Below are 57,165 nucleotides of genomic sequence, written 5' to 3' on the forward strand. Positions count from 1 at the left end.
CTGATCCGCCTGGACCTGGGCACCTCGACCTCCACCAAGCGGGCGGTCACCACCGAGTTCCTGGAGCGCTTTCCGGGCACCGTCGAGCTGACCGTGATGGCGCTGGCGATCGCCATCGGGCTCGGTATCCCGCTGGGCTACCTGGCCGCCCGCCGCCGCGGGCGGCTGCTCGACCACGCCTCGGTCGGCGGCTCGCTGATCGGCATCTGCATCCCGGTCTTCTTCCTGGCCTACGTGCTCAAGGCCATCTTCTCGGAGAACCTCGGCTGGTTCCCGTCCAGCGGCCGGCAGGACCCGACCATCGGGGCCACCCGGATCACCAACTTCTTCGTCCTCGACGGCCTGATGACCCGGGAGTGGGACGCGGCCGCCGACGCGCTCTGGCATCTGGTGCTTCCCGGCATCGCGCTGGCCAGCATCCCGCTGGCGATCATCGTCCGGATCACCCGGGCCAGCGTGCTGGAGGTGCTCAACGAGGACTTCGTCCGCACCGCCGAGGCCAAGGGCCTGACCGAACGCACCGTCCGCCGCCGGCACGTGCTGCGCAACGCCATGCTGCCGGTGGTCACCTCGATCGGCCTGCTCACCGGCGGCCTGCTCTCCGGCGCGGTGCTGACCGAGACCGTCTTCGCCTTCAGCGGCATCGGCGCGTTCATCTACGACGCCATCGGCCAGCGCGACTATCCGGTGCTGATGGGCTTCATCCTGATCATCGCGGTGGTGTACGTGCTGGTGAACCTCATCGTGGACCTCTCCTACAGCCTGATCGACCCGAGGGTGAGGGTCCGATGACGATCACTACCGGCAAGAAGGAAAAGATCGACCGGCTCGCCGAACTGGCGGCCCGGGACGACGAGCGGGGCGTCAGCCTCTGGCAGGAGGCGTTCCGCCGGCTGCGGCGCAACCCCGCCGCCATCATCGGCGCGGTGATCCTGGTGCTCTTCGTGCTGGTCGCGGTGGTCGGGCCGTTCTTCGTCCCGTACGGGCCGACCGACGCGATCGGCATCCGCGACGGCGTGGTCAAGTCGGGGCAGGGCATCATCCCGGGCTCCTCGGGCGAGCACTGGCTCGGCTACGACCACCAGGGCCGCGACGTGTTCAGCCGGATGATCGTCGGCGCCCGGCAGACCCTGCTGGTCGGCGTGGTCTCCACGCTGATCGGTCTGGCCATCGGCGCGCTGATCGGCGGGGTCGCCGGCGCCGCGGCCGGGCTGGGCGGCCGGTGGGGCCGGGCCATCGACACCGCGCTGATGCGGGTCATCGACATGATGCTGGCGCTGCCCAGCCTGCTGCTCGCGGTGAGCATCGCCGCCCTGCTCGGGGCGAGCCTGGTCACCGTGATGATCGCGGTCGGCGTGGTCTCCGTGCCGGTCTTCGCCCGGCTGCTGCGCGGCTCGATGATCTCGCAGTCGCACAGCGACTACGTGCTGGCGGCCACCTCGCTGGGCGTGAAGAAGTCGAAGATCGCGATCACCCACGTGGTGCCGAACTCGCTCGCCCCGGTGATCGTGCAGGCCACGCTGACCCTGGCCACCGCGATCATCGAGGCCGCCGCGCTCTCCTTCCTCGGCCTGGGCAACCCCGACACGGCCGTACCGGAGTGGGGCGTGATGCTCGCCGACGCGCAGCCGTACCTCGGTATCCGGCCGGCGCTGGCGATCTACCCGGCGGTCGCGATCATCATCACCGCGCTCGGCTTCACCCTGCTCGGTGAGGCGATGCGCGAGGCCCTCGACCCGAAGCTGCGGAAGTAGGTCAGCATGTCTCTGCTCGAAGTGGACGACCTCTCCGTCACCTTCGCCCGGCGCGGTCAGCGCACCGTGCACGCCGTGGACGGGGTCTCCTTCTCGGTCGACGCCGGTGAGGTGGTCGGCCTGGTCGGCGAGTCCGGCTGCGGCAAGAGCGTCACCTCGCTGGCCATCATGGGTCTGCTGCCCAAGCAGCCCGGCCTGCGGGTCGGCGGCAAGGCGGTCTTCGACGGCACCGACCTGCTCCAGCTCGACGACCGCTCCCGGCGGGACATCCGCGGCCGGGACATCGCGATGATCTTCCAGGACCCGCTCAGCTCGCTGAACCCGGTCGTCCCGATCGGGTTGCAGGTGACCGAGGTGCTCGCCCGGCACCGCGGGATGAAGGGCGACGCGGCGGCCAAGGAGGCGGCGGCGCTGCTGGACCGGGTCGGCATCCCCGACCCGAAGCGGCGGCTGAAGGAGTACCCGCACCAGCTCTCCGGCGGGATGCGCCAGCGGGCGCTGATCGCCATGGCGGTGGCCTGCAAGCCCCGGCTGCTGATCGCCGACGAGCCGACCACCGCGCTGGACGTCACGATCCAGGCGCAGATCCTGGAACTGCTCAAGGAGCTGGTCCGGGACTCCGGCACCGCGCTGGTGATGATCACGCACGACCTGGGCGTGGTCGCCGGCATGTGCGACACCATCAACGTGCTCTACGCCGGCCGGGTGGTGGAGACGGCCCGCCGCCGTCCGCTGTTCCGCGAGCCGCGGCACCCGTACACGGTGGGTCTGCTCGGCTCGGTGCCCCGGCTGGACGCCGGGCGCGGCGAGCGGCTGAACCCGATCCCCGGCTCGGTCCGCGACGTGCTGCCCTGGCCGGACGGCTGCGCCTTCGCGCCGCGCTGCTCGCGGCGGATCGACGCCTGCGTCGGCGAGCCGCCGGAGCTGGTGCTCGCCCACGACGGCCGCAGCTACCGGTGCGTCAACCCGGCGCCGTTGCCCGGCGTCGAACCGGGCCAGGAGGTCCGCGGCGCGGTGCCCACGGAGGCCCAGCCCGGCTCCGTGCCGGCGCAGGCCGTCCCGAACGACCCGCCGGCGGTGCAGGGCTTCGGCCCCGCCCCGCGGGAGGAGGAGAAGCCGTGACCGACAGCGACATCCTCGTCGAGGTACGCGACCTGAAGGTGCACTTCCCGATCAAGCGGGGGGTGATCTTCGACCGGACGGTCGGCCACGTGAAGGCGGTCGACGGGGTCGACCTGCGCATCCCGCGCGGGAAGACGTACGGCCTGGTCGGCGAGTCCGGCTGCGGCAAGTCGACGCTCGGCCGGGCGCTGCTCCAGCTCACCCCGCCCACCCACGGCGAGGTCGCGTTCGACGGCGTGGAGCTGACCACGCTGCCGGCGGGCAAGCTGCGGTCGATGCGCCGGCGGATGCAGATGATCTTCCAGGACCCGATGTCCAGCCTGGACCCGCGGCAGAACGTCGAGTCGATCCTCACCGAGGGCCTGCAGACCCACGGGATCGGCGCCAACCGGGACGAGCGCCGCAAGATCATCAGCGAGACGCTGGACAAGGTCGGGCTGCCCCGCTGGGCGCTCTCCCGCTACCCGCACGAGTTCTCCGGCGGCCAGCGCCAGCGCATCGGCATCGCCCGGGCGCTGGTGCTCGGGCCCGAGCTGATCGTCGCCGACGAGCCGGTCTCCGCGCTGGACGTCTCGATCCAGGCCCAGGTGGTGAACCTGCTCGACGAACTCCAGGACAGCCTCGGCCTGACCTACCTGGTGATCGCGCACGACCTGGCGGTGGTGCGGCACATCTCCGACACGGTCGGCGTCATGTACCTGGGCGCGCTGGTCGAGGAGGCGCCGAGCGACCGGCTCTACACCGAGCCGCTGCACCCGTACACCCGGGCGCTGATGTCGGCGGTGCCGGTGCCGGACCCGGACGTGGAGGACCGGCGGGAGCGGATCCTGCTCGCCGGCGACCTGCCCTCGCCGGCCAACCCGCCGTCGGGCTGCCGGTTCCACACCCGGTGCCCGTGGGCGCAGCCGACCCGCTGTGCCGACGAGCGCCCGGCGCTGCGGGAGATCGGCGGCAGCCGGGTGGCCTGCCACTTCGCCGAGCAGATCGCCAGCGGGGAACTGCGCCCGCACAAGGTGGAGGTCCAGATCGTCCGCCCCGAGGACGAGGGCGAGGCACCGGGCGTGGTCTCCGCCCCCAGCGAGCCCGGTTCGTACGTCTGACACCCCGACCAGGGGTGGCTCGACCGCCCGGAGCGTCAGCCCTCCGGGCGGTTGAGCAGGGCGACAGCGATCGCGTGCACGGCGTCCAGGCCGGCCGGGTCGGCCAGCGGCGTCCGGCCGCCGGTCACCACGTACCACTCGTCGGCGTCCTTGTACTGCACCCGCAGCGTCACCTGGCCGTCGGCGTACTCGGTGCGCAGGGTCAGCTCGCCGGTGACCACGCCGACCTCGTCGGTCATCACCCCGCCCGGTCCGGGCACGACATCGGCCGTCCGCTGCTGGGCGGCGGTGCTCACCGCGTTCGCGTCGGCGGCCATGCCCGCGCCCGGCGCGGCCGCGGACGGCGTGTCCGGGCTGTCCGCGCTCATCCCGGCGCCCGGCACCGCCGGGGCGGTCGCGCCGTCGGCGGCCATGCCGGCCGTGGTCGCCTGGTCACCGGTCACGGGTTGCTCGCCCATGTGCAGTCCTCCAACATGTCGGTCAGGGCGGCCTTCTCGGCGCTGGTCACCGTGAGCCCCCAGTGGTGCTTGACCCGCACCCAGTCCGCGGCGTACTGGCACCAGTACGACCGGTTCGCCGGCTTCCACTGCGACGGGTCCTGGTCACCCTTTGCCCGGTTGGAGGTCGCGGAAACCGCTATCAGCTGCGGCCGGTCCAGGTCGTTGGCGAAGTCGCCGCGTTTCGCGTCGTCCCACTCGTCGGCTCCGGAGCGCCAGGCGTTGGCCAGCGGCACCATGTGGTCGATGTCCACGTCGGACGGATCGGTGAGGGCCCGGCCGTCGTACGCGCTCTCCCACCGGCCGCCGACCACGTTGCAGCCGGAGAGCTTGATGTCCTCGCCGTCCCGCTTGAGCACGTTGTCCCGCACGTCGCAGTTCTTGCCGGTGTCCCGCCAGTGCGGGAAGCGGTTGCGGCTGTAGCCCTTCATCGAGCCGGCGCCGGCCACCGTCAACTGGCCCAGCAGCTGCGCCGGGTTGCCACCGGCGGTCGGGGACGGGGTCTGGTCCGGCTCGTCGACGGGCACGCAGCCGGTCGCGCCGAGCGCCAGCGCCGCGGCGAGCACGGCCGTCACCCCGGCGCGCGGTCCTGATCTGGTACGCACAGACGACACCTCTCCAGCTTGCGGGCTTCCGGCGATCCCGCACAGTACCCGGACCGGGTTTCGGCGTTTCGTGGCGTCTGGAGAATGGCGCGAGGCAGATTGGTCGGATGACCGAAACCGCTCCCGCGCTCCGCCTCCGCACGGCGGCCGGCCGGGGCACCCTGCTCGCGGCGGTGCTCGCCTCCGGCATGGTCTTCCTCGACAGCACGGTGGTCAACGTGGCGCTGCCCCGGCTCGGCGCCGACCTCGACGCCACGGTGGCCGGTCTGCAGTGGACGGTCAACGGCTACCTGCTCACGCTCGCCGCGTTCGTGCTGCTCGGCGGGGCGCTGGGCGACCGGTTCGGGCGGCGGCGGGTCTTCCTGCTCGGGGTGGCCTGGTTCACCGTGGCGTCGGTGCTCTGCGGGCTGGCCCAGGAGACGGCGTGGTTGGTGGCGGCCCGGTTCCTCCAGGGTGCCGGGGGCGCCCTGCTCACTCCGGGCTCGCTGTCGGTGCTCCAGGCCAGCTTCCACCCCGACGACCGGGGCCGGGCGATCGGCGCCTGGTCCGGGCTCTCCGGCGTGTCGACAGCGCTCGGCCCGTTCGTCGGCGGCTGGCTGATCGACGCGCTCTCCTGGCGGTGGATCTTCTTCCTGAACGCGCCGGTGGCCGTGCTGGTGGTGCTGGCCGCGCTGCGCTGGGTGCCGGAGAGCCGGGACGAGGACGCCTCCCGCACCGAGGGCCCCGGCCGGCGGCGCCGGCGCTTCGACGTGCTGGGCGCGCTGCTCGGCGCGCTCGCCCTGGCCGGTGTCACGTACGCCCTGATCGACGCGCCGGGGCGCGGCCTGGACTCCCCGCCGGTGCTGGTCGCGGCGCTGCTCGGGGTCCTCGGCACGGTGGTGTTCGTGCTGGTCGAGCGGCGCCGCGGGGACACCGCCATGCTGCCCACCGGGCTGTTCGGCAGCCGGCTCTTCTCGGTGCTGAACGTCTTCACCGTGGTGGTCTACGCCGCGCTCGGCGGCTTCACCTTCTTCTTCTCGGTCTTCCTGCAGAACGTGGTCGAGTGGTCGGCGTTCCGCACCGGGATCGCGCTGCTGCCGATGACCCTGCTGCTGATGGCCGGCAGCGCCCGGGCCGGAGCGCTGTCCGCCCGGATCGGCCCGCGGCTGCCACTGCTGGTCGGGCCGCTGGTCGCCGCGGCCGGCCTGCTGCTGCTGCGCGGGGTCGGCCCGGGCGCGTCGTACTGGCGGGACGTGCTGCCCGGGGTGGTGCTCTTCGGGGCGGGGCTGACCCTGGTGGTGGCGCCACTGACCGCGTCGGTACTGGCCGCGGTGGCGGACCGGTTCGCCGGCGTGGCCAGCGGCTTCAACAACGCGGCCGCCCGCGCCGGCGGCCTGCTCGCGGTGGCCGCGCTGCCGCTGCTGGTCGGGCTCTCCGGCAGCGGCTACGAGCAGCGCGGCGAGCTGACCGGCGCGTACCGGGGCGCGCTGCTCTGGTGCGCCGGGCTGCTGGTGGCCGGCGCGGTGCTGGCCGGCGTGCTGATCCACCGGCCGCCCCGGTCGGCGCCGCCGGCCCAGCCCTGCCACACCCTGCCGGTGTCCACCCCGCCCGAGCGGCGGGACGGCACCCCGCAGCGGCGGCCCGGGGAGTGAAGCAGGTGTCCATGAAGCACGAGATCGCCCACATGCGGGCCCACGGCGGCGGCGTCATCGTCGACGTCGCCTCGAACCTCGGCGCCCACGCCCGTCGACCTGGTGCTCGACGGAGGGCTGCCGCCTAGTTCCGCCGCCGCCCGCGCGGGTCGGATCCCTGGCTTGCGTGGGCGGGGCCCTCGGCCGACCAGCCACGTCCACTTCCGCGTCCCCGGAGGCGGGCGTCGGACTCGGCGTCGCCGACGTCGGGGTGCCGGAAGGACTCCGACACCCCGACGCGGCGTGCCCCGAGGGGTTGCCGGGTCAGTCGCGGGCGCGGTTGACCGCGCTGGTGACCGCCTTGATCGACGCGGTGACGATGTTGGCGTCGGTGCCGACGCCCCAGACCGTCCGCCCGTCCACCTCGCACTCGACGTACGCGGCGGCCTGCGCGTCCCCACCGGAGGAGAGCGCGTGCTCGTGGTAGTCGAGCACCCGTACCGCCACGCCGACGGACTGGAGCGCGTTGACGTACGCGTCGATGGGGCCGTTGCCGACCGCGGTCAGCGACCGCCGCTCGCCGCCGAGACCCACCTGGGCCTCGATCTCGACCTTGCCGTCGGCGGTGCCGATGGTGTAGCCGGCCAGGGTGACCGCCGGGTCGCGCTGGTGGTCGACCAGGTAGTTCTCGGCGAAGATCTGCCACATCGCGCCCGGGTCCACCTCGCCGCCGGAGTGGTCGGTGACCTGCTGGACCACGCCGGAGAACTCGATCTGGAGCCGGCGCGGCAGGTCGAGCTGGTGCTCGGTCTTCATGATGTACGCGACCCCGCCCTTGCCGGACTGCGAGTTGACCCGGATGACCGCCTCGTAGGTGCGGCCCAGGTCCTTCGGGTCGATCGGCAGGTAGGGCACCGCCCACGGGTGCTGGTCGACCGGCACCCCGGCCGCCGCGGCGTCCGCGGCCAGGGCGTCGAAGCCCTTCTTGATCGCGTCCTGGTGCGAGCCGGAGAAGGCGGTGTAGACCAGGTCGCCCGCGTACGGGTGGCGCTCGTGCACCGGCAGTTGGTTGCAGTACTCGACGGCCCGCTTGATCTCGTCGATGTTGGAGAAGTCGATCATCGGGTCGATGCCCTGGGAGAACAGGTTCAGCCCCAGGGTGACCAGGTCGACGTTGCCGGTGCGCTCGCCGTTGCCGAACAGGCAGCCCTCGATCCGGTCGGCGCCGGCCAGCAGGCCCAGCTCGGCGGCGGCCACCCCGGTGCCCCGGTCGTTGTGCGGGTGCAGGCTCAGCACCAGGCTGTCCCGGCGCGGCAGGTGCCGGTGCATCCACTCGATCGAGTCGGCGTAGACGTTCGGCATCGCCATCTCGACCGTCGCCGGCAGGTTGATGATCAGCTTCCGGTCCGGGGTCGGGTCGATCACCTCGATGACCTTGCTGCACACCTCCAGCGCATACTCCAGCTCGGTGCCGGTGTACGACTCCGGCGAGTACTCGTAGTGGATGTCGGTGTCCGGGGTGTGGATCTCGGCGTACTTCTGGCACAGCCGGGCGCCGGTGGTGGCGATGTCGGTGATGCCGTCCCGGTCCAGACCGAAGACCACCCGGCGCTGGAGGGTGGAGGTCGAGTTGTAGAAGTGCACGATCGCCCGTTTCGCGCCGCGCAGCGACTCGAAGGTGCGGTCGATCAGGTGCTCCCGGCACTGGGTCAGCACCTGGATGGTCACGTCGTCCGGGATCAGGTCCTGCTCGATCAGCTGCCGGACGAAGTCGTAGTCGGTCTGGCTGGCCGAGGGGAAGCCGACCTCGATCTCCTTGTAGCCCATCTGCACCAGGAGCTGGAACATCCGGCGCTTGCGCTCCGGCGACATCGGGTCGATCAGTGCCTGGTTGCCGTCGCGCAGGTCCACCGCGCACCAGCGGGGCGCGGCCTCGACGTGCCGGGTGGGCCAGGTGCGGTCCGGCAGGTCGAGCCGGAACTGCTGCTGGTAGGGCAGGTAGCGCTGGAAGGGCATCCGGCTGGGGCGCTGCCGGGCGATCGGATCGGTTTCGGCGTCGGTGACGGGTTGAGCCATGACGGAGTGCTCCCCTTGGAACATGTGGCGTCAGCAATCGGAAGGTGTCGGCGAGGCGCCGGGCGACGGTGCCCGTGCGGTGCCGATGGGAGGTTCGGATGTGCTGGACGGCGCGGTTCGACTCCGCGACGAGGTGCCGGCCTTCAGGCCTCGTCGCGGCGACCAAGGAGGAGGTACGCCCGCCACATGACGGCGTAACCCTACGTGGCGGGACGGGGGCTGGGAAGGCAGGTCCGGATTATGGGACCAGGGTCACCGGGGTCACCGGGGTCTCCGGAGCCGTCGCGCCGAGCCGTGGCGTCCGTCCGGCCCAGGCCACCACCGGCACGATCGCCAGCCCGATCAGCGCGAAGACAGCGGCGGCCGGGTACCAGCCCCAGCCGCCGGTGGTCACCGCCAGCGCCGTGAGCCCCGCCGGAGCGATCAGGGACTGCACCCGCGTGCCGAACTGGAACGCCCCCACGTACGCGCCGCGCTGGGCGGCCGGTGGCAGCGTGGCGGTGAGCCCCCAGGCGCCCGCCGACTCGACCAGCTCGGCCACGATCAACAGCATCGCGGCGGCCACCAGCACCACCACGGTCAGCGTGCCGCGGGTCGCTCCGGAGAGCGGAAGGACCAGGCAGAACAGGGCGATCAGCAGGGCGCCCCGGCGGGACGCCCGGGCCGCGTCCGGCGAGGTGTCGGCACCCCGGCTGAGGCGTACCTGGAGCAGCACGACCAGGGCCGTGTTCAGCAACACCAGGCCGGCGATCAGCGTCTTCGGCGCGTCGGTGTGGGTGAGGATCCACAGCGGCATGACCATCAGGTAGAGCGTCTGGTGCGCGGTGAGCAGCCCGGAGAGCAGGGACACCGTCATGAACGGGCGGTCCCGCAACACGGCGAGCCGGCTCATCGGCTGCGCCGGCCGGGCCACCTCGGGCAGCCGGGGGAGCCGCCGCACGAAGACCGCCGTCACCAGGAGCACCACCGCGATGAACCAGACCATCCCCCGGTACGCCGCGATCGTGTCCGCCGCCAGCACCAGGCCGCTGATCGCCGCGCCCAACCCGAAGCCGACGTTCAGCGACGACCGCTGGTACGCCATGGCGGTGACCCGCTCCGCCGGGGGCAGCGCGTTGATCGAGTAGACCTGTCGGGCCACGCCGGTCGCCGCGTCCACGGCAGCCAGCGCCACCACCACCGCGAGGAACCCGGCGAACCCGCCCACGAACGGGTACGACGCGAAGAGCGCCGCCTCCAGCACCATCCCGGCGATCCAGATCCGCCGCGGTCCGTACCGGTCGGTGAGCCCGCCCAGCGGCACCGTGCCCAGCAGCGACACGCCTGCGGCGATCGACAGGCCCAACCCCACCTGGGCGGCGCTGAGCCCGAGTGCCTGCGTGAAGAAGACCGCGCTGCCGGCCTGGAAGAGGCCGTGACCCACGTTGTACACCAGGGCCTGCGCGGCCAGGGCACGGGTCAACCCGGCAGGTGGTACGACGTGCTGGACGGCGGTGCGAATGCTTGCTCTGACGCTCATGGCGGTGAGCCAAGCGGTTTCTCATGCTCCGGTCGAAGCTTTTAGGCTGAGCCGAATCCTGCCTCTGGAGGGGCCGTGTCCGAGTTGCGGTTCAGCCTGGCCGATGTCGCCGGCGTGCGGTTCGCCGTCTCGCCGGCCAACGAGACGGTCATGAGCATGTGGGCGCTGAACGATCCGATCCGCTACAGCTTGCACCTGCCCTGGATCGACCGGGCTCGGGCGGCGCTGCGCCGCCCGGAGGTGGCCGACCGGGTCCGCCCGCTGGTGGAGCTGGCCGGGCCACGTCGCTGGCTGCCCGATTTCCTCACCCCGGCGGCCCAGCTGAGCACCGAGCTGGCCGACCAGCTCGACCAGATCGCCGCCACGCCGCCGGACGTCGTGGTCCGGGACCTGCTGTCGACCGCGTCGCGCCGGCCGCCGGGCCCGTTCGGGCAGGCGTTGCTCGCCGATCCTCGCGGGCTGTTGCCGCAGCTCGTCGAGGCGGTGCGGGTCTGGTACGACGAGGCGATCGCCCCGGACTGGCCGCGGATGCGGGCGCTGCTCGACGCCGACGTGGCGTACCGCGCCGCCCAGCTCGCCGAGGGCGGTGCCGGGCGGCTGTTCGAGCAGATCCACCCGAGCCTGCGCTGGCTCGGCGACCGGGTGGTCAGTGACGACCCGTTCGAGCGCGACTTCGACCTCCGTGGACGGGGGCTGGCGCTCAACCCCGGGATCTTCACCGATCGACGGGTGCTGTGGACCCTGCTGGAGGAGTCGTTGCCCGTCGGCGTGTACCCGGTCCGGGCGGTCGGGACGCTCTGGGAGCGGGTCTCGACCCCGCCCGGCGACCCGTTGGCTCGGGTGGTCGGCGCCGGCCGGGCCGCGTTGCTGCACCTGCTCGACACGGCGACGACGACCACCGACCTGGCCCGGCGGACCGGGATGTCGGCCGGGAACGTCTCCCAGCACCTCTTCGCACTACATGCCGCCGGGTTGGTCGCCCGGTCCCGATCGGGGCGGCACGTGCTCTACCGCAACACGAAGGCCGGCGCTGCCCTGCTCCGGGCCGCTCGCGGCACCTGAGCCGACCGCGTCCGCTCAGCGGAGCAGTAGAGCGGGCATCGGCCGGCGGCGCCGCAGTGCGGTCTCCCGGACGTAGAGGTCCGGCGGGAGGACGGCCGGGTCGCCGAGGCGGCCGACGGCGGCGACCACCAGCGGGCGGATGTCGCCGGGCAGCTCCAGCTCGGCCGCGAGGCGGGGCCGGTCCAGGCGCCTGAGCTGGCGTACGTGCAGGCCGAGCGCGGTGGCCTGCACGGTGACGTGGGCGACGGCCTGTCCCAGGTCGTACGCGGTCTGCTCGGGGTCGCTGCCGGCGTGCGCGCCGAGCAGCAGGGCGGCGGCGTGCCGGGCCCAGCCCTGGTCGTCGTCGGGCAGCCCGACCAGGATCCGCTTCCAGGTCTCGTCCTGCCGGTGGCCGAGCGCGAACCGCCACGGCTGGGCGTTGTCCGCCGACGGTGCCCAGCGGGCCGCCTCCAGCAGCGAGGACGCCTCAGCCGGGGTCAGCTCCGCGGTCGGGTCGAACGAGCGGGGACTCCAGCGGATCGCGAGCAGCGGGGTGAGGTCGGCCATGGGACAGAGCGTCCCCTATGGGCGTTTCGCCCGCCGAGGCCGGGGTGCTCAAATGTGGGCAATCGCACCCGTAACGGGATGCGGGGTCAGGGCGTTCCCGCGCTCGGGCTGCCGGTCGGCTCGGGCGGTGGCGGCGCGGCGGTGCCGAGCGGCTCGGCGTCCACCACCGGCCCGGCCAGCTGCACGGTGGCCGGCGCGGGGGCGGGCGCCCCGGCCAGGACGAGGGTCCCGGACTCCGTCCGCACGGCGGTGGGGGTGCCGTCCTGGTCGTAGCAGTAGATGCCGACGTCCAGCGGCGGGTTGATCGAGGCCGAGGTGCTCTCCACCGCGTAACAGGAGCCGGTGGCGCCGGGCGGCGGGGTGGCCGGGGAGACCGCCAGCGGGGCGCGCCGGTCGGTGAGTACGGCCAGCCAGTCGGTGAACGGGTGCTGCACCCGCGGGTCCAGCCGGCGGGGCAGCCCGTCGTCCGGGTCGCCGAGACGTACGCAGCTCGGCGGCTCGGGCCGGCTGGCCGACGGCAGGGCGCACTGGAAGAGCCCGTCGGCGGTGGCGGCGATCGACACGTCGGCGGTGCCGCCGAGCGCCCCGCCCGGCACGTCCACCCGCCAGGTGCCGTCGTTCGCGCTGGTCACCACGATCGTGCGGTCCGGGGCGTCCGGCGCGCGCAGGGTGTAGCTGGCGACCAGGTGCCGGTCCTGGGCCGCGGCGGCCAGCGCGGCCAGCTCGTCCCGGGCCGCGTCCCGCTCGGCGGGGGCGGGGGCGCTGGACGGGGTGGGCGGCGGGGCGGCCGGCTGGTCGGCGGTGCAGGCGGCGAGGACGGCCGGCAGGGCCAGGGCGAGCGGGCCGGCCAGGCGTCGGGCCGGGCGGAGGTGGGCGTGCACCCGGCCATTCTGGGCCGCCCGGCGGCGCCGTGGGGACCCGTGTGGCGGTGCCGCGCCCGGCGTGTCGCGCGCCACGTCACGGGGTGTCCGCCGGCCGGATCGTGGGATCACCTGACCCGGCGGCGCGGGCCGCCCGATACGCTGAGGGCGTTTGACACGCGCCGCCGGCCCCGGTGCCGGCGGCGTCGGCACGCTCAGGGTCACTGGAGGGAGCGCACCGTCGTGGCACTCGTGGTGCAGAAGTACGGCGGGTCCTCCGTCGCCAACGCCGAGCGGATCAAGCGGGTGGCCGAGCGCATCGTCGCGGCCCGCAAGGCCGGCGACGACGTGGTGGTGGTGGTCTCCGCCATGGGCGACACCACCGACGAGCTGCTCGACCTGGCCAACCAGGTCAGCCCGCTGCCCCCGGGCCGCGAGCTGGACATGCTGCTCACCGCCGGCGAGCGCATCTCGATGGCGCTGCTCGCCATGGCGATCCACAACCTGGGCTACGAGGCCCGCTCGTTCACCGGTTCGCAGGCCGGCGTGATCACCACCTCGGTGCACGGCCGGGCCCGGATCATCGACGTCACCCCCGGTCGGCTCAAGGGCGCGATCGACGAGGGCGCGGTGGTCATCGTGGCCGGCTTCCAGGGCGTCTCGCAGGACACCAAGGACGTCACCACACTCGGCCGGGGCGGTTCGGACACCACCGCCGTGGCGCTCGCCGCCGCGCTGAACGCGGACGTCTGCGAGATCTACACCGACGTCGACGGCGTGTTCAGCGCCGACCCGCGGATCGTCCCGAACGCCCGGCACATCAAGCAGATCACCTACGAGGAGATGCTCGAACTCGCCGCCTGCGGCGCGAAGGTGCTGCACCTGCGTAGCGTGGAGTACGCCCGCCGGGCGGGGTTGCCGATCCACGTCCGTTCGTCATACTCGACCAACACCGGCACGATGGTCACCGGATCGATGGAGGACCTTCCTGTGGAGCAAGCACTGATCACCGGGGTCGCCCACGACCGCAGCGAAGCCAAGATCACCATCGTGGGGGTGCCGGACGAGCCGGGCGCCGCCGCGCGGATCTTCGACACGGTGGCCGGCGCCGAGATCAACATTGACATGATCGTGCAGAACGTCTCCACCGAGGGCACCGGGCGCACCGACATCTCCTTCACCCTGCCCAAGACCGACGGCCCTACCGCGATGGCCGCGCTCAGCAAGATCCAGGAGCCGGTCAAGTTCAAGGGCCTGCTCTACGACGACCACGTGGGCAAGGTGTCGCTGATCGGCGCCGGCATGCGGTCGCACCCGGGCGTGGCGGCGGGCTTCTTCGCCGCCCTCGGCCAGGCCGGCGTGAACATCGAGATGATCTCCACCTCCGAGATCCGGGTCTCCGTGGTCTGCCGCGACACCGACCTCGACGCCGCCGTGCGCGCCATCCACGACGCCTTCGACCTGGGCGGCGACACCGAAGCCGTGGTCTACGCGGGGACGGGACGGTAGCGCCCGTGGCGCCGCTGCCCACCCTCGCCGTGGTCGGCGCGACCGGGGCCGTCGGCACGGTGATGTGCGAACTGCTCACCGGGCGCAAGAACGTCTGGGGCGAGATCCGGCTGCTCGCGTCCGAACGCTCCGCCGGCAAGGTCGTCCGCTGCCGCGGCGAGGACCTCACCGTCCAGGCGGTCACCCCGGAGGCGTTCGACGGGGTCGACGTGGCGATGTTCGACGTGCCGGACGACGTCTCGGCGCACTGGGCCCCGATCGCGGTGAGCCGCGGCGCGGTCGCGGTGGACAACTCCGGTGCCTTCCGGATGGACCGCGACGTCCCGCTGGTGGTCCCCGAGATCAACCCCGAGCAGGTGCGCAACCGGCCGAAGGGGATCATCGCCAACGCCAACTGCACCACCCTGACGATGATCGTCGCGGTCGCCCCGCTGCACCGCGAGTACGGCCTGCGCGAACTGGTGCTCGCCTCGTACCAGGCGGTCTCCGGCGCCGGTCAGGCCGGCGTGGACACGCTGCACGCCCAGCTCGGCAAGATCGCCGGCGACCGGGGGCTCGGCTCCCGCCCCGGCGACGTACGCCAGGCCGTCGGCGACGAACTCGGCCCGTTCCCGGCGCCGCTGGCACTGAACGTGGTGCCCTGGGCCGGCTCGCCGGCCGACGCCGGTTGGTCGTCCGAGGAGCTGAAGCTGCGCAACGAGTCGCGCAAGATCCTCGGGCTGCCCGACCTCAAGGTCTCGGCCACCTGCGTCCGGGTGCCGGTGGTGACCGGCCACTCGGTGGCGGTGCACGCGGTCTTCGCCACCGAGGTCGACGCCGAGGGCGCCCGCGAGGTGCTGCGCAACGCACCTGGCGTGATCCTGGTCGACGACCCGGCTTCCGGCGAGTTCCCGATGCCGATCGACGCGGTGGGCACCGACCCGTCCTGGGTCGGCCGCATCCGCCGCGCCGTCGACGACCCCCGCGCCCTGGACTTCTTCGTCACCGGCGACAACCTCCGCAAGGGCGCTGCCCTCAACACCGCCCAGATCGCCGAACTCCTCGCCACCGAACTCACCCGCTGACCTCACCGCGGACCCGCCCGCGCCCGCCCCGCTCTCCCCCGTTTCCTGCCCGCGATCTTGCACTTTCCGCCCCGGCGAAAGGGGCGAAGGGTGCATATCGAGGGCACAAACTGCAAGATCGCCGGGGTGGGGTGGGGTCAGGCGGCGGCGAGGTGGACGCCGTCGCGGCCGTGGCGTTTGACGGCGTAGAGGGCCTGGTCGGCGCGGCGGAGGGTGAGTTCCGGGGACTCGCCGGGGCGGGGCAGGGCGACGCCGATGCTGATCGTCCGCCCGGTACGCCGGGCCGCCTCGGTGAGCCGCTCGGCGATCCGCACCGCCTCCTCGGGCCGGTTCACCTCGATCACCGCGACGAACTCGTCGCCGCCGATCCGGTACAGCTCGTCGCCCTGCCGCAGCGCCCCCTCCAGCGCCCGGGCCAGGCCGACCAGCACCCGGTCACCCGCCTGGTGCCCGTACGTGTCGTTGACCGTCTTGAAGCCGTCCACGTCGATGGCCAGCAGCGCGGTCCGCCCCGGCGTGGCCGCCGCGATCCGCTGGCCGAACGGCCCGGTGTGCCGCAACCCGGTGAGCGGGTCGGAGCTGGCCTGCTCGCGCAGCCGGGCCAGGGTGCGCAGCCGGTCCAGGCAGCTCCACGCCTGCCCGGCGAGCAGTTCCACCAGGTTCACCGTGGTCGGGTCGGGGCGGCGCAGCCGCTCGTCGGCGACCAGCAGCGCGCCGCCCTCGCCGGGCGGGCCGACCGGCACCACGATCAGGGTGCGTACGCCCGCCCGGACCAGGGGTTCGTGGTCGGCGACCGGCGGGTGGCCCGGCTCGCCCAGGGTGTAGCCGGCGCCGTAGCGGTGGGCGCGGCCGACCATCCGGCCCAGCGCCGCCGGTCCGGCCTCGGCCAGTTCGGCCCGGATCCGCGCCTCCAACTCGCCCGGGCTGCCGGGCGGCGGGTCGAGTCGGTGCCCCGCGGGACCGGGCAGCACCAGCACCGCGGCGGGCAGGGACGACACGTCCCGGGCCGCGGTGACGGCGGCGCTCAGCACGTCCCACTCGGTCGGTGCCGAGGTCAGCGCGGCGGCGTGCCGGAGCAGCTTCTCGCTGCGGCTCTCCGCCGGCGGCCCGCCGAGCGCCACGATCCGGGCGCCGAGCCGGGCGGCCAGCCGCTCGGCGGTCTCCCGCCACGGAGCGAGGTCCACCGGGTCGCACCACTGGAGGTCGAGCACGCCGATCGGGCGGCCCGCCGGGTCCAGCACCGGTACGCACACCTCGGCCGTGACGTCGGGGCGTACCGGAAGGTAGTCGGGGTCCGCGGTGACGTCCGGGACGACGGCGGTCACGCCGGAGTCGTACACCCGGCCGACGATCCCGGTCCCCGGCGGGACGGTCGAGAAGACCTGCCAGGAGCCGGTGGCCGCCACGCAGCGGAGCCGGTCGTGCACCTGCAACAGCACCGAGATGGTGGCCGGCGCGTAGCGGGCCAGCGCGGTGACGGTCCACTGGCACGCCTCGGCGGCGGTCGACGCCATGGGAAGGCGGACCGTGACGTCACGGATGACTCGCTGGTGATCCATTCGCACGTCGTTCCAGGTAGGGGTGCGCGGCGCGGAGCCGGGAGGGCGCGATCAAGGGTACTCAGCGCGCCGCCGATCCGCCCTTGCTGAGCTGGGCGGACGGCTTCGTACACATGTGCTATCCACAGGCTGTGGACGCCGGCTGTGGGCCGGTGGCCCGCGCGGCGCGGGCCGCGACGATAGCGTGGGGGTACCGGTCGAGTGGAGGCACGATGCTCATCGCCCAGCTCAGTGATCCGCACCTGACCACCGGTGTGCTCGGTGCCGAGCCGGCCGCCGGGCTGCACCGCGCGCTCGGCCGGGTGCTGGCGCTGCGCCCCCGGCCGGACTGCGTGGTGATCACCGGAGACCTCGTCGACCACGGCCGCACCGACGAGTACGTCACCCTGCGCGAGGTGATCGGGCGCTTCCCACTGCCGGTGCACCTGGTCGCCGGCAACCACGACGACCGGGAGTCGCTGCTCGACACCTTCGGTGGCACGCCCCTGCTGGGCGGCGGCTTCTCCGCCTACTACCACGTCGACCACCCCGACGTGACAATGGTGGTGCTGGACTCGCTGGTGCCGGGATCGGGCGGCGGGCGGCTGGGCGAGGAGCAACTCGGTTGGCTGGAGGGGGTGCTCGCCGGCCGGACCGACGTGCCCGCCCTGGTCTGCCTGCACCACCCGCCGATCGACGTCGGCCTGCCCGCCGCCGACGCGGTCCGGCTCGCGGACGGCGACGCCCTCGCCGAGGTGATCAGCCGGCACCCGCACGTGGTCCGGGTGCTCGCCGGCCACCTGCACCGGCCGGTCACGGCCGCCTTCGCGGGCACCGTGCTGACCACCGCGCCCAGCACCTGGCGGCAGGCGTCGCTCACCATGAGCCCGGACGAGCCGATCGGCTGGGTTGCCGAGCCGACCGGTTTCCTGCTGCACCGGGTGGTCGACGGCGGCTGCGTGACGCACACCGTCGAGGTCAGCCACGCCGCCGGCCTGACCTGCACCTACTGACGCTCCGGTGCGTGCCGGAGTACGCCGTGATCGCCCGCTGGTGCCGGTGACCGGCTCAGACCCAGCCGCCGACGCCGCCGCTGCCGCTGCCCGCGCTGCCCTCGGTCGGGTTGCGGTGCTCGTCGAGCCGCTTCCGGGCGGCCGCCGACTCCCGCAGGTCACGGACCTGCCCCTCGTCCGGTCGCCGGCCGCGGGCCCGCGCCCAGGTCAGCACCGCCACGGCCACCAGCACGACCAGCAGGAGAACGATGAACCAGCGCATCGGGGTGCCCCCTCTCCGCCGGGCATGGCCCGGCGTCCCGGGCCCAGCATCATGACCCGGGCGGGCAAGGACACGGCCGGCTCGGGGGCGCCGGACACCTCACCGGCGGCCTCCCCGGAGTGCGACGAGGCGGCCCGCGCTGCCGAGCTGGTCTGGTACGTCGCGTACGGGTCGAACATGCACGCCGCCCGGCTGCGGTGGTACCTGACCGGCGGCTGCCCGCCGGGCGGTCGGCGGACCTATCCGGGCTGCCGGAATCCCCGGCCGCCCAGGCGTACGGTGCCGGTGTCGCTGCCCGGTGGCATCTACTTCGCCGGCGAGTCCGGGGCGTGGACCGGCGGCATGGCCTTCTACGACCCGGAGTTGCCCGGCACCGCCGCGGCCCGGGCGTACCTGCTCGACGTCGGGCAGTTCGCCGACGTGGCCGCGCAGGAGATGTACCGGGCGCCGGGGTCCGATCCGGAGCTGATCCGGGCGGCGGTGGACACCGGACGGGCCGCCCTCGGCCCGGGGCGCTACGAGACGCTGCTCTGCCCGGGCCGGCTCGACGGGTTCCCGTTGCTCACCTTCACCGCGCCGCATCGCGCCGCCGACGTCGAGTGGCGCGCCCCGGCCGCCGTCTACCTCGGCATGATCGCCAGCGGCCTGCGCGAGGCGCACGGCTGGGACGCCGACCGGATCGCCGACTACCTGGCGACCCGGCCCGGCGTCGCCGGCACCTGGGACCCGGCGGCGGTCGCCGCCCTGGTCGCGGAACGGCTGCCAGCGCCCGGGTAGCCGGATCGCCCGGAGTGCCCGGCCCGGGACGGATCGGCGTGCCGAGGCGGTCCGGTCGGGCCGGCCCGGCCAGCGGTGGCCGCCGGTGGCGGTGGGCCCGGCGGGCCGGGGCCCACCGGTCAGCCGAGGAGGAAGCGGCGGATCTCGGCGGCGAGGGTGTCGGCCGGCACCTCGTGGAAGCCACCCGGCAGGCCGACGTGCCGGGCGCCGGGGATCGCCTCCGCCGTGGCCCGGGCGCCGTCGCGCAGCCACTGCGGGCTGGCCGTGCTCTCCACCACCAGCGTCGGGACGTCGATGCCGGCCAGCCGGTCGACCGGGAGCGAGCCGTCGCCGCTGATCAACCCGTCGTACGGGAGGGTGTGCGCCATCGACTCCAGGAACGGCCACATCGGCTCGGCGCGCATCCCGGCGACCGCCTCGGCGGGCAGTCCCACGGCGGTGACCATGAAATGCTCGACCGCCCCGGCGCGGTCGCCCGCGGCGATCAGCTCGGCGGTGCGGGCCGAGATGTCCGGCCGGGAGCCGGCGTGCGGCCCGACCTGGAACGGCGGCTCGAACATGACCAGCCCGCTCACCGGCAGCCCGTGCGCGGTGGCGTACGCGGCCAGGATCGCGCCCGAGGAGAGCCCGTAGAGGTGCGCCTTGCCGCCGGCCGCCTCGACCAGTGCCGCCACGTCCTCGATCTCGCGGCGCACCTGGTACGGCGGGGTGTCGCCACTGTCGCCCCGGCCGCGCCGGTCGTAGGCGAACGCGGTGAAGCCCGCCGCCGCCAACGCCTCGGCCAGCGCCCGGATGGTCGACCGGTCGTTGAAGGCACCACCGATCAGGATGATCGGCGGACCGTCGCCGAACCGTTCGTACGCGATCGGGGTGCCGTCGGCCGACCGCACCGTCTCCACCGCCTGGTTGGCGTCGCTCATCGGGATGTCCTCGCTCTCGTCCGCCGTCCGGTCCTATTTCCGGACCAGGCCCACCGACGGTCCGGCGCAGCGCCCGCCACCTGACCGTCATGTCCTAATCGCCCGGTCGTCCCGGCCGGGTCACCGGCGATTGTCGCAGCTCTGGTGCGCTGCTCAGGTCGACCGCTGGCGGCTCGGATGAGAGGCTGTCCCCGGCGGGGCGGCGGCCCCCACCGCTGCCACCCGCGATCGAACCCTGCCGACGGCGGGGCCGGGGCCCGACGCGAACCACCGACCGGGCACCCGCCGCGCCGGAATCCCATGAGGAGTTCCATGTCCATCCCCGGGATGCGTCGGGCCGCCATCGGCCTGACCGCGCTCGCCGTGACCGCGTTCGGCGCGGTCGCCACGACCCCCGACCAGGCGGACGCCGGGCCGAAGCCGGTCGACGTCACCCTGCTCGCGCTGAACGACTTCCACGGCAACCTCGAACCGCCGAGCGGCTCCAGAGACGGCGTCATCGCCGGGCAGCCGGCGGGCGGCGTCGAGTACCTCGCCACCCACCTGGCCGAACTGCGCGCGGCCGCCAAGAAGAAGAACACCATCACGGTCGCCGCCGGCGACCTGATCGGTGCGTCCCCGCTGCTCTCCGCGGCGTTCCACGACGAGCCGACCATCGAGGCGCTGTCGATGGCCGGGCTGGACTACGCCAGCGTCGGCAACCACGAGTTCGACGAGGGCGCCGACGAGCTGCTGCGTATCCAGAACGGCGGTTGCCACCCGGTCGACGGCTGCGCCGACGGCACCCCGTACGAGGGCGCCGGCTTCCAGTACCTGTCGGCCAACGCGTTCAAGACCGCGACCGGCCGGCCGCTGCTGCCCCCGTACGCGATCCACAGGGTGCAGGGCGTCAAGGTCGGCTTCATCGGCATGACGCTGGAGGGCACCCCGCAGATCGTCAGCCAGGAGGGTGTCGCCGGGCTGAGCTTCGCCGACGAGGCGGACACCGCCAACCGGTACGCCCGCGAGCTGCGCCGCAAGGGCGTCGAGGCGATCGTGGTGCTGCTGCACGAGGGTGGCGCCCAGGCCGCGACCGGTGGCATCAACGACTGCGTCGGGATGACCGGCCCGATCGTCGACATCGCCAACCGGATGGACCCGTCGATCGACGTGGTGGTCAGCGGGCACACCCACCAGGCGTACAACTGCAACATCAACGACAAGCTGGTCACCAGCGCCAGCTCGTTCGGTCGCCTGATCACCGACATCGACCTGAAGATCGACCGGCGTACCGGTGACGTGCTCACCGCCACCGCCGAGAACGTGGTGGTCACCCGGGACGTCGACAAGGACCGGGCGCAGACCGACCTGATCGACCGGTACAAGACGGTCCTCGGCCCGGTGGCCGGCCGGGTCGTCGGTGAGACCACCACGGCGATCACCAAGACCCAGGAGAACCTGCTCGCCACGTGCGACTCGCGGGTCCCCGCCAGCTGCGGTGAGTCCCCCTTGGGCAACCTGATCGCGGACGCGCAGCTCGCCGCCACCGACGACGAGCAGGGCGCGGTCGCCGCGTTCATGAACCCGGGTGGCGTCCGCGCCGACCTGGACGCCGGCCCGGTCACCTACGAGGAGGCGTTCACGGTGCAGCCGTTCGCCAACAACCTGGCGACCCTCGACCTCACCGGCGCGCAGCTGTACTGCCTGCTCGAACAGCAGTTCGTCACCGGTCGCATCCTCTACCCGTCGTCGACCGTGCGCTACGTCGTCGACCTGAACGGCGTCACCGCCCCCAGCACGGACCCGTGCGCCGGCAGCCGGGTGGTCCGCGGCAGCCTGACCTTCGGCGGGGTGGCGGTCGACACCGCCGCCACGTACCGGGTCACGGTGAACAACTTCCTGGCCGGCGGCGGTGACGGCTTCAGCGTCCTCACCGGCGGCACGAACCTGGTCACCGGCATGATCGACCTGGACGCCTTCGTGGCCTACCTGACCGCGGAGTCCCCGGTCTCGGCCCCGGCGCTGGACCGCATCCGTACCACCGCGGAGGTCGCCGCCGCCTGACGGCGGCACTCACACAGGTCGGGCCCCGGAGCGACATGCTCCGGGGCCCGACCCGTCCACGCCGACGGCCCGACCTCGGGGAGGAGCGCCGGCCGCGCGGATCACGACTGCGGGCGCGAAGATCGCGGCTGCGGGCGCGAAGATCGCGCTGGTTCCTGGATGTGGTGGCATCCGGGTCGATTCGAGGCCACTACATCCGGGATGTAGCACGATCTTCCCGCGCGGCCGGCCGGTGGCCGGTGGCGGGCGGGGGAGGGACGGTCAGGCGGCCGCCGCGGCGGGCTCCAGGGTGGCGGCGGGAGCCGGCGTGCGGCCGTCCTGGGCGGGGGTGAGCAGCCGGCGCAGGGAGAGCGCGAGCAGCGACGCGACCAGGCAGCCACCGACCACGAAGGCGACCCAGATCCGGCCGTCGGCCGCGCCGATCAGCGGACCGGCGGTCACCGGGCCGATCACCCCGCTGATCCCGAAGATCATCGAGCTCATCGCGTTGTAGCGGCCGCGCAGCTCGTCGGTGGCCAGCGCGTTGGTCAGCGCGGGCATCACCGGCGAGAGCATGGTCTCGCCGAAGCCGAAGATCGCCGAGCAGGCCATCACGCAGAGCGCCGCGAGCAGCGCGTTGCCCGTACCGATCACCCCGGCGAAGCCGAGGACCAGCCAGGCGGTCGCGAAGACCGCGCCCACCACGGCGAGGCCACCGGTACGGCTGCGCCCCTCCATCCGGCGGATCACCACCAGCTGGGCGAGCACGATCATCACCGTGTTGGCCGCCAGCGCCCACGCCACCACCCGCGGGGTCACCTCGGCCACCCGGACGGCGTACGCGGTGAAGCCGACCTCGATCTGGGCGTAGCCGCAGGTGGTGAGGACCAGGCCGAAGATCACCAGCCGGCGGAACGGGCGGTCGCGGAGCACCGTCAGGTAGCCGCCGCTCGGGGCCTTGCCCTCGGCCGTGCGGGTGGCGAGCCGGAGCCCGACGCCGGGCAGAGTCAGCAGGATCAGCGCGGGCATCAGGTAGGTGAACGCGTCGAGCAGGTAGATCAGCTGGAAGGTGACCGGGCGGCCGGTGTCGACGATCGCGCCGGAGGTCAGGCCACCCACGCCGATACCGAGGTTGAGCAGGGCGAAGTTGAGCCCGAAGACCCGCTGCCGCTCGCCGTCGTCGGTGAGCGAGGCGAGGATGGTGTTCTGCCCGGACCAGATGGCGGAACTGCCGACGGCGATCACCGTCATCACCAGGAAGGCCGAGCCGGTCGAGTCGACCAGCGCCAGCGAGCCGGTGCCCACCGCCTCGATCAGCAGGCAGGGTATTACCACCCGGCGGGCGCCGAACCGGTCGATCAACGTGCCGCCCACCGGCGACAGCGCCAGGGTCACCGCGCCGTACCAGCCGATCACCAGGCCGGCCCGGGCGTCGGTGAGCCCGCGCACGTCGGTCAGGTAGATGAACAGGAACGGCAGGGTGAGGCCGCGCCCGATCGCCGAGAGCAGGGTGCCGACGAGGATCCGGCGGGCTTCCGGACGACGGGGTAGGGCGCGACGCAGCATGCCGCGATTCTGTTCGCCGGGTACGACAGGTGGCGAGCCGTTTACCCGGGCCCGGGCGTGGGCCGGCCACCGAGGTGACCAAGACCACGGGCGGCGTCGCCGCCGCCGACATCGGGTCCCCGCCGAGCCGGACAATCGCCGGCTCGGCCCCGGCACCGCCGGCCGTTCGACCCGGAGTCGTCGCCCTCGACCCGGAGTCGTCGCCCTCGGCCCGGGCCCGTCGCCGTCCGCCTCGTCGCCCTCGGCCCGGGCGCGCCACGCTCTCCCGGGCGCGTCGGCTCGGTTGGCGGCGGTGTCGGGGTGTTCTGCCATGCTGGCGCGGTGACCGTGACCTGGCGACACCTGCCCGCGCCCGCCCGTGAGATCGCCGTCGCGGCCGCCGAGGCGGTCGACGCCGCCCGGGCCCGCGACGCGGAGGTCTACGAGACGTCCGTCGGGCGGCTGGCCGGGGCCGAGCGGTCGGGTCTCGTGCTCGGCGCGGTGGTCCGGCTGCTGCTGGAGGAGACCCACCCGGACGGTCTGACCGGCGACGACGTCCGCCAGGTGCTCGAACGCTGCGTCCGGTCCGCCGCCGGCTGGCGGCCGGACGTCGACCCGCACGTGGTGCCGGTGCTGCTCGCCGGTGCGCTCGGCGTGTACGACCCGGGCGACGACGACAACCCGCCCGACCCGGCGGCCGTCGCCCGGCACGCGCCGCTGCTCGTCGCGGACCTGCTGGCGGCCACCGGCCGCCCGCTCGACGGCTACCTGACCGCCGCGTTCGCCGAGATCGAGCGCACCGAGCGCCACGACTGACGACGGCGGGCGCGCGACGCGACCGCGCCGAGCGGCAGGGCGTTCCGCAACCGCGCGAGGCCGGCCCGGTCGAGCCGCCGGGGAGCCGGCGTCGAACGCGCCGGTGGGCGGCCACGGGCGGGGGTGCTGTTCGACGGCAGCGCCGCGCCCCGGCGAGTACCTGGTCCCCGGCACGTCCCCCACCGGCAGCGTCTACGCTGTCAGCGAGAAGGGCGGATCGTGATCGTGACATCTTGCCGGGCACTGACTCCATGGCTGTCCGGGGTCGGTCGATGAGCGCAATCGCATTCCTCAACATCGCCATGCACGGCCACATCAATCCGACCCTGCCGGTCGTGGCCGAGCTCGTCCGTCGCGGCCATTCCGTCACCTACCACGCGCCGTCCGGCTACGCCGAGCAGATCGCGGCCACCGGTGCGCGGGTGTTCCGCTACCGCAGGGACGACGTGCCGCTCTCCGGCCCGCCGACGCCGGTCACGGTGATGGAGCAGCTGGCCCGCACCGCCGTACGCGTGCTGCCCGCCGTCCTCGACGACCTGCGCGGCACCCGACCCGATCTGATCGTGCACGACTCCCTCTGCCCGTGGGGGCCGGTGGCCGCCCGGGAACTCGATGTGCCGGCCGCGTCGTCGTTCACCACGTTCGCGTTCAACCGGCAGGTGCCCAGCCCCACCCGCGGCTCCTGGGCGCTGCTGGCCGCCGCGGCGATCCTGCCCCGCCAGGCCGGGGGGTACCTGAGGTCCCGGTGGGAACTGCGCCGCCGCTACGACACCCGCGGCGTGCCCCTGGTCGACCTGGCGAACATCCGTCAGCCGCTCAACCTGGTCTACACCTCGCGGGCGTTCCACCCCGGGGCCGACAGCTTCGACCAGTCCTACCGGTTCGTCGGGCCGAGCGTCGGGGCCCGCCCGGCCGACTCGTCGTTCCCGGTCGACCGGCTGCGTGACCCGGTGCTGTACGCCTCGCTGGGCACGGTGTTCAAGGCCGATCCACAACTGCTGCGCAGCCTCGCCGCCGCGCTCGCCCCGCTCGGCGGCACAGTGGTCGTCTCCACCGGGCAGACCGAGCCGGACGCGCTCGGTGCGCTGCCGGCCAACGTGATCGCCCAGCGCTCCGTACCGCAGCCGGAGGTGCTGGCCCGCGCGGCGCTGTTCATCACCCACGGCGGGGTGAACAGCGTCAACGAGGCCCTGTACGCCGGCGTACCGATGCTGGTGGTCCCGCAGGGCGCGGACCAGTCGTTGGTGGCCTCCCGCCTGGTCGAGCTCGACGCCGGCCTCTCGGTACGCACCGAGGAGGTCGACCCGGAGGTCGTGCGCACGCTGGCCCAGCGTCTGCTCGACGAGCCCCGGTTCCGGGCGGCAGCGCGCACCCTGCGGACCGCCCAGCGGGAGGCGGGTGGCTACGCCCGCGCCGCCGACGAGCTCGAGCGCTACGCCCGGCGGGCCGGCGCGGGCAGCCGGCCGGTCCCCGCCGACCAGCCGGCACAGGACTGACCGTGACTCCCGCCGTCGCCGTACTGCTGCTGCTCGCCGGCCTGTCCGAGGCTGCCGGACGGCTCCTGCCCGTGGTGGCCCGCCTGCCCGGCGCGTCCCGCGTCCGGGTGGTCGGGTTGATGCTGGCCGGCGCCGTCGTCGACGGCGCGGTGTTCGCGCTCTGGCCGCTGTCCGCCTGGACCCTGGCCGAGTTGGCGCTGGCGCCCGCACCGTCCGACGAGTCGGCGCTGGTCTGGACCCCGGGCCTGGCCGCCCCGCTGCTGCTCGCCGCCGTACTCGCGTTCCCGCTGCTCGGCCCGCTGCTGCACCTGCTGCTCATGGTGGGCGTGGGCACCGGCCTCGCCGCCGCGCTCGCCACGACGACCGGGCTCGGCTGGTGGGACGCAGCCGGCTGCGTGGCTCTCGCGGGAGTCGCGTTGGGTACCGCCGTCGAGGGCGTCCGACGCCTGGTCGTGCGGCTCAACACGAGACGAGCCGCGGAGCCCCTCACATGATCGAGTTCGCGCTCCTGCTGCTGCTCGGCGGGATCGGACCGGTCCTGATCGCCGAGGCCCTGCTCGCCCGCTACGAGGTGCTGGCCTACGCCGCGGGCTGGCGGACGCCCACCACCGCGCTGCCCCGGGGCATGCCCCACGCCCGGGGCGCGGACCCGGACCGTCCTCCGGACGCCTACCTGGTCTATCTGGACGGCATCGGGAAACGCCGCTTCCACGACACCCGGGACGGCGGCCGGCTGGTCAAGTCCCTGATCGCGGCGGCGCCCGAGCTGCGGGTGCTGGGCCAGGTGCAGCCCTACTCTCCGCTGGCGCATCCGCTCGCCGACCGGCCGGTGTGGAGATGGCTGCGCCGCCACATCGGGCTGGTGCTCTTCCTGCACAACGTGGTGCAGATCTTCGTCGCCGCCGACCGCCGGTACCGGCCGCTGTACAACCGCGCCGTCGGCGGGCAGATCGCCACCCAGCTCCGGCTCGCCGGTTACCAGCGGGACAGCGGCATCCCCGTGGTGCTGCTCTGTTACAGCGGTGGCGCCCAGGTCGCCACCGGCGCGGTGAACGAACTCTGGTCCGAGCTGCGCTGCCCGCTCTGGCTGATCACGCTCGGCGGGTTCCACAACGGAGCCAACGACATCACCCATGCCGAGCGGCTCTGCCAGCTCACCAGTGCCGGCGACCGGATCGAGCGGGTCGGCGCCTGGCTCTTTCCGCAGCGGTGGCGGCTGTTCCGCTGGAGCGGATGGAACCGGGCCGAGCGCGCCGGGAAGATCACGGTGCACCGGCTCGACCCGGCCACCCACGTCGGCCCCCGCAGCTACATCAGCCCGGAGGCGAAGCTGCCCGATGGCCGCAGCCACCTCGACCGGACCGCCGACACGGTGATCGGGTTGATCCGGGACCGCCTCGGCCGGACCGCGGAACCCGACGGCCCGCTGCCCTGACCGGCCAGGTGCCGCGCGCGACGCGCCCCCGAAGCAGGAGGGAGCGTGCCGGGGACCGCACGCGGTACGTGCGGTCCCCGGGTGTCAGCTGGTCACAGTTGCTTGGCCCGCTCCGGTGCCGGTGCCGTCGGGGTCACCGCCGACGGGTCCGCCGGGGCGGCGCCCCGCGCCGCCGAAGCGGCTCCCCAGTCGGACGGCGCCGACGGCGGGTACCGGTAGAAGGTGCCGACCACGTCCACCACCACGTCGCAGTAGCCGCTGGCGTTGTAGACGTTGAACCGGCGATCCGGCCCGACCATCGTCTGCACCGCGTTCGGCACGACCGACCCGGCGGTCGGGTTCAGGTTGGAGGTGCTCGGCCGGCCGACGCCGTCGATGCCCGCCGGCCAGACCGTCAGGAAGGTGCTCTGGGTCGGCTTGACAGCTGTCACGTTCGTCGCCAGCGCCCGCGTGTCGGCGTCGGTCACCGGGGACGGTGCGGCGATCGTCGCCGTCTGCCCCGGCCCGAGCCGCGCCGGCCAGCCCTGCCCGGCGCGGGTGTCCGCGATCCGGGTCGGTACGGCGGGTGAGAAGCGCAGCCCGTTGGGGAGCGTCCCGTCGTCGTAGAACCCGACGAGGTCCACGATGACGTGGGAACTGGTGCTGGTGTACACCCCGATCGACGGCAGGCCGGTGGCGCTGCCGCAGTCGTCACAGGGCGACGTCGGCACCACCGCGAAGTTCGGCACCGTGGCGCCCTTCACGTAGTTCAACGTCGACGTGTTGGGCAGCCCGTACGCGTAACCGTCCCACGCGGTCAGGAAGCCGGACCCGGTCGGCGAGGTGGCGGTGATGTTGACCGCGAACGCGCGGACCCGCGGGTTGATGGTGCTGTTCCAGTTCGCGACCGAGTTGAGGTAGTGGTCGGCCGGTAGGCGGGAGCCCCAGGTCCGGGTGTCGGTCAGCCGGACCGGCTTGGCGAGCGCGTGGTACTGCCCGCCTTCGTAGCCCGAGCAGCACTCGTGGCCCTTGGAGTAGTAGCCGAACACGTCAGCGATGATGTGCGTCGAAGCACCGGCGTTGTAGAGGTTCACCTTGCCGTTCGCGCCGACCTTCACGGTGACCGAGTTGGCGCCGGTCCAGCCCTTGACGTAGTTCAGCGACGAGGCGTTCGGGCGCGCCACGTCCGACGGGTAGACAGTGACGAAGCCGCTGCCGGTGGGGGCGGTCACTGTCACGTTGAGCACCACGGTCGAGGCGTCCGTGGGCACGCCACCGGCGCCGGTGACCTGGAGCGACACCGTCTTGCCCGAGCCGACCATCGCCTTCGGCGCGCCCTTGCCGGAGCGGGTGTCCAGGATCCGGTACGGCGACATCGTGTAGTAGGTGCCCTTGTCGGACTTGTACCCGTTGACGCCCAGCGAGATCTGCGTCGAGCCGGCGAAGCTGTCGTCCGGCAGCGAGATGACCGCCCCACCCTGGGTGTTCTCGGCGGGCCGGGCGACGGCGGTGATCGCGCAGGTCTGCCCCTTGGCCAGGGTCCGGCCGGAGCAGGCGTCGCTGGTGATCTTGAAATAGGTCGCGTTCGCGCCGACGATCGAGGCCGTGCCGAAGGTGATCGGCGCGTCGCCCGTCCCGGTGAGGGTCACCGTCCTCGGCGCCGACGTCTCGTACGCCGGGACGTAGCCGAAGTCGAAGTACGGCGGCGAGGGCGTGGCGTCCCGGGCGTCGACGCCCTCCAGGGACAGCAGCCGGGCCACCTTGCCGGCGATCGAGTTCTCGACGAGGGTCAGCACGGCGGTCTGCTCGCCGATCGCCGACGCCTTCGGGGTGATGGTCAGCTTGCAGGTCGCGCCGTACGAGAGGGTCTGGCCGGAGCAGGTGTTCGCCGAGATCTCGAAGGCCGTCGGGTTCGCCCCGGAGAGCGAGGCCGCGCCAAAGGTGGTCGGCTCCGTCCCGTTCACCTCGACGGTGACGTCCTGCGGAGTGCCGGCCGTGCCGGCCGGCTGCCGGCCCATCCGCAGCCGGTACTCCCAGCTGTCGGTGGCCCTGTACCCGATGCTCGACTGGAAGCGGATCTCGCCCTTGGCCCTGTCGGTGCCGCCGCAGGGGATCGAGAAGCTGGCCGCGAAGGCGGTGAACTTGCCGGTCTCGTCGTCGTACTCGGCCTCGGCGACGTCCAGCGTGCCGGTCTCGCCGGTGCTGCACCCCTGCCCGTCACCGGAGACGTTCAGCGTGGTGATCGACTCCTGCGGGCTGAAGTTCGTCCTGGTCGGGTAGGACTGCCCGGCGGTGAACCGGGTGCCCAGCGGCGGGGTGACGTCGAGGTTGTGCCAGTGGCTGCCGTTGAAGCCACGCATCACCAGCGCGTAGCCGTTCGCGTTCTGCTGGTAGATCTCCAGGGTGTTGCGGGAGGCCTCGTAGGAGAAGTTCCCGTCGATGTACCCCCAGCCGTCGAAGTGCATGGTGAAGGCGGTGTGCGGGGCGGCGGGCGGATCGGCGGCCTCGGCCCGCGCGGGAGCGGCCACTGTGGTGGATGTCAGTAGAACTGCGATGGCGCCGACCAGGGCGCCACGTAGGGTGCGCACGGTTCCCCCATGAATAAGGTCGATGGCGCGGAACGCCGGGCGATCGCCCGGCGCGATGACCTTAGGAGATCCATACGGGCACGGCAATGAGCCGGACGAATGAGCCGTACCAGCCGTCACGCGTCGATCGTTGCCGATCGGCCACCAGAGCCGACGCGCGCGAGCCGGCCTGCCGCCGCCGTCGCCGGCCGGCTGGCGACGGCGTCCCCGGCGCTCAGCGGGCGGCTGGCAGCCCAGCCCCGGTCAACTGCGGTAGGCGGCGGTGTCTCCTCCGCAGGTACCCGAAGTTCGAGCACGATCCTGCCACGGCGGCGGAAACACCCCCACCTCTGCCGAGGGGCGCAGGCGGACGGTGCGCGGTGATCGCCGGAAACGAATCAAGGCCCCTCCGTGGAGGGGCCTTGACCTGCTGTTACCTCTGGTCGGGGTGGCCGGATTTGAACCGACGACCTCTTCGTCCCGAACGAAGCGCGCTACCAAACTGCGCCACACCCCGAGGCGTGCCGACAAATAGTAGCCCACCCGCTCCGACGGTCAAACTCGGTACCCCCACCGCCGCCCGGCCGCCTTGGGAACGGTGGAGATCCGCACAACTTCCCGGATATGGGGGCCTCACCAGGCCCCGGACACCCCCACTTCCCGGAAGTTGCGCGGATCTTGCGCCGCGCGAGGCCGCCCGAGGCCGACCCGGGCCGGGGTCGGGCGGTCAGCGGGGGATGAGGGTGAGGACGCTGGCCTCGGGCGGGCAGGCGAACCGGACCGGGGCGGTGGGGTGCGTACCGAGGCCGGCGGAGACGTGCAGCCAGGCGTCCGAGTCCGGCCACCGGTGCAGGCCCCGGGCCATCGACCGGGGCAGCCCGCAGTTGGTCACCAGCGCGCCGAAGCCCGGCACGCAGACCTGGCCGCCGTGGGTGTGCCCGGCGAGCAGCAGCCCGAAGCCGTCGGCGGCCATCTGGTCGAGCACCCTGGGCTCGGGCGAGTGGCTGAGCGCGATCGACAGGTCGGCCGAGGGGGAGACCGGGCCGGCCACCGCGGCGTAGTCGTCCCGCTCGATGTGCGGATCGTCGACGCCGGCCAGCTCGACGACCCGGCCGCCGGCCTTGATCGTCGTCCGGGCGTTGTTCAGGTCCACCCAGCCGGCGCCGGCGAGCACCTCGCGCAGTTCCTCGTGCGGCAGTTCGACACCCTCGGTGTACTCCCGGTCGGACAGGAAGTAGGTGAACGGGTTCTTCCAGACCGGGCCGGTGTAGTCGTTGGAGCCGAAGACGAAGGCGCCCGGGTAGTCGAGCAGCGGTTGCAGCGCCCGGAGCACCCCCGGCACGGCATCCGGGTGCGCCATGTTGTCCCCGGTCACCACCACCAGGTCGGGGTCGAGGGCGGCCAGCGAGGCCACCCAGCGCTGCTTGCGGGCCTGGGCGGGCATCATGTGCAGGTCCGACAGGTGCAGCACGCGCAGCGGCTCGGCGTCGGCCGGCAGCACCGGCACGTCGTACCGCCGCAGGGTGAACATGTTGCGCTCGACGAGCGACGCGTAGGCCAGGGCGGCCCCGCCCACCGCGGCGGTTCCGGCCGCGAGCCGGAATAGTGTGCGCTTTCGCATGGCGTTCAGGGTAGTTTGACCGTCCATGAGCACGCTGAAGGACCGTCTCACCGCCGACATGCGCGCCGCCCTGAAGGCGCGCGACGAGCTGACCACCTCGACGCTGCGGATGGCCCTGGCGGCCGTCGGCACCGCCGAGGTCGCCGGCAAGGCCAAGCGGGACCTCACCGACGACGAGGTGCTCGCGGTGCTGACCAAGGAGGCGAAGAAGCGGCGCGAGGCCGCGACCGCCTTCGCCGACGCGGGCCGCACCGACCAGGCCGCCAAGGAGACCGCCGAGGGCGAGGTGCTGGAGCGCTACCTGCCCAAGCAGCTCTCCGATGAGGAGCTGGCCGAGCTGGTCGCGGGGGCGCTCGCCGCGGGCGGGTTCACCGGCAAGGCGCAGATGGGCCCGGCCATGAAGGCGGCCCAGGGCGCGGTGGCCGGCCGGGCCGAGGGGGGCCGGGTCGCCGCCGAGGTACGCCGGCAGCTCGGCCTCTGATCCCGCCGGCTCCGGCCGGCGTACGCGAAAACGGGCGGGCACCCGCGTGGGGTGCCCGCCCGTCGTCGTGTCGAGGGATCAGCCTCGGGATCGACCCGGTGGTCGGCCCGGGTTGGGCGGCTGGCCACCGGGGTTGCCCGTCGTGGCGCCACCGCCGCCGCTGCTGACCTGGATGGTGACCACGCCACCCTTGATGGTCCGGCCGTCCGGGCTGGTGCCGGCGGCGGTGCCCGGCGGGCAGCTGGAGGGCACCTTGACGTCGGAGACGACCGCGTCGAAGCCGGCGCCCTCGATCCGGTTCTTCGCCGTCTCGACCGGCTGGCACTTGACGTTCGGGATGGAGCGCTGGTCACCCTCGGAGATCTTCTTGCCGGGCGGCTCGAAGTCGATCCGGGGCTTGCCCTTCATCGCGTCCCGCAGCGTCTCGTAGACCGGCGGGTTGATGCCGTTGGGCACGTTGTGCCCCATCTTGACGTTGGTCTGCGGCCAGTCCGGGTCGGCCATGATGCCGGCCACCGCGTACTGCTTGGTCATCGCGACCAGCGCGGCGCTCTTCTCCGAGTCGGTGGTGCCGGACTTGCCGGCCACCGGCGCCTTGACGATGCCCCTCACGTTGGCCGCCGTCCGGCTGCCGCCGCAACTGCCGTTGGCCGGGTTGTCACCGACCGGGCAGCGGGCGGCGTCCACCGCGGCCCGGGCCACGTCGGTGCTGATCCGCTTCTCGCAGCGCGGGTTGGCGATGTCCAGCTTCTTGCCCTCCGGGTCCCGGATCTCCTGCACCGGGATCGGCTCGCAGTACTTGCCGTCCGCGGCCAGGGTGGCGTACGCGTTGGCCAGGTCCAGCGGGGTGGTCTGCGAGACGCCCAGGGTGAAGGCGCCCCAGTCGTGCGCGTAGTCCTTGTTGCTGGCGAAGCGGGCGTCGTTGCTGGCCCGGAACTGGATGCCGAGCCGCTTGGCCACGTCGACCACGTTCTCCGCGCCGACCTGCTGCTGCAACGGCACGAAGTAGGTGTTGATCGAGGCGCTGAACGCGCTCCACATGTTCTGCACGCCACCGGCCTTCTTGCCGGAGTTGGTCGGGCAGTAGAGGTTGGTGCCCGGGCAGGCGGCCGGGCTGCTGCTGCTGATGATGTACTCGGACCGGAACGTCTGCGGCGCGTTGATGGTGTAGCTGAGCGGGATGCCCTTCTCCAGCGCCGCCACGATGGTGAAGATCTTGAAGGTCGAGCCGGCCTGGTACCCGGTGATGCCGTCGCCGCCGGTCAGCAGCGGGTTGACGGTGTTCGGGTAGTTGCCGCGCTTGCCCTTCTTGCGCTGCTTCGGGTCGCTGTGCGGCTTGTTGGCCGGCTTCTTCGGGTCGTCCAGCTTGAAGTTGCGGTTCACCGCCAGCGCCCGGACCCGGCCGGTGCCCGGCTCGACCACCGCGACCATGGCGGCTTCCTTGGCGGTCTCCTTCTTGGCCCTGCGGACCGCCTTGTCGGCCGCGCGCTGCGCGTCCGGGTCGAGCGTGGTGACGATGTGGTAGCCGCCGCTCTTGAGCCGCCGCTCCCGGTCGTACGAGGTCGAGCCGAACGTCTCCTGCTGCATCCACCAGCGGTAGAGGTAGTCGCAGAAGAAGCCCCAGCCCTTCTCGGCGGTGTCGACGCAGCCGTTCGGGGTGCGCTTGTCCTTGACCACCAGCTTGGTCGCCTTGGCGGCGTCCGCCTCCTGGCGGGTGATCGCGCCGATCTCGAACATGTTCTCGATGACGTAGTTGCGCCGGTCGACGGCGAGCGGGTAGCCGCTCTTGGTGGTCGGGTCGAAGGAGCTGGGCGCCTTCACCATGCCGGCCAGCATCGCCGCTTCCTCGATCTTCAGGTTCTTCGGCGGCTTGCCGAAGTAGACCTGACTCGCGGCGTAGACGCCGTACGCGCCGTTGCCGAAGGCGGCGATGTTGAGGTAGCGCTCCAGGATCTCGTCCTTGGAGAGCTCCTTGTCGATCTGGAGGGCGTAGCGCATCTCGCGCAGCTTGCGGGCGCTGGTGTCCTCGGTCGCGGCGACCACGTCGGCCGGGTGGGTGGCCGAGTACGCGATGGCCAGCCGGACGTACTGCATCGTCAGCGTGGAGGCGCCCTGCCGGTCGGCGCCCGCGTTCTGGTTGTTGACGAAGGCACGGGCGACGCCGTTGAGGTCGACGCCGTTGTGCTTGTAGAAGTCGTGGTCCTCGGCCGCGATGATGGCCTTCTGCATGACCGGCGAGATGTCGGCGAGCTTCACGTCGCGCCGGTTCTCGTCGTACATGGTGGCGAGCTGCGTCTTGCCGTCGGCCGCGTAGAGGTAGCTGATCTGCGGCGCGCGGGCCACCGTCAGCTCCTTGGGCAGCGCGCCGAACGTTTCGGCGCCGGCCTTGGCGGCCAGCCCGGACATCGCCACCGCGGGGAAGGCCGCCGCCGCGACGACCACGCCGGCCAACAGGCCGCAGATCAGCAGCGATGCGGCGTTGGTCAGCACATTGTGGTCACGTTTCCGCATCCAGGTCACCTCGACAGGGTACGCGAACAGGTAACGAGGGGCGCTGGGGCGTTCTTTCCCCATTTCCTGCGCGCGCCGACCTCGTTGTGCTAAACGCACGACCCCTGGTGCGTGGTTGCGTGAACCCGGCGCCGAGTCTCCTCCATTCGGGGGACGGCCGCAGCGTTTTCACGTACTGGGGAGGGGTAAGCGCCGGTCGAGAGCCCGGGAAGCCGGGAGTGTCCGGAATGATGGATTTAGCCGACAACGTTGCGTAATCGGGCGACTACAGAGCATGATGGGGGCGGCGACAGCGCCACATGTCGTCCGTGCCGCCTTGGGGAAGGCAGGCCCGGGCGATCGGGGGGAATTGCCGGCTGGTCCGCACGACGTCGGTAGGTACTGCAAGGGGGGACGTGTACACATGGGCATGATCACTGACTGGCCGTCGCTGGCGGCATGTCAGAACGGGGACCCGGACGCGTTGTTCGTACAGGGCGCCGAACAGAACGTGGCGAAGCGGATCTGCCGGAGCTGCCCAGTTCGGTACGAGTGCCTGGCCGACGCGCTGGACAACCGGATCGAGTTCGGTGTGTGGGGTGGCATGACCGAACGCGAACGCCGCGCGCTGCTGCGCCGTCACCCGCAGGTGACGAGCTGGCGCAAGATGTTCGAGGCCGCGATGAAGAAGAACAGCAAGGACAAGGCCGGCAAGGACAAGATCCTGGTCACCGCCGCCGGCTGACCACCACGCTCCGGGCCCGGCCGACCGCGAACGGTCCGGGCCCGACCGGTGGCCACGGCTCGGGCCGCCCGCCGCGGTGCGGCCCGGTGGCCGCCGCGGCTCAGGCCCGGCTGATCGCCGCGCCGATCGTCCGCAGCCCGTCGACGTCGTGCACGTCGGCGGGCTGCGCCGTCACCGACACCGCCGGTACCGCCGGGAACTCCTCGGTGAACCGTTGCGCGACCCGCTGCTCGCGGCGGGCCTGCTGGACCAGCGCCGCGTGCGCCCGCAGCACCTCCTCGGTGGCCTCGTGCCCGCCGAGGTCGGCCAGCCGCGCGGCGGCGGCCAGGCTCTCCGCCGCGTCCAGGTCGGGCGCCGCCGGCCGGTGCACCCGGTTGAGCACCAGGCCGGCCAGCGGCATCCGCTCCGCGCGCAGCCGGCCGGCGAAGTAGGCGGCCTCCCGGACCGCGTCCGGCTCGGGCGCCGCGACCAGCAGGAACGCCGTCTCCCGTGCCTGCAGGATGCGGTACGTCTGCTCGGCGCGCTGCCGGAACCCGCCGAACATCGAGTCGAGCGCGGCGACGAAGCCGGAGAGGTCGGTCAGCAACTGCGCGCCGAGCACCTTCTGCACGACCTTGGAGAACATCCCGAACGACGCGGTGACCAGGCTGAACATGCTCCGCCCGCCGGTGCGCGCCGGGGCCAGCAGCAGCCGCAGCATCCGTCCGTCGAGGAACCGGGACAGCCGCGCCGGGGCGTCGAGGAAGTCCAGCGCCGACCGGGACGGCGGGGTGTCCACCACGATCAGGTCCCACTCGCCCCGGGCGTGCAACTGGCCGAGCTTCTCCATCGCCATGTACTCCTGCGTACCGGCGAAGGTCGAGCTCATCGCCTGGTAGAAGGGGTTGGCGAAGATCTCCGCCGCCTTCGCCCGGTCGGTGTGCTGGAGCACCACGTCGTCGAAGGTGCGCTTCATGTCGAGCATCATGGCGTGCAGCTCGCCGCCGCTGGCCTCGACGTCGATCCCCTTCACCTGGCGCGGGGTGTTGTCCAGCTCGGTGAGCCCGAGCGACTGGGCCAGCCGGCGCGCCGGGTCGATGGTGAGCACCACCGTACGGCGGCCGTGCTGCTCGGCGGCCCGGAGCGCGAGCGCGGCGGCGGTGGTCGTCTTACCCACCCCGCCCGCCCCGCAGCAGACCACGATGCGTACGCCGGGATCGGCGAGGATCTGGTCGACGTCCAGCTGCGGCGCCGCGTCTTCGGAAGGCACCAATCGAGCGTATCGGGCCGACTGGCTCCCCGTGCCGGTGCGGACGCCAGGTGTGAGTCAATCCGCCCGGACGAGCGCCTCCGCGAGCCGGTCCAGCCCGGCCCGGTCCACGCCCTCGGGCAGCAGCGGCAGCTCGATCAGCGGCAGGCCCAGCTCCACCAGGTCGGCCCGGAGCGAATCCTCCAGTTCACGACGGATGGTCTGGTCCTGGGCCTCGGCGTACAGCCCGGCCACGGTGTCCCGGTCGGCGGGCAGCCCGGCGGCGATCAGCCCCCGGCGCAGCTCGGCCTGGCTCACCACCCGGCCGGCCGGCAGCGGGGGCCGGGCGGCGTTGACAATCACCCGACCGACCGGGAAACCGAACGAGGTCAGCTCGGCGATCGCGTCGATCGTCTCCTGGACCGGCATCTCCTCGAGCAGGGTGACCACGTGCACAGCGGTCATCGGCGAGCGCAGCAGCGCGGAGACCCCCTCGCTCTGCGTCTTGATCGGCCCGACCTTGGCCAGCCGGGCGGTCTCGGCGGTGACGTTGAGGAACCGGCCGATCCGGCCGGTCGGCGGGGCGTCCAGCACCACCGCGTCGTACACCCGCCGCTGGCCGGCGGTGCGCGTGGTGGCCTCCTTCACCTTGCCGGTGAGCAGCACGTCGCGCAGGCCGGGGGCGATGGTGGTGGCGAAGTCGATGGCGCCGAACTTGCGCAGCGCCCGGCCGGCCGCGCCGAGCTTGTAGAACATGTCCAGGTACTCGAGCAGCGCCTCCTCGGCGTCCACCGCCAGCGCCCGCACCTCGCCGCCGCCCGGCGCGTCGGCCAGGTGCCGTTCCTCGTACGGCAGTGGTTCGGTGTCGAAGAGCTGGGCGATGCCCTGCCGCCCCTCGACCTCGACCAGCAGGGTGCGCCGGCCGCCAGCGGCCAGCCCGAGGGCGAGCGCCGCCGCCACGCTGGTCTTGCCGGTGCCGCCCTTGCCGGTCACCACGTGGAGGCGGCCCGGCCATCCCTCGGCCGGGTCGGCCGGTCGCTCAGCTGCTCGCACCCGTCGAGCCTATCCAGCGACGGCGCTCAGGCGACCTCGCAGACCCACCAACCGGTCTTCCGCACCACCGTGAAGCGCAGCTCCTGGTCGGCGACCTTCTCGTCCGCGGTCGTCATGGTCACCTTGGTGCTGACCGTGGCCCGGTCGCCGGTCTGGTTGTCCACGGTCGGCTTGGTCCACCGGAACCGCGGGTTCTGGTGGGTGCCGACGTACTTCTCCACCTCGGCGACCTTGGCGGCGATCCGGTCGTCGTCCCGCGCCGCCGAGCAGACCAGGGTGGCCGCCTTGGCCGCGTCCCGGTCCTTGTAGACGGCGGTGAGGAACTCGTCGACAGCGACCGCCGGCTCCTTGGCGCCGGTGCCCGTCTCGGTGTCGCGCAGGGTGAAGAACGCCGCCGCGCCGCCGACGACGCAGAGCAGCAGCACCGCGGCGAGGGCGATCCCGGCGATCAGCAGGCCGCGCTTCTTCTTCGGGGCCACCGGGCCCTGGTACGGCGGGTACCCGGCCGGCGGCAGCGGGCTGGTGGCCGGGTCGGCGGTGGGAGCACCGGGCGGGACGGGCGGGACGGCCGGGCTCGGAGCCTGGGGCTGGCCGGCCGGCTCGCCGCTGGGTGGCTGGGTCATCTCGTCCCCCGGGGTGCGACGTCGTCACCGGAGGCGACGAGCGTGTGTGGCGCGGGCGGGCGAGCCCTGCGCGCTCGTCCGACCGGAAGGGTAGCGGTCCGCGCCGGATCGCGGGGGAGGGGCGGGCCGGTCGGGGCCGGACCCGACAGTCTGTCGCATATGTGACTTTCGGTCACCTGTCGTGCGCGTCCTGTTTACGGGACTCGGGCCGCCGACCTACGTTCTGAGCTGCGCGGGGGGACCGGGCCGGGCGTCGGGCCCGGACCGGATGGCGATGACGTGACCAGGTACGACGCCCGGAGGCAGCGATGCGCGACGCGGACAACCACCCCCGAGCCCAGTTCCCGACGGGGCGCCTGTCCGGCCCCGGCTCGGCCGGGGAGGGGGAGGGGGTCGCCGCGGGCCTGCCGATCAACGAGCGGTCGTACCGGCGGATCGCCGAACCCGTCGAGGTGGTGCGGACGCTCGCCCGGCCCGCCGAGCGGACCCGGGACGACGACGAACCCGGCTACGTCATCCACCTGCCGATCCGGGTCGCCGACCTGGCCGCGGCGACCGCCCTGGCCGGCACGGTCGCCACCTCGCTCGGCTTCCTCGTCGAACTCGACGCCGGCGAGACCACCGTCTCCACCGCCGACGACCAGAACAACCGGCACCGGGTCTTCTGCGACCTGCTGCTGCCCGACCGCACCCGGTGCCCCCAGCGGTACGAGCACAGCGGCCCGTGCGGCGACCTGCCGAGCGCCCCGGAGCAGCGTCCCGCACCCCGGCCGGCCGCCGGACCGTAGGCTGTTCCTCGAAGTGTCAATGCCACCGAGGGAGCCCTCCACCGATGCAGAAGTGGGAATACGCCACGGTCCCGCTGCTGGTCCACGCGACCAAGCAGATCCTCGACAACTGGGGCGAGGACGGGTGGGAACTCGTCGCCGTGATCCCCGGCCCGAACCCGGACCAGCTGGTCGCCTACCTGAAGCGGCCGAAGGCATGAGCGAGCGGAGCGAACGAATCATCGGGCTCAGCGCACTGGTGCCTCATGCCGGCACTGCTCACGGTCCGATCCCCGGCCGAGGCCGTGTCGACGCCGCGGGATACGCCGACGCGGCCGGGCCTCGGACCGTTCGGCGGAGCGGAGTGCCGGCATGAGCAACGGTCCGCACGCGAAGCTCGCCGAGCTCGGGCTCACGCTGCCCGAGGTGGTGCCCCCGGTGGCCAGCTACGTGCCGGCCGTGCAGTCCGGGCAGCACGTCTACGTCTCCGGCCAGTTGCCGATGGCCGAGGGGAAGCTGCTGGCGACCGGCAAGGTGGGCGCCGGGGTCTCCGCCGACCAGGCCAAGGACCTCGCCCAACGCTGCGCGCTGAACGCGCTGGCCGCGATCGACTCGCTGGTCGGCCTGGAGAACGTCGTCAAGATCGTGAAGCTCACCGGCTTCGTCGCCTCGGCTCCCGGGTTCACCGGCCAGCCGGGGGTCATCAACGGCGCCTCCGACCTTTTGGGAGCGGTCTTCGGCGAGGCCGGCCGGCACGCCCGCAGCGCGGTAGGCGTCGCCGAGCTGCCGCTCGACGCCCCGGTCGAGGTCGAGGTCATCGTCGAGGTCGCCTGACCAGCACACTCCCCGCGATCCTGCGCCGCCCGGCCGGGCAAAAGCCGTGAAGTGGCAGGTATCCCGGGCCGATCGCGCAAGATCGCGGGGAGTTGCCGTCGGGGCCGTACGATCGCAGCCATGACCGGGCACTTCACGGCGCCGGCGGCCGCCCTCGCGGACGAGCTGCCGGACTGGGTGACGCTGCTGCGCGCCCCGAACCCGGGGCCGATGACGCTCGACGGCACCAACACCTGGCTGCTGCGCGCGCCCGGGGCGGACCGGGCGGTGGTGGTCGACCCGGGCCCGGCCGACGAGGAGCACCTGTCCCGGATCGCGGCGCACGGCCCGGTCGCGTTCGTGCTGATCACGCACGGGCACGGCGACCACACCGAGGGCGCCCGCCGGCTGGCCGAGCTGCTCGGCGGGGTGCCGGTCCGCGCCGCCGACCCGGCGCACACCGTCGACGGGCCGCCGCTGGCCGGGCCGGGCGACCGGATCGACGGCGCCGGCCTGGGCATCCGGCTGCTGCCCACGCCCGGGCACACCGGCGACTCGGTCTGCTTCCTGGTCGAGCACGCCGACGAGCGGGCGGTCCTCACCGGCGACACCATCCTGGGCCGGGGCACCACCGTGGTGGCCCACCCGGACGGGCACCTCGGGGACTACCTGACCAGCCTGGAACTGCTCAGCACGTACCGGGGGATCCCGGCGCTGCCGGGCCACGGTCCGGCGCTGGCCGACTGCGGCGCCGCCGCCGAGTTCTACCTCGCCCACCGCCGCGCCCGGCTCGACCAGGTCCGGGCCGCGGTCGACGCCGGCGCCCGCACCCCGGCCGAGGTGGTCGCCGCGGTCTACGCGGACGTGGACCGGTCGCTGTGGTGGGCCGCCGAGTGGTCGGTCCGCGCCCAGCTGGAACATCTCGGGGTCGACGCCGGGGAATCCGACCCCGGGGTGAGCGGGTTGGAGCAAGCGTGACCTGCCCGGTGTGCGGAACCGTCGCCGTACCCGGCGCCCGGTTCTGCCACAACTGCGGGGCCGCCCTGCCGGCCGCCGCGACGCTGCCGGCGGCCGAGCGCCGGGTGGTCACCGTGCTCTTCGGTGACCTGTCCGACTTCACCTCCTGGTCGGAGGACCTCGACCCGGAGCGGGTCGGCGCGGTCACCGACCGGGTGCTGGCCGCGCTGGCCGGCGCGGTGAAGACCTTCGGCGGGCACGTCGACAAGCTGACCGGTGACGGGATCATGGCGGTCTTCGGCGCGCCGGTGGCGCACGAGGACGACGCCGAGCGGGCAGTCCGCGCCGCGCTCTCCATGCAGCGCGCGGTCCGCCGGGTGCTCGACGACGAGCGCGGCGGCGGCGCTCCGCTCGGCCTGCGGGTCGGCCTCAACACCGGCGACGTGATCGCCGGCATCCAGGCCGCCATCGAGTACACGGTCATCGGCGACACCGTGAACACCGCCGCCCGGCTCGCCGACGCCGCCGCCGTGGGCGCGATCTACGCCGGGGCGCGCACCTCCGCCGCCACCCGGCACGTCGCCTCCTGGCGGGCACTGCGTCCGCTGCGGCTCAAGGGCAAGCGGGAGCCGGTCGAGGCGTACGAGCTGCTCGGTCTCCTGGACGCTCCGGGCACCCGGTCGGGCCTCGGCGACGAGGCGCCGTTCGTGGGCCGGGAGACCGAGATCGGCCGGGTCGCCGGCCGGCTCGCCGAGGTGATCGACCGGGGCGAGCCCCGGGTGCTGCTGATGACCGCCGAGGCGGGGATCGGCAAGTCCCGGTTCGCCGCCGAGGTGGAACGCCTCGCCGCCGGCTACGACGTGGGCGCCGGCCGGTACGCCGCGCACACCGGCGCCCGGGTGCTCTCGGTGCGCTGTGCCGCGTTCGGCGAACGGCGCCGGCTCGCCCCGCTGGCCGACCTGGTCCGGGCCGCGGTCGGCCTGCCCGGCGACGCCGCCACCGCGGTCACCCGGCCGGCCGTGGAGGAGCGGCTGCGTCGGCTCGGGCAGCGGCTCGGCCGCACCGGCGAACCGGTCCCGATCGCCAGCGACCAGCTGCTGGCCCTGCTCGGCTACGCCGAACTGCCCGCCGGCGGGCCGAGCGAGTGGGGCGCCACCCAGCCGCCCGTCGACGCCGACGCGGTGCCGAACGCGGTCGCCGACCTGCTCAGCGCGCTCGCCCAGGAGGCGCCGCTGGTGATCGTCGTGGACGACCTGCACGACGCCACCGCCGAGACCATCCGGTCCCTCGGGGTCACCCTGTCCCGGCTCGCCGGGCCGGTGCTGGTGCTGCTGCTGGGCCGGCCGGAGCTGGTGCGGACCGCGGGTGCGCTGACCCGGGTGGCCGACGCCGAGGTGCACGCGCTGCCGCCGCTGCGCGGCGCCGACGCCGCCCGGCTGCTCACCAGCTACCTGGGCGGCGGCAAGCTGCCCCAGGCGGACGCCGACCGGCTGCTCGCCACCGCCCAGGGCAACCCGTTCTACCTGGCCGAACTGGTCACCCTGCTGATGGAGCGCGGGGCGCTGACCGCGGTGGCCGACCGGAGCGCCCCGAGCCCGGGGCGCTGGCGGCTGGTGCCCGGCTCGCTGGGCAGCCGGCTGCTCTCCCGCGACCTGGCCGCCGTGCTGGCGGCCCGGATCGACGCGCTGCCGGCCGAGGCGCGCTCGGTGCTGCGGGACGCCGCGGTGGTCGGCGACACCGTGCCGGAGGGCGCGCTGGAGGCGCTGCGCGAACAGCGCGCCGGGCTGGCCGGCCGGCCCGCGGCGGTGGCCGCGGTCGAGCTGGAGCGGGCCGTCGAGGAGCTGCTGCAACGGCGGATGCTGCACCGCACCCGCACCGGCTACGCCTTCGCCACCCCGCTGATGCGGGAGGCCGCGTACGCCGGGGTGAGCAAGGCCGAGCTGGCCGAGCGGCACGCCGCGCTGGCCCGCTGGGCGAGCCTCGCACCGGCGGACGGTTCGGCGCCGCCGGGCGGGTTCACCGAGCCGGCCCGGGACGACTTCGTGGCCGAACACGTGGAGCGGGCGGCCGCGCTGGCCGACGCCGTCGGGCTGCGGCCGGACGCGCCGGCCCGCGCGGTGGTGCCGCTCGGCGTGGCCGCGCTCGGCCGGGCCGCCCGCCGGTCCCTGCACCTCGGTGAGCCGGCGCTGGCCGTCGAGTACGCCGACCGGGCCGCCGAACTCGGCCGGGACGGGGTGCCGCCGGCCGACCGGGTGGTACACGCCCGGGCGCTGCTCCAGGTCGGCCGGCCCGCCGACGCGCTCGCCTTCGCCGAGAAGATCGCCGCGAACGCCGGCGACGAGGCGGGGGTGCGCGCCAGCGCGCTGCTGCTCGCCGGTCAGGCGCACCAGACCATGGGCGACCAGGCGCGGGCGGAGTCCTGCTGGCACGAGGCGTTGCAGGTGGCCACCGCCGCCGACCTGCCCGCGCTGCGCGCGTCGGCGATGCGCCGGCTGGGGATGGCCGACTTCATCGCCGGGCGGCTGGGCCAGGCGAGCAGCCGGCTGGCCGCCTCGTACCAGGTCAGCCGGGCGGTGGGCGACCGCCGGGGGCAGGCCTGGTCGTTGCAGAACCTGGCCTGGGTGACCACCACCCGGGGCGACTTCGCCGGCGCGGACGCGGTGCTCGGCCGGGCCGCCCGGCTCTTCGCCGAGCTGAAGGACCCGTACGGGCGGGCCTGGCTGCGCGGCACCACCGCGTTCGCCCGGCTGCTCGCCGGCCGGCTCCGGGAGGCGGACCGGTTGGCGCGGGTCTTCCTGCCCTTCGGCGAGCGGGTCGGCGAGGCGTGGGCGGTCGGGACCCTCCGCGCGGTCGAGGCGTTCGCCACCGCGGAACTCGGCGAGCTGGCCGACGCGGACCGGGAGGCCCGCCGGGCGTACCGGGAGTTCGCCGCCGCCTCCGACGACTGGGGACGCGGGTTCGCGCTGGTCGTCCGGGGGGTGGTGGCCCGTGGGCTGGGCGAGCCGGAGCACGCCGCCGACCTGCTCACCGACGCGCTGTCGTACGCCGACCGGACGTCACACCCGCTGCTCACCGGGATGGCCGGCACGCTGCGCGGGTTCGTGGCGCTGGACCTGGGCGACGGGCCCGCCGCCGAGCGGGACGCCCGGGCCGTGCTGACCGCCGTCGAGCCGCACAACCCGCAGGCGCCCGCCCAGGTGGGGCCCCGGGTGCTGCTGGCCATGGCCCGGCTGGCGGCCGGCGACCCGGCCACCGCCGTCGGGCTGCTCGCCCCGGTGGCCACCGCTGCCGCGAACAGCCCGTCGCTGCTCTTCTCGCGCCGCCAGACGATGGCCCGGTACGCCTCCGCGCTGCTCGCCCACGGCCAGCGGGACCAGGCGCTGGACTGGGCCCGGCGGGCGGTCCTCGCCCCGGCGGAGGACGTGCGCAGTCAGGTGGTCGCGGCGAGCGTGCTGGCCGAGGCGCTGGCCGCCTGCGGCCGGCCGGTGGAGGCGCTGGCCTGCGCCGAGGAGGCGGTGCGGCTGGCGTACGCCACGGAGCAGCGCAGCGAGCGGGCCGCCGCCGACGCGCTCCTCGCCCGCCTGGGCCCCGGCTGACCGGTCGCCGGCGCACCGGCCGCCGGGCGGGCCGGGTCGGGCGGTGCGGCGCGCCGGGTTCGACACGCCGCGAAGGCGGGCCGGTGGGATGCGGGATTGTGGCGGTTCTGCCGATGTGCCCGGCGGAGCCGGCCGCTAGCCTGTCAGGTCCGTGCGGCGTCCACAGTGGCGGCCGTACCTGGCTTGGGGAGGGCCGTCATGAGGCTGCCGCGTTCGGTTGCCGGCTGGACGATCGCGGTCTTCGGCGTGCTGGCGCTGCTCATGGGCGCGGTCGGGCTGCTCTGGCCGGAGGCGCTGCTGCGGATGCTCGGGTTCGAGGTGCCGGCGCAGCGGGCGGCCGGCGACCACACCGGCACCTTCCTGATGGCCTCGTCGATGGCCTCGTTCAACATGGGGGTCTACTACCTGCTCGCCACGGCCACCGAGTGGCGCGCGTTCTACCGGTTCACGGTGGTCTTCCGGCTGGTCACCTTCACCGTCTTCAGCATCGCCGTGCTGGCCGACATCGCCCCGGCGCGGTTCTTCGGGGTGGCCGCCTGGGAGGGCGCGGGGGCGGTGGCGACCGCCTTCGGGCTCTGGTGGGACGCCCGCCGGTCGGGCTCCGCCGAGCCGTCCGCGCCGGCCGAGGCCACGCCCGCCCCGGACACGGTGCACTGAGCGCCCCGCCCGGTTGGGTATTTTCGAGACCGTGACCGACACCCCGCCCGGCGCCCTGCCGACGCCCATCGTGCCCGGTCTGACCGATTTGCGGGTCTTTGCCAGGGGTGGCTACGCGACCGTCTACCGGGCCACCCAGATCTCGGTCGGTCGCGAGGTGGCGGTCAAGGTGGAGAACCGCACGCTGGACAGCGAGCGGGACCAGGCTCGGTTCCTGCGCGAGGCGCGCGCCGCCGGCCGGATGTCGTCGCACCCGCACGTGGTCGACCTCTTCGACGTCGGGGTCACCGTCGACCAGCACCCCTATTTGATCATGGAGCTCTGCGACGGGTCGTACGCCGAACGGATGCGCACCTCGCCGCTCGGCCCGGTGGAGGCCCGCGACCTCGGGGTTAAGATCGCAGACGCGATCGCCCACTCGCACGCGGCGGGCGTGCTGCACCGCGACGTGAAGCCGGCGAACATCCTCTACTCGCACTTCAACTCGGCGGTGCTGGCCGACTTCGGGCTGGCCGTACTGGGTGAGATGCGGGACGCCTCGGTCGCCCTGGAGGTGCTCACCCCGGCGTACGCGCCACCGGAGATGTTCAACCACAGCCCGCCGTCCCCGGCGGTCGACGTCTACGCCCTCTGCGCCACCCTCTACGCGGTGATGCACGGCCGGCCGCCCCGCTGGCAGTCCGAGCGGAACCCGAGCCTGGTCACCGTGCTGGAGATGTTCCACCAGCCGATCCCCGGCCTGCCGGGCGTGCCCGACGAGCTGGTCGAGGTGCTCCGCGCCGGGATGGCCAACGACCCGGCCGACCGGCCCTCCGCGGCCGAACTGCGCGGCCTGCTCGCCAGCCTGCCGCTGGAGGGCGCCGGCGCCCCGCCCGGCGGCGCGTCCGCCGCCGGCGCCCCGCTGGCCGGCGGCCCCACCCCGACCGGGCAGCACCCGGCCGGCCGGTTCAGCCGGCCCGCTCCCCGCGGGCCGGTCGACGACGCCCACCCCACCGTGCCCACCACCACCGGCCGGCGCTGGCGGCGGCGCTGGTTCCTCGGCGGCGCCGGGGTGCTCGCCCTGGCCGGCTCGGCCACCGCCGGGGCCTGGGTGGCCGGCGGCGCGCCCGCGCCGACCCCGTCCCCGACGGTGGAGACGGTGGCGGCCACCCCCGCCGTGCTGCCCGGGTGCGCCGACGGCGCGGCCGAGTTGCCCGACGGCGCGCGCTGCGGCGCCGAACTGGAGTGCTTCGGCCCGGTGCAGGTACGCGGCAAGCGCGCCGCGGCCGACCGGGTGCCCTGCGACGGCCAGCACACCTGGGAGAGCTACGCCGAGGGCGACCTGCCGGCCACCCTGCTCGGCGCCGGGTACGCCGAGATCAGCGCGGACCCGGCGGTCCGCCGGGTGTGCAACGAGACCACCTTCCGGCTCACCAGCGGGATCGCCCAGCCGGCCGGGTGGAACCTGGAGGTGCTGCCGCCGGCCGGGACCGACGCCGACCGCACCTACCGCTGCCTGGCCGGGCGAGGGCTGGACGCGCTCGCCTCGCCCACCCTCACCGGTCGCTGAACCGGTCCCGGTGCCGCTCCCGCATCGCCCGCACCGCGTCGAGGTTGTCCAGCGTCTCCAGGGTGTCGGCGTCGATGCCGTACAGCCCGTCCGCCGGCTGCCCCGCCGCCGTCGTGGCGTCGGACTCGGCGTCGTCGCGCTGCCGGACGGCGGTCAGCGACACGCCCGCGACGGTGGCGGACAGGACGCAGAGCAGCGCCAGCACCACCCCGACGAGATCCTGCCGACGCCAGAGGATCAGCGTCACCAGCAGCGCGACGGCGACCGCCGCGGCGACCGCCGCCACCGTCCGCGCGTCCGGGCCGGGCACCCTCATCCGTCCAGCATGTATCCGCCGGGCTGCCTGTCAACCACCGCCGCCTTCCGCGCCACCCGTCGACCGATGGCGGCACCCGGCCGGCGCGGGAAGGGCGGCTACCATCCACTGAGGATCTTCCCGTCGACGCTGAGGAGCGCTGTGACCCGACTGGGCCGGATCGTCGCGGCACCGCTGGTGGCGGTGGGCCTGCTGGCCGCCTGTGGTGACGGGTCGACGCCGGCGGTGACGCCCTCGACCGCCAGTGCGCCGGCCGGCACGCCGTCGAACGCCGCGCCGTCGAGTGCCGGGCCGCTCAGCATCGACCAGGCCATCGCCCGGTTCGTCGCCGAGCGGTACGGCCCGGACGTCCGGTACGTCGGCCGCTGCGCTGTCGTGGAGCCCGGTACGCGTGGCGTCTGCGCGCTGCCGAAGGCCACGGTGGACGGTGGCGAGGTGTACGGGATCGGCGCGCCGTTCAGCGAGATCGACGCCTTCCTGCTGCTGGACGACAACGCCGGCGACTGGCGGGTGGTCGACTCGTACGTCCCGGACTTCCCGTCGGACGGCTCGTCGACCGGGCCGGTGCCCGCCTGGTTCGCCCAGGTCGACTGACCGGCTCCGGCCGCACCGGTGTTCGGCTGAGGCGACGCGACGCGCGGGGCCGCCGAGCCGGGCTGGCGCGGCGCGACCCGTCGAAAACGGGTAACAACAGCGTCGATCGCGAAGAATTCGTTACCCCGATTCCGGTGATGTCGGCTTTGTTCGTGTTTCGTGGGGCGCATTCATAGCCAGACGTCTCTAGAGTGGCGGGGGTCGAGCCCGGCTCGACCTGTCCCGTCGTCCACCGGAAGGCGTCCACATGCCACGACGAACCCGGTCTCTGGCCGCAGCAGGAATCGCCGGCGTTCTCCTCGCCGGCTCGGCGGTCACCCCGGCCGCCGCCGCACCCTCCCCCAGTGGCTGGGGGCGTCCGGTCGTCACCGACCGGACCAGTCCCGCCGAGGCGCGCCGGGTCGACCGCGTGCCCACGCCCGACCTGGACTGGTACGCCTGCTACGACTACGCCGAGTGCGCCACCGTCCGGCTGCCGCTGGACTACGACCGGCCCAACGGCGCCACCACCGAGGTCGCCCTGCTCCGGGTGAAGGCGCGCGACCAGCAGAACCGGATCGGCAGCCTGTTCCTCAACCCGGGCGGCCCCGGCGGCTCCGGCACCGACATCGCGCTCGCCGCGCCGTACTTCCTCAGCGACTCGCTGCTGGACCGGTTCGACGTGGTCGGCGTCGACCCGCGCGGCGTGGCCGCCAGCGAGCAGGTGCGCTGCTTCCCGTCGGTCAAGGACCAGACCCGGGCGTACGCCGGGCTGAACGTCGCCTTCCCGTGGACGAGGGCCGAGGAGCAGGCGTACGTCGCCTCCTCGGAGGCGGTGGGTCGGGGCTGCTCCACCACCGGCCGGCCGCTGAGCGGGGCGATGTCCACCGCCGAGGTCGCCCGCGACATGGACGTGCTCCGCCGCGCCGTCGGCGACCGCAAGCTCACCTTCCTGGGCTTCAGCTACGGCAGCGCGCTCGGGCAGTACTACGCCAACATGTTCCCCGACCGGTTCCGGGCGCTGGTGATCGACGGGGTGCTCGACCCGCAGGCGTGGGTCGGTCGGGGCAAGGCGCGCGGGGAGGTCCAGGAGGACCGGCTGCGCAGCGCGCAGGGCGCGTACCGGGCGCTGCGCGAGATCATGACCCGGTGCGACGCGGCCGGCGCGGCCGCCTGCCCGCTGGCCGCCGGTGACCCGATGGCCTCGTTCGAGCTGGTGGCCCAGCGGCTGCGGGCGAAGCCGCTGGTGATCGAGGACCCCGACCTCGGCTCGGTCACGGTCAGCTACGCCGACTTCGTCGGTGCCACCCTCGGCGCGCTGTACGACCCGGCCGGCTACGCGCAGGTGGTCGGCCTCACCGCGGAACTGCTGGTGCTCACCGACCCGCAGACCGTCACGGCCGCCCGGGAGCGGGCCCGCGCCGCGGTGCTGCGGCTCGCCGCCCAGGCCCGCCAGCAGCGCGCGTTCGACTTCCCGTACGACAACAGCTTGGAGACCTTCCTCGGGGTGGACTGCACCGACGGGTACCACCCGGCGGACGCCGACTCGTGGCCGGCCCGGGCGGCCCGGGCCGACCGGCGCGACCCGTACTTCGGTCGGCTCTGGGCCTGGGCCACCTCGCCCTGCGCCCGGGACACCTGGACGGTGCGCGACGAGGACGCCTACACCGGGCCGTTCGACCGGCGCACCGGCGCTCCGGTGCTGGTGGTCGGCAACTACTGGGACCCGGCGACCAACTACCGGGGCGCGGTCAGCTCGGCGAGGCTGCTGCCGAACAGTCGCCTGCTGAGCAGCGACAGCTGGGGCCACACCGCGTACGGGACGTCGGCCTGCGCCACCGGGGCGATCGACGCGTACCTGATCTCCGGGGCGTTGCCGGCCCGGAGCACGGTCTGCACGGGTGACGTGCAGCCGTTCGCCGACCCGGCGCCCCCGGCCACCGACCGGGCGGAGCGCACCAAGAGCGCGCTGGCCGGGCAGGACGCGCCGCGCCGCGGCGAGCCCAAGCGGCTCCCGCCGGTGGTCCCGCCGCTGCCGGCGGTCGGCACGCTGACCGCCCGCTGAGACCCGGGGTACGGCGGGCGATCGGGCGCCCGCCGTACCCCGGCCCACCCGGGGGCGTTGTCTGTCGACCGTGGACCGCTGTCGCTACGCTCGGTGTCCCGCCCGCTCCGTTCCGCAGCGAGGTTCCGATGAACGTACCGGTCACCGGCTCCCGGGTCCGCTCGATCGCCACCACCCTGGCCGTGGCGCTGACCCTGACCCTGGCGGCGGCGGCCGGCTGCGACAGCCGGCAGGAGTCGGACCTGCCCTCGGTGCAGGAGAAGCTGCGCGAGACGCACATCTACGGCCAGGCGAAGCTGCGGATCGGGGTGGCCACCAACGAGCCGCTGATGGGCGAGCTGCGCAACGGGGTGTACACCGGCTTCGACGTCGAGATCGCCCGCTACATCGCTGCCTCCCTCGGCTACGAGGGCGACCAGCGGCTGGAGTTCGTCCCGGTCTCCACCGAGGACCGCATCCCGGCCCTCCAGGGCGGCATGGTCGACCTGGTGGTCTCCACCTTCTCCATCACCGAGGAGCGCAAGAAGCTGGTCAGCTTCGCCGGGCCGTACTTCGTCACCACCCAGGAGGTGATGGTCCCGCTCCGGCTGAAGGACCGGATCCGCACCATCGAGGACCTCCGCGACCCGACGTACAAGGTCTGTACCAGCGGCGGCTCCACCACCGAGGCGGAGTTGGAGAAACACCAGGTCAAGGCGCTGGTGGTGAAGGACGTGGGGGACTGCGTCACGGGCATCCGGGCCGGCCGGTACGACGCGGTCAGCTCCGACGAGGCCATCCTCGCCGGCTTCCTGGCCCGGTTCCCGACCGAGTTCGAGATCGTCGACATGCCCTTCGGCACCAGCGAGATGCTCGGCATCGGCGTGCCGATCGGCGACCCGGCGCTGCGCGATCTGGTCGCGTTCTTCCTGCACAAGAGCTACCAGCAGGGGCGGGACGGGCAGACCAGCCCGTGGCTGACCGCGTACAACCGGACGCTGGGCCCGTGGCTGCGGGCGGAGAAGCGGCAACCGCAGCCGCTCGACGTACCGAAGCTGGTCGACTTCGACGACAAGGCGCCACGCCGATGAGCGCGGCGCCGGCCACCGCCACCGGCGGCCCGGTCCCCACCCCGCGCGATCCCACCCCGTCCGGCGCGCCACCGGACGCCACCCCGCCGGGTCGCCCTGCCAAGGAACCCGCCCGGCCCGATCCCGCCGGCTCCGACCAGGCCGAGCGGCGCGCCCGGGCCAGCCAGTCGTTCTGGACGGCGGTGGTCGGCGTGCCGGCGGTCTTCTCCGTGCTCCGGCTCGGGGTGGAGGCCGGCGGCGAGTTGCAGACGACCCTGCTGCTGGTGGCGAACGTCGGACCGGTGAACCTGCTGGCCGGGTTCCTCACCACCGCGGCCCGGCTGCTCACCACCGCCCTGGTCGCCGTCTTCGCCCTGGGCGCGGTGCTGGGGGCCAGCGTGGACCGGTTGCCGCCGGGCCGCCGGCGCCGCCCGCTCTTCGCCCGCTGGTCGGAGATCACCCCGGCCTGGTTCGTCGCGGCGAGCTTCCTGCTCGCCCTGGTCACCTGGCCGCTGCTCTACCTGCCGCTGCTGGTGCCCGCGGCGGCCGCCGCCTTCCAGTTCACCCCCGAACGGCTGCACGAGCGGCCCGGCCCGCGAGTGCTGATCGTCGCGGCCCTGTTCGGCGGCTACCTCTGGCTGCTGATGCCGACCCTGCGGGACGCCTGGAGTCAGGGCGAACCGCTGCCGGTGCTGCTGCTCGTCGTACCGCCGCTGCTCGCGCTCGCCATCGCGGGGCCGCTGCCCGGGGCGGTGATCCGGCCGCTCGCCTCGGTCACCCAGGCCGCCGTGCTGGCCATGCTGGTCTGGGCGGCGCTGCCGGTGATCAGCACGCCGGTGCTCCCGCTCACCGTGACCACCGTCGGCAGCGGGTCCGGCGCCACCGAGGACGTGCGCGGGCACGTGGTGACCACCGACGACGTGAACATGGTGATCCTCCAGGAGCAGGGCGGCGTCCGGTACGTGCCGGTCGACCAGGTACGCGGCCAGGTGCTCTGCCCGAGCGAGGAGGAACTGCCCCGGCACCGGCTGCGGATCCACGACTTCCACGTGGAGGACTCGCTGCTGGAGGGGCTGGGCCGGCGGGTCCGTCCGGTGCACCGGATCGACGCCGCCTGCCGGGCGGTCGGCTGAGCGCCGGCCTCACCTCGCCGGCGCCACCTCGCCGGCGCCCGGCCGGCCGCTCAGTAGGACTTGTCCTGGCCGAGGACGTGCTGGGCGACGAAGTTGAGGATCATCTCCCGGCTGACCGGGGCGATCCGGCCGGCCCGGACCGCGCCGAGCAGGGTGGCCACGCCGTACTCGGTGGTCATGCCGGCACCGCCGTGCACCTGGACGGCGGTGTCCACGGCCAGCGCGGCGGCCTCGCCGGTGGCGTACTTGGCCATGTTGCCGGCCACCCCGGCCTCCAGGTCGCGCCCGGCGTCGTAGAGGCTGGCCGCCTTGTAGATCATCAGCCGGGCCAGTTCCACCTGCACCGCGGCGTGCGCCAGCGGGTGCGACACCCCCTGGTGCGAGCCGATGCTCCGGCCGCCCCAGACCTTGCGGCTGGCGGTGTACTCCGAGGCGCGCTCGATGGCGTACCGGCCGGTGCCGGCGCCCATCGCGGCGACCGTGATCCGCTCCGGGTTCAGCCCGGCGAAGAGCGCCGGCAGGCCGGCGTCGAGCGACTGGCCGACCAGCGCGTCGGCGGGCAGCCGCACGTCGTCCAGGTAGAGCAGGAACTGGTTCTCCGGGGAGAGGATCTCCATGTCCAGCTTGGACCAGGTCAGCCCGGGCGCGTCGGTCGGCACGACGAACAGCGCCGGCTTGAGCTTCCCGCTCGCCGCGTCCTCGGTGCGGGCCACCACCAGCACGTGCCCGGCCTCGTCGACGCCGGAGATGTAGCACTTGCGGCCGGAGACCACCCAGTCGTCGCCGTCCCGGCGGGCCACCGTGCCGAGCCGGTGGAAGTTGGAGCCGGCCTCCGGTTCGGTGATCGCGAAGACGATCTTCTGTGAGCCGTCGGCGAGGCCGGGCAGGTAGCGCTTGCGTTGCTCGTCGGTGCCGTGCCGGGTGATCACGGTGGCCGCGATGGCGGGCGAGACCACCAGCAGCAGCAGCGGGCAGCCGGCCGCGGCCAGTTCCTCGCAGACCAGGGCCAGCTCGGTGATGCCGCCGCCGCCACCGCCGTACTCGGTGGGGATGTTGACGCCGAGGTAGCCGAGCCGGCCGGCCTCGTGCCACAGCTCGGTGGTGTGCTCGCCGGCCTTGGCCTTCTCCACGAAGTACCGGTGGCCGTACCGCCGGCCGAGCGACCGGACGGCGTCGCGCAACTGCTCCTGCTCCGGGGTGAGGTCGAAGTTCATCGCGGGGCCTCCAGATCGGGGTCGACCACTGCCAGCACGGCGCCGGTGTCGACCTGGCCGCCGGCGGGCACCGGCAGGTCGGCCACCACGCCGTCGGTCGGGGCGAGCACGGGGTGTTCGAGCTTCATCGCTTCCAGGGTGAGCAGCAGCTCGCCGGCGGCGACCCGCCGGCCGACCTCCACGTGCAGCCGGGTCACCGTGCCGGGCAGCGGGGCAACCAGCGAGCCGGCGGCCAGCTCCGCGGTGGGCAGCGGGAAGCGGGGCAGCTCGGTCAGGCTCGCCGCCCCGTCCGGGCCGTCCACGAACACCTCCGACCCGACCCGGTGTACGCGGCACGCCCGCCGCACCCCGGCCACGTCCAGCACGACCCGCCCGGGGGTGGCCTCGACCAGCGTCACGGTCGGCCGCGCGGCACCGTCGCCCGGTTCGCCGGCCCTCGCCCCGGCGCCGTCGACCACCGCCACCGACCACTCGGCCAGCGCGCCGCCGCGGTCGAAGCGGTAGCGGACCTCGATCTCGTCGTCTCCCCGGGCGTAGCGGACGACCTGCGGGACGGCCGGGACGTTGCGCCACCCGGAGGGGAGGCCGGCGAGCACCGGCGCGGCGGCGCGGCGTTCGGCGGCCCCGGCGAGGGCCGCCACCAGCGCGGCCACCGGAACCCGGTCGGCGGGCAGCAGCGGCGCGAACACCTCGGGATGCCGGTCCAGGAAGCCGGTGTCGACGTCGACGGCGGCGAACTCGGGGCTGCGCAGGATCCGGACCAGCAGGTCCCGGTTGGTGGCCACGCCGTGCAGCTCGGCCCGGGCCAGCGCGCCGGCCAGGGCGCGGGCCGCCTCGGCGCGGGTGGGCGCCCAGGCGATCACCTTCGCGAGCATCGAGTCGTAGTGGACGCCCACCACCGAGCCGTCGACCACGCCGGAGTCCAGCCGCAGGCCCGGCCCGGCCAGCGGCCCGAACTCGACGGCCACGCCGGGCAGCGCGAACCGCCGCAGGGTGCCGGTCGCCGGCCGGTAGCCCCGGGCCGGGTCCTCGGCGCAGAGGCGTACCTCGATCGCGTGGCCCGCGGCCGGCGGAGCCGCCGCCACCGGCAGCGGCTCGCCCTCGGCGACGAGCAGTTGCAGCCGGACCAGGTCCAGCCCGGTGGTCAGCTCGGTGACCGGGTGTTCGACCTGGAGGCGGGTGTTCATCTCCAGGAAGTGGATGTCGCCGTCGGGGGAGAGCAGGAACTCGACGGTCCCGGCCCCGACGTAGTCGACAGTCCGCCCGGCGGCCACCGCCGCCTCGCGCAGCCGCTGCCGCACCTCGTCGGGGAGGACACCGGGCGCCTCCTCGACGATCTTCTGGTGCCGGCGCTGGATCGAGCAGTCGCGTTCGCCCAGCGCCACCACCGTGCCGTGGGTGTCGCCGAAGATCTGCACCTCGACGTGCCGGCCCCGTTCGACGTACCGCTCGATGAAGACAGTGCCGTCGCCGAACGCGGCGGCCGCCTCGCGGCGCGCGGCAGCGACGGCCTCGGCCAGCCCGGCGGCGTCGCGGACCACCCGCATGCCGCGCCCGCCGCCGCCCGCGGACGCCTTCACCAGCACCGGGAAGGCGGTCACCTGGTCCGGGTCGGTCCAGGTGGGCAGCATCGGCACGCCGGCGTCGGCGAGCAGCGCCTTCGCGGCCATCTTGTCGCCCATCGCGGCGATCGCCTTGGCGGGCGGGCCGACCCAGGTGAGTCCGGCGTCGGCGACCGCGGCGGCGAACTCCGCGCTCTCGGCGAGGAAGCCGTAGCCGGGGTGGACGGCGTCCGCACCGGCCCGGCGGGCCGCGTCGAGGACGAGGTCGATCCGCAGGTACGTCTCGGCGGGCGTGTTCCCGGGCAGGCGTACGGCCAGGTCGGCCTCGGCGACGAAGGGCGCGTCGGCGTCGGCGTCGGAGTGCACGGCGACCGTCTCCACGCCGAGCGCCCGGCAGCTGGCGAAGATCCGGCGGGCGATCTCACCCCGGTTGGCGACCAGCAGTCTGTCGATCATCCTCGCTGAGCCCTTCTTTCGTTCGCGACCGCGGGACTCCGCTGCGCCGCGTTCCGCGCGCTCACCGGTCACATCCGGAAGACGCCGAAGCCGTCGGCGCCCTTCACCGGTGCGTTGTGGACCGCCGAGAGGCAGAGGCCGAGCACGGTACGGGTGTCCCGGGGGTCGATCACCCCGTCGTCGTAGAGCCGGCCGGAGAGGAAGAGCGCGCCGGACTGGGACTCGATCTGCTGCTCGACCATCATCCGCATGGCGGCGTCGGACTCCTCGTCGAACTCCCGGCCCCGGGCGGCGGCGGCCTGCCGGGCCACGATGGAGAGCACGCCGGCCAGCTGCGCCGGCCCCATCACCGCCGACTTCGCGTTCGGCCAGGTGAACAGGAACCGCGGCTCGTACGCCCGGCCGCACATGCCGTAGTTGCCGGCCCCGTACGAGGCGCCGAGGTTGACCGTCAGGTGCGGCACCGTCGAGTTCGACACCGCGTTGATCATGAGCGCGCCGTGCTTGATGATGCCGCGCTGCTCGTACTCGGTGCCGACCATGTAGCCGGTGGTGTTCTGGAGGAAGATCAGCGGGGTGTCGGCCGCGTTCGCGAGCTGGATGAACTGCGCCGCCTTCTGCGCCTCCGCGCTGAACAGCACGCCGCGCGCGTTGGCCAGCACGCCGACCGGGTAGCCGTGCAGCTCGCCCCAGCCGGTGACCAGGGCCGTGCCGTACGCCGGCTTGAACTCGTCGAACTCGCTGCCGTCGAGGATCCGGGCCAGCACCTCGCGCGGGTCGAACGGCACCTTGAGGTCGGCGCTCGTGATGCCGAGCAGCTCCTCCGGGTCGTACTTCGGCGGACGCGGGAACGCGGTGCGCGGCGGCGGGCCCTGCTTGCGCCAGTTCAGCCGGCGGACGCACTGCCGGGCCAGCCGGATGCCGTCCCGTTCGTCCTCGGCGAGGAAGTCGGCCAGTCCGGAGGTGCCGGCGTGCATCGCCGCCCCGCCCAGCGACTCGTCGTCGGTGACCTCGCCGGTGGCCATCTTCACCAGCGGCGGCCCGGCCAGGTAGACCTGCGACCGGTCCCGGATCATGATGACGTGGTCGGACATCCCCGGCACGTACGCGCCACCCGCGGTGGCGTTGCCGAAGACCACGCTGACCGTGGGGATCTTCGCGGCGGAGAGCCGGGTGAGGTCGCGGAACACCCGCCCGCCCGGAATGAAGATCTCCGCCTGGGTGGGCAGGTCGGCGCCGGCCGACTCGACCAGGTTCACCATCGGCAGCCGGTTGGCCAGCGCGATCTCGCCGGCCCGCCGGGTCTTCGCCAGCGACCAGGGGTTGACCGCGCCGCCGCGTACCGTCGGGTCGTTCGCGACGACCAGGCACTCGACGCCCTCGACCACGCCGATGCCGGTCACCACGCTCGCCCCGACCGGGAAGTCGGTGCCGTACGCGGCCACCGGCGACAGCTCCAGGAACGGGCTGTCCGGGTCGAGCAGCAGCTCGATCCGTTCCCGGGGGAGCAGCTTGCCCCGGGCGTGGTGCCGGGTCACGTACTTCTCGCCGCCCCCGGCGCGGGCCTGGTCGAGCGCCGCGTCCAGCTCGGCGAGGCGCTCCAGCAGCGCCGCGCGGTTGGCCGCGAACCCCGGTGCGGACGGGTCGACAGCGCTGTCCAGTATGGTCACAGCCCCATCCCCTTCGCGATGATCTCGTTCATGATCTCGGTGGTGCCGCCGCCGATGCCGAGGATCCGGGCGTCCCGGTAGTGCCGCTCCACCTCGGCGTCGCGCAGGTAGCCGAAGCCGCCGTGCAGTTGCAGCGCCTGGTCGACGACGTGGTCGCAGGCGGCCACCGCGACGTTCTTGGCCATCGCCACCTCGGTCACCACCGGCTCGCCGGCGGCCACCCGGGCGGCCACCTCGTGCACGTACGCCCGGGCCGCCTCGGCACGGGTGTGCATCTCGGCCAGCCGGTGCCGGACCAACTGCCGGCTGGCCAGCGGGCGGCCGAACGTGGACCGGTCCCGGCACCAGCGGGTGGCCAACTCGACGCAGCGCTGCGCGGTCGCGTACGCCTGGGTGGCCAGCGAGAGCCGCTCGGTGGCGAAGTGCTGCATGATCGCGAGGAAGCCGGTGTTCTCCTCGCCGATCCGGTTGGTCACCGGCACCCGGACGTCGACGAAGGAGAGTTCGGCCGTGTCCGAGCAGTGCCAGCCCAGCTTCTCCAGCCGGCGACCCACGGTGAACCCGGGCGTGCCCTTGTCGATCACCAGCAGGCTGAGCTCGCCGCTGCCGGGGAAGTCGGTGCAGACCGCGGTGGTCACGAAGTCGGCCCGGACCCCGCTGGTGATGTAGGTCTTCGACCCGTTCACCACGTAGTGGTCGCCGTCGCGGCGGGCGGTGGTGCGGATCGCGGCGACGTCCGAGCCGCCGTCCGGCTCGGTGATCGCCAGGGCGCCGATCATCGTCCCGGCGAGGGTCGGGCGGACGTACCGGTCGACCAGGTCGTCGTCACCCCGGAGTTGGCCAGCGGCGAGCC

Annotated in this window: 49 protein-coding genes and 1 tRNA gene (2 of these 50 running past the window's edge); 28 read left to right on the forward strand and 22 right to left on the reverse strand. The window is 73.8% G+C overall.

The window, feature by feature from the left end; all coding sequences use genetic code 11:
* The 4 genes in view from SM577_RS03245 to SM577_RS03260 are tightly spaced (at most 6 nt apart) and all read left to right on the forward strand, a layout consistent with a single transcriptional unit that may run on beyond the window.
* A protein-coding gene (locus tag SM577_RS03245; protein ID WP_302920555.1) for an ABC transporter permease crosses the window boundary here: on the forward strand, positions 1–792 show its 3' portion. It extends 213 nt beyond the left edge of the window; only the last 792 of its 1,005 coding nucleotides appear in the window; its start codon lies beyond the left edge, outside the window; its stop codon occupies positions 790–792.
* A complete protein-coding gene (locus SM577_RS03250) occupies positions 789–1,754 on the forward strand; it encodes an ABC transporter permease (protein ID WP_302920556.1) in 966 nt (321 codons plus the stop codon). Before SM577_RS03245 ends, SM577_RS03250 begins: the two co-directional genes overlap by 4 nt.
* A gap of 6 nt (positions 1,755–1,760) precedes the next feature.
* Complete coding sequence (locus SM577_RS03255; protein ID WP_302920557.1) at positions 1,761–2,876, forward strand: ABC transporter ATP-binding protein; 1,116 nt, start codon at positions 1,761–1,763, stop codon at positions 2,874–2,876.
* Positions 2,873–3,976 carry an ABC transporter ATP-binding protein gene (locus SM577_RS03260; protein ID WP_302920558.1) on the forward strand — a complete coding sequence of 368 codons (1,104 nt, stop codon included), beginning with the start codon at positions 2,873–2,875 and terminating at the stop codon, positions 3,974–3,976. The genes SM577_RS03255 and SM577_RS03260 overlap by 4 nt, the downstream gene beginning before the upstream one ends.
* Positions 3,977–4,011: 35 nt before the next feature.
* Here SM577_RS03260 and SM577_RS03265 read toward each other — a convergent pair whose 3' ends face one another.
* Positions 4,012–4,434 (reverse strand): hypothetical protein, encoded by a 423-nt coding sequence (locus SM577_RS03265; protein WP_302920559.1) that lies wholly within the window; start codon positions 4,432–4,434, stop codon positions 4,012–4,014.
* On the reverse strand, positions 4,416–5,078 hold the full coding sequence (locus SM577_RS03270; RefSeq protein ID WP_474580789.1) for an HNH endonuclease family protein: 663 nt from the start codon (positions 5,076–5,078) through the stop codon (positions 4,416–4,418). The genes SM577_RS03265 and SM577_RS03270 overlap by 19 nt, the downstream gene beginning before the upstream one ends.
* A 107-nt stretch (positions 5,079–5,185) precedes the next feature.
* Here SM577_RS03270 and SM577_RS03275 point away from each other — a divergent pair, with 107 nt between their 5' ends.
* A complete protein-coding gene (locus SM577_RS03275; RefSeq protein ID WP_302920560.1) occupies positions 5,186–6,709 on the forward strand; it encodes an MFS transporter in 1,524 nt (507 codons plus the stop codon).
* A 303-nt stretch (positions 6,710–7,012) separates the two neighbouring features.
* Here SM577_RS03275 and leuA read toward each other — a convergent pair whose 3' ends face one another.
* Both leuA and SM577_RS03285 read right to left on the reverse strand, forming a co-directional pair.
* Positions 7,013–8,764, reverse strand: coding sequence for a 2-isopropylmalate synthase (leuA, locus tag SM577_RS03280; protein WP_474580790.1), 1,752 nt, complete (start codon positions 8,762–8,764; stop codon positions 7,013–7,015).
* Positions 8,765–9,002: 238 nt separating this feature from the next.
* The gene (locus SM577_RS03285; protein WP_474586256.1) at positions 9,003–10,283 is read right to left on the reverse strand and encodes an MFS transporter; all 1,281 of its coding nucleotides are present in this window, start codon (positions 10,281–10,283) and stop codon (positions 9,003–9,005) included.
* Between the two features lie 75 nt (positions 10,284–10,358).
* Here SM577_RS03285 and SM577_RS03290 point away from each other — a divergent pair, with 75 nt between their 5' ends.
* Complete coding sequence (locus tag SM577_RS03290; RefSeq protein WP_474586257.1) at positions 10,359–11,345, forward strand: ArsR/SmtB family transcription factor; 987 nt, start codon at positions 10,359–10,361, stop codon at positions 11,343–11,345.
* 15 nt (positions 11,346–11,360) lie between these two features.
* Here the strand turns inward: SM577_RS03290 and SM577_RS03295 are convergent, their stop codons facing one another.
* Both SM577_RS03295 and SM577_RS03300 read right to left on the reverse strand, forming a co-directional pair.
* The gene (locus SM577_RS03295; protein ID WP_302920564.1) at positions 11,361–11,891 is read right to left on the reverse strand and encodes a nitroreductase family protein; all 531 of its coding nucleotides are present in this window, start codon (positions 11,889–11,891) and stop codon (positions 11,361–11,363) included.
* Positions 11,892–11,977: 86 nt separating this feature from the next.
* Positions 11,978–12,772 (reverse strand): hypothetical protein, encoded by a 795-nt coding sequence (locus tag SM577_RS03300; RefSeq protein WP_302920565.1) that lies wholly within the window; start codon positions 12,770–12,772, stop codon positions 11,978–11,980.
* Positions 12,773–12,994: 222 nt separating this feature from the next.
* Between SM577_RS03300 and SM577_RS03305 the strand changes: the two genes are divergently transcribed.
* Entirely contained in the window at positions 12,995–14,260 is a 1,266-nt protein-coding gene (locus SM577_RS03305) for an aspartate kinase (protein WP_302920566.1), read from the forward strand.
* A 5-nt stretch (positions 14,261–14,265) separates the two neighbouring features.
* On the forward strand, positions 14,266–15,324 hold the full coding sequence (locus SM577_RS03310; RefSeq protein WP_302920567.1) for an aspartate-semialdehyde dehydrogenase: 1,059 nt from the start codon (positions 14,266–14,268) through the stop codon (positions 15,322–15,324).
* 137 nt (positions 15,325–15,461) lie between these two features.
* Here the strand turns inward: SM577_RS03310 and SM577_RS03315 are convergent, their stop codons facing one another.
* Positions 15,462–16,883, reverse strand: coding sequence for a sensor domain-containing diguanylate cyclase (locus SM577_RS03315; RefSeq protein ID WP_474580793.1), 1,422 nt, complete (start codon positions 16,881–16,883; stop codon positions 15,462–15,464).
* 212 nt (positions 16,884–17,095) lie between these two features.
* Here SM577_RS03315 and SM577_RS03320 point away from each other — a divergent pair, with 212 nt between their 5' ends.
* Positions 17,096–17,875, forward strand: coding sequence for a phosphodiesterase (locus SM577_RS03320; RefSeq protein ID WP_302920569.1), 780 nt, complete (start codon positions 17,096–17,098; stop codon positions 17,873–17,875).
* A 55-nt stretch (positions 17,876–17,930) separates the two neighbouring features.
* On the opposite strand, the gene SM577_RS03325 is transcribed toward SM577_RS03320, so the two are convergent.
* On the reverse strand, positions 17,931–18,137 hold the full coding sequence (locus SM577_RS03325; RefSeq protein WP_474586258.1) for a hypothetical protein: 207 nt from the start codon (positions 18,135–18,137) through the stop codon (positions 17,931–17,933).
* Positions 18,138–18,161: 24 nt separating this feature from the next.
* Here SM577_RS03325 and SM577_RS03330 point away from each other — a divergent pair, with 24 nt between their 5' ends.
* Positions 18,162–18,914, forward strand: a complete 753-nt coding sequence (locus tag SM577_RS03330) for a histone deacetylase (RefSeq protein ID WP_474586259.1) — start codon at positions 18,162–18,164, stop codon at positions 18,912–18,914.
* A 119-nt stretch (positions 18,915–19,033) separates the two neighbouring features.
* Here SM577_RS03330 and SM577_RS03335 read toward each other — a convergent pair whose 3' ends face one another.
* Positions 19,034–19,834, reverse strand: coding sequence for an alpha/beta fold hydrolase (locus SM577_RS03335; RefSeq protein ID WP_474586260.1), 801 nt, complete (start codon positions 19,832–19,834; stop codon positions 19,034–19,036).
* A gap of 312 nt (positions 19,835–20,146) precedes the next feature.
* Between SM577_RS03335 and SM577_RS03340 the strand changes: the two genes are divergently transcribed.
* Positions 20,147–21,877: a bifunctional metallophosphatase/5'-nucleotidase gene (locus SM577_RS03340; protein ID WP_474586261.1), complete on the forward strand. Its 1,731-nt coding sequence runs from the start codon at positions 20,147–20,149 to the stop codon at positions 21,875–21,877.
* A gap of 261 nt (positions 21,878–22,138) precedes the next feature.
* On the opposite strand, the gene SM577_RS03345 is transcribed toward SM577_RS03340, so the two are convergent.
* Positions 22,139–23,422, reverse strand: a complete 1,284-nt coding sequence (locus tag SM577_RS03345; protein WP_474580797.1) for an MFS transporter — start codon at positions 23,420–23,422, stop codon at positions 22,139–22,141.
* A gap of 321 nt (positions 23,423–23,743) precedes the next feature.
* Between SM577_RS03345 and SM577_RS03350 the strand changes: the two genes are divergently transcribed.
* From SM577_RS03350 to SM577_RS03365, 4 genes are all read left to right on the forward strand, one after another.
* The gene (locus tag SM577_RS03350; RefSeq protein WP_474586262.1) at positions 23,744–24,217 is read left to right on the forward strand and encodes a hypothetical protein; all 474 of its coding nucleotides are present in this window, start codon (positions 23,744–23,746) and stop codon (positions 24,215–24,217) included.
* 272 nt (positions 24,218–24,489) lie between these two features.
* Entirely contained in the window at positions 24,490–25,713 is a 1,224-nt protein-coding gene (locus SM577_RS03355; protein ID WP_474586263.1) for a macrolide family glycosyltransferase, read from the forward strand.
* Positions 25,714–25,715: 2 nt separating this feature from the next.
* Positions 25,716–26,207, forward strand: coding sequence for a hypothetical protein (locus SM577_RS03360; protein ID WP_474586264.1), 492 nt, complete (start codon positions 25,716–25,718; stop codon positions 26,205–26,207).
* A complete protein-coding gene (locus SM577_RS03365) occupies positions 26,204–27,148 on the forward strand; it encodes a hypothetical protein (protein WP_302920579.1) in 945 nt (314 codons plus the stop codon). The genes SM577_RS03360 and SM577_RS03365 overlap by 4 nt, the downstream gene beginning before the upstream one ends.
* 92 nt (positions 27,149–27,240) lie before the next feature.
* Here SM577_RS03365 and SM577_RS03370 read toward each other — a convergent pair whose 3' ends face one another.
* The 3 genes from SM577_RS03370 to SM577_RS03380 all read right to left on the reverse strand — a co-directional run bounded on the left by SM577_RS03370 (position 27,241) and on the right by SM577_RS03380 (position 31,315).
* Entirely contained in the window at positions 27,241–29,715 is a 2,475-nt protein-coding gene (locus tag SM577_RS03370; RefSeq protein ID WP_474586265.1) for a choice-of-anchor D domain-containing protein, read from the reverse strand.
* A 419-nt stretch (positions 29,716–30,134) separates the two neighbouring features.
* A tRNA-Pro gene (locus tag SM577_RS03375) sits at positions 30,135–30,211 on the reverse strand.
* A gap of 210 nt (positions 30,212–30,421) precedes the next feature.
* Positions 30,422–31,315: a metallophosphoesterase gene (locus tag SM577_RS03380; RefSeq protein ID WP_302920580.1), complete on the reverse strand. Its 894-nt coding sequence runs from the start codon at positions 31,313–31,315 to the stop codon at positions 30,422–30,424.
* 25 nt (positions 31,316–31,340) lie between these two features.
* On the opposite strand from SM577_RS03380, the gene SM577_RS03385 reads away from it, so the two are divergent.
* Positions 31,341–31,796 (forward strand): GatB/YqeY domain-containing protein, encoded by a 456-nt coding sequence (locus tag SM577_RS03385; RefSeq protein WP_302920581.1) that lies wholly within the window; start codon positions 31,341–31,343, stop codon positions 31,794–31,796.
* 78 nt (positions 31,797–31,874) lie between these two features.
* On the opposite strand, the gene SM577_RS03390 is transcribed toward SM577_RS03385, so the two are convergent.
* Complete coding sequence (locus tag SM577_RS03390; RefSeq protein WP_474586266.1) at positions 31,875–34,307, reverse strand: penicillin-binding protein; 2,433 nt, start codon at positions 34,305–34,307, stop codon at positions 31,875–31,877.
* A gap of 403 nt (positions 34,308–34,710) precedes the next feature.
* Between SM577_RS03390 and SM577_RS03395 the strand changes: the two genes are divergently transcribed.
* On the forward strand, positions 34,711–35,031 hold the full coding sequence (locus SM577_RS03395; protein ID WP_167180147.1) for a WhiB family transcriptional regulator: 321 nt from the start codon (positions 34,711–34,713) through the stop codon (positions 35,029–35,031).
* A gap of 100 nt (positions 35,032–35,131) precedes the next feature.
* Here SM577_RS03395 and bagB read toward each other — a convergent pair whose 3' ends face one another.
* The 3 genes from bagB to SM577_RS03410 are packed head-to-tail and all read right to left on the reverse strand — an operon-like array spanning position 35,132 to position 37,935.
* Positions 35,132–36,283: an ArsA family ATPase gene (gene bagB, locus SM577_RS03400; RefSeq protein ID WP_302920583.1), complete on the reverse strand. Its 1,152-nt coding sequence runs from the start codon at positions 36,281–36,283 to the stop codon at positions 35,132–35,134.
* A gap of 54 nt (positions 36,284–36,337) precedes the next feature.
* The gene (bagA, locus tag SM577_RS03405) at positions 36,338–37,312 is read right to left on the reverse strand and encodes an ATPase BagA (protein ID WP_474586267.1); all 975 of its coding nucleotides are present in this window, start codon (positions 37,310–37,312) and stop codon (positions 36,338–36,340) included.
* A gap of 26 nt (positions 37,313–37,338) precedes the next feature.
* Complete coding sequence (locus tag SM577_RS03410; protein ID WP_302920585.1) at positions 37,339–37,935, reverse strand: Rv0361 family membrane protein; 597 nt, start codon at positions 37,933–37,935, stop codon at positions 37,339–37,341.
* Between the two features lie 308 nt (positions 37,936–38,243).
* Between SM577_RS03410 and SM577_RS03415 the strand changes: the two genes are divergently transcribed.
* The 7 genes from SM577_RS03415 to SM577_RS03445 all read left to right on the forward strand — a co-directional run bounded on the left by SM577_RS03415 (position 38,244) and on the right by SM577_RS03445 (position 46,274).
* On the forward strand, positions 38,244–38,723 hold the full coding sequence (locus tag SM577_RS03415; protein WP_302920586.1) for a hypothetical protein: 480 nt from the start codon (positions 38,244–38,246) through the stop codon (positions 38,721–38,723).
* 44 nt (positions 38,724–38,767) lie between these two features.
* The gene (locus SM577_RS03420; RefSeq protein WP_088996459.1) at positions 38,768–38,923 is read left to right on the forward strand and encodes a DUF4177 domain-containing protein; all 156 of its coding nucleotides are present in this window, start codon (positions 38,768–38,770) and stop codon (positions 38,921–38,923) included.
* A gap of 151 nt (positions 38,924–39,074) precedes the next feature.
* Positions 39,075–39,536, forward strand: coding sequence for a RidA family protein (locus SM577_RS03425; protein WP_474586268.1), 462 nt, complete (start codon positions 39,075–39,077; stop codon positions 39,534–39,536).
* 120 nt (positions 39,537–39,656) lie between these two features.
* On the forward strand, positions 39,657–40,493 hold the full coding sequence (locus SM577_RS03430; RefSeq protein ID WP_302920587.1) for an MBL fold metallo-hydrolase: 837 nt from the start codon (positions 39,657–39,659) through the stop codon (positions 40,491–40,493).
* On the forward strand, positions 40,490–44,068 hold the full coding sequence (locus SM577_RS03435; RefSeq protein WP_474586269.1) for an adenylate/guanylate cyclase domain-containing protein: 3,579 nt from the start codon (positions 40,490–40,492) through the stop codon (positions 44,066–44,068). The genes SM577_RS03430 and SM577_RS03435 overlap by 4 nt, the downstream gene beginning before the upstream one ends.
* Before the next feature lie 198 nt (positions 44,069–44,266).
* The gene (locus tag SM577_RS03440; RefSeq protein ID WP_474586270.1) at positions 44,267–44,725 is read left to right on the forward strand and encodes a hypothetical protein; all 459 of its coding nucleotides are present in this window, start codon (positions 44,267–44,269) and stop codon (positions 44,723–44,725) included.
* Between the two features lie 31 nt (positions 44,726–44,756).
* Complete coding sequence (locus SM577_RS03445) at positions 44,757–46,274, forward strand: serine/threonine-protein kinase (protein WP_474580805.1); 1,518 nt, start codon at positions 44,757–44,759, stop codon at positions 46,272–46,274.
* Here the strand turns inward: SM577_RS03445 and SM577_RS03450 are convergent.
* Positions 46,261–46,590, reverse strand: coding sequence for a hypothetical protein (locus SM577_RS03450; protein ID WP_474586271.1), 330 nt, complete (start codon positions 46,588–46,590; stop codon positions 46,261–46,263). The two genes, SM577_RS03445 and SM577_RS03450, sit on opposite strands and share 14 nt — an antisense overlap.
* Before the next feature lie 141 nt (positions 46,591–46,731).
* On the opposite strand from SM577_RS03450, the gene SM577_RS03455 reads away from it, so the two are divergent.
* From SM577_RS03455 to SM577_RS03470, 4 genes are all read left to right on the forward strand, one after another.
* Positions 46,732–47,184, forward strand: coding sequence for a hypothetical protein (locus SM577_RS03455; RefSeq protein ID WP_474586272.1), 453 nt, complete (start codon positions 46,732–46,734; stop codon positions 47,182–47,184).
* Between the two features lie 247 nt (positions 47,185–47,431).
* Positions 47,432–49,228: an alpha/beta hydrolase gene (locus SM577_RS03460; protein ID WP_474586273.1), complete on the forward strand. Its 1,797-nt coding sequence runs from the start codon at positions 47,432–47,434 to the stop codon at positions 49,226–49,228.
* A 128-nt stretch (positions 49,229–49,356) separates the two neighbouring features.
* Positions 49,357–50,298, forward strand: coding sequence for a transporter substrate-binding domain-containing protein (locus tag SM577_RS03465; RefSeq protein ID WP_474586274.1), 942 nt, complete (start codon positions 49,357–49,359; stop codon positions 50,296–50,298).
* On the forward strand, positions 50,295–51,410 hold the full coding sequence (locus SM577_RS03470; protein ID WP_474586275.1) for a hypothetical protein: 1,116 nt from the start codon (positions 50,295–50,297) through the stop codon (positions 51,408–51,410). The genes SM577_RS03465 and SM577_RS03470 overlap by 4 nt, the downstream gene beginning before the upstream one ends.
* Before the next feature lie 50 nt (positions 51,411–51,460).
* Here SM577_RS03470 and SM577_RS03475 read toward each other — a convergent pair whose 3' ends face one another.
* The 4 genes from SM577_RS03475 to SM577_RS03490 all read right to left on the reverse strand — a co-directional run.
* A complete protein-coding gene (locus SM577_RS03475) occupies positions 51,461–52,624 on the reverse strand; it encodes an acyl-CoA dehydrogenase family protein (RefSeq protein ID WP_302920596.1) in 1,164 nt (387 codons plus the stop codon).
* A complete protein-coding gene (locus tag SM577_RS03480; protein WP_474586276.1) occupies positions 52,621–54,642 on the reverse strand; it encodes an ATP-binding protein in 2,022 nt (673 codons plus the stop codon). Before SM577_RS03480 ends, SM577_RS03475 begins: the two co-directional genes overlap by 4 nt.
* Before the next feature lie 68 nt (positions 54,643–54,710).
* Positions 54,711–56,312 (reverse strand): acyl-CoA carboxylase subunit beta, encoded by a 1,602-nt coding sequence (locus tag SM577_RS03485; protein WP_474586277.1) that lies wholly within the window; start codon positions 56,310–56,312, stop codon positions 54,711–54,713.
* Positions 56,309–57,165, reverse strand: the 3' portion of a protein-coding gene (locus SM577_RS03490) for an acyl-CoA dehydrogenase family protein (RefSeq protein ID WP_474586278.1). It continues 340 nt past the right edge of the window; only the last 857 of its 1,197 coding nucleotides appear in the window; its start codon lies beyond the right edge, outside the window; its stop codon occupies positions 56,309–56,311. The genes SM577_RS03485 and SM577_RS03490 overlap by 4 nt, the downstream gene beginning before the upstream one ends.

The organism is Micromonospora desertarenae, assembly GCF_056150265.1.

What these genes read in the sequence shown, in the direction of transcription:
- SM577_RS03250 (WP_302920556.1), top strand. Translation starts at nt 789, where the DNA reads ATGACGATCACTACCGGCAAGAAGGAAAAGATCGACCGGCTCGCCGAA.
- SM577_RS03255 (WP_302920557.1), top strand. Translation starts at nt 1,761, where the DNA reads ATGTCTCTGCTCGAAGTGGACGACCTCTCCGTCACCTTCGCCCGGCGC.
- SM577_RS03265 (WP_302920559.1), bottom strand. Translation starts at nt 4,434, where the DNA reads ATGGGCGAGCAACCCGTGACCGGTGACCAGGCGACCACGGCCGGCATG.
- SM577_RS03275 (WP_302920560.1), top strand. Translation starts at nt 5,186, where the DNA reads ATGACCGAAACCGCTCCCGCGCTCCGCCTCCGCACGGCGGCCGGCCGG.
- leuA (WP_474580790.1), bottom strand. Translation starts at nt 8,764, where the DNA reads ATGGCTCAACCCGTCACCGACGCCGAAACCGATCCGATCGCCCGGCAG.
- SM577_RS03285 (WP_474586256.1), bottom strand. Translation starts at nt 10,283, where the DNA reads ATGAGCGTCAGAGCAAGCATTCGCACCGCCGTCCAGCACGTCGTACCA.
- SM577_RS03295 (WP_302920564.1), bottom strand. Translation starts at nt 11,891, where the DNA reads ATGGCCGACCTCACCCCGCTGCTCGCGATCCGCTGGAGTCCCCGCTCG.
- SM577_RS03315 (WP_474580793.1), bottom strand. Translation starts at nt 16,883, where the DNA reads ATGGATCACCAGCGAGTCATCCGTGACGTCACGGTCCGCCTTCCCATG.
- SM577_RS03320 (WP_302920569.1), top strand. Translation starts at nt 17,096, where the DNA reads ATGCTCATCGCCCAGCTCAGTGATCCGCACCTGACCACCGGTGTGCTC.
- SM577_RS03325 (WP_474586258.1), bottom strand. Translation starts at nt 18,137, where the DNA reads ATGCGCTGGTTCATCGTTCTCCTGCTGGTCGTGCTGGTGGCCGTGGCG.
- SM577_RS03330 (WP_474586259.1), top strand. Translation starts at nt 18,162, where the DNA reads ATGGCCCGGCGTCCCGGGCCCAGCATCATGACCCGGGCGGGCAAGGAC.
- SM577_RS03335 (WP_474586260.1), bottom strand. Translation starts at nt 19,834, where the DNA reads ATGAGCGACGCCAACCAGGCGGTGGAGACGGTGCGGTCGGCCGACGGC.
- SM577_RS03340 (WP_474586261.1), top strand. Translation starts at nt 20,147, where the DNA reads ATGTCCATCCCCGGGATGCGTCGGGCCGCCATCGGCCTGACCGCGCTC.
- SM577_RS03345 (WP_474580797.1), bottom strand. Translation starts at nt 23,422, where the DNA reads ATGCTGCGTCGCGCCCTACCCCGTCGTCCGGAAGCCCGCCGGATCCTC.
- SM577_RS03355 (WP_474586263.1), top strand. Translation starts at nt 24,490, where the DNA reads ATGAGCGCAATCGCATTCCTCAACATCGCCATGCACGGCCACATCAAT.
- SM577_RS03365 (WP_302920579.1), top strand. Translation starts at nt 26,204, where the DNA reads ATGATCGAGTTCGCGCTCCTGCTGCTGCTCGGCGGGATCGGACCGGTC.
- SM577_RS03380 (WP_302920580.1), bottom strand. Translation starts at nt 31,315, where the DNA reads ATGCGAAAGCGCACACTATTCCGGCTCGCGGCCGGAACCGCCGCGGTG.
- SM577_RS03385 (WP_302920581.1), top strand. Translation starts at nt 31,341, where the DNA reads ATGAGCACGCTGAAGGACCGTCTCACCGCCGACATGCGCGCCGCCCTG.
- SM577_RS03390 (WP_474586266.1), bottom strand. Translation starts at nt 34,307, where the DNA reads ATGCGGAAACGTGACCACAATGTGCTGACCAACGCCGCATCGCTGCTG.
- SM577_RS03395 (WP_167180147.1), top strand. Translation starts at nt 34,711, where the DNA reads ATGGGCATGATCACTGACTGGCCGTCGCTGGCGGCATGTCAGAACGGG.
- SM577_RS03410 (WP_302920585.1), bottom strand. Translation starts at nt 37,935, where the DNA reads ATGACCCAGCCACCCAGCGGCGAGCCGGCCGGCCAGCCCCAGGCTCCG.
- SM577_RS03415 (WP_302920586.1), top strand. Translation starts at nt 38,244, where the DNA reads ATGCGCGACGCGGACAACCACCCCCGAGCCCAGTTCCCGACGGGGCGC.
- SM577_RS03420 (WP_088996459.1), top strand. Translation starts at nt 38,768, where the DNA reads ATGCAGAAGTGGGAATACGCCACGGTCCCGCTGCTGGTCCACGCGACC.
- SM577_RS03425 (WP_474586268.1), top strand. Translation starts at nt 39,075, where the DNA reads ATGAGCAACGGTCCGCACGCGAAGCTCGCCGAGCTCGGGCTCACGCTG.
- SM577_RS03430 (WP_302920587.1), top strand. Translation starts at nt 39,657, where the DNA reads ATGACCGGGCACTTCACGGCGCCGGCGGCCGCCCTCGCGGACGAGCTG.
- SM577_RS03440 (WP_474586270.1), top strand. Translation starts at nt 44,267, where the DNA reads ATGAGGCTGCCGCGTTCGGTTGCCGGCTGGACGATCGCGGTCTTCGGC.
- SM577_RS03450 (WP_474586271.1), bottom strand. Translation starts at nt 46,590, where the DNA reads ATGAGGGTGCCCGGCCCGGACGCGCGGACGGTGGCGGCGGTCGCCGCG.
- SM577_RS03460 (WP_474586273.1), top strand. Translation starts at nt 47,432, where the DNA reads ATGCCACGACGAACCCGGTCTCTGGCCGCAGCAGGAATCGCCGGCGTT.
- SM577_RS03465 (WP_474586274.1), top strand. Translation starts at nt 49,357, where the DNA reads ATGAACGTACCGGTCACCGGCTCCCGGGTCCGCTCGATCGCCACCACC.
- SM577_RS03470 (WP_474586275.1), top strand. Translation starts at nt 50,295, where the DNA reads ATGAGCGCGGCGCCGGCCACCGCCACCGGCGGCCCGGTCCCCACCCCG.
- SM577_RS03475 (WP_302920596.1), bottom strand. Translation starts at nt 52,624, where the DNA reads ATGAACTTCGACCTCACCCCGGAGCAGGAGCAGTTGCGCGACGCCGTC.
- SM577_RS03480 (WP_474586276.1), bottom strand. Translation starts at nt 54,642, where the DNA reads ATGATCGACAGACTGCTGGTCGCCAACCGGGGTGAGATCGCCCGCCGG.